The following is a 57671-nucleotide window of genomic DNA, read 5'->3' on the forward strand; positions in this document are numbered from 1 at the left end:
ATAGGTTTATCTCAATATAAAGATTCTTTACATCATTCTTTACATCTTAGTCATTTTCTCGCAGAATTAAAATATCTTTATATCAAGATACATCTGAAAGAGATTCTTTTTGAATTGTAATGAGACTGCTTCAACTTACTGTTGTTGAAAGGAAATCATTATAAGTGAGCCAAATGTCTCTATAAATCACTCTTTCAGCAAATCAAACTCAGCTTATTTTTGGAGACAATCCATGCGATCCCCCCTGACAGAGAAAGCGAATTTATTGCTGCTCGGACTCGCGTTCATCCTTATTGGTCTAAATCTACGACCCATTCTCGCCTCCGTTGGGCCTTTACTGCCCAGCATACAAAAGGATATCAGCTTAAGTTTTACCTTAGCATCTATGCTGACATTGCTGCCCGTGCTCGCCATGGGACTGGGCTGTTTTGCAGGCTTTAGTATCGCCAAACGTTTAGGATTCAATACCGTAATGACAGGATCATTGCTACTGCTGATCGCCGCTACTGCAATGCGATTCTGGGCGATAGATGCCAATTGGCTTATCTGCTCGGCATTACTGGCTGGAGTCGCAATCGCCCTCATTCAAACCATAATGCCCGCCATGATTAAGCTTAATTTCGGTGAACGGGTGCCCTTAATGATGGGGCTTTACGTCACCGCCATTATGGGCGGCGCCGCATTAGCGGCGAGTAGCGCGCCTTTTATCGGGATAAACTTAGGTTGGCGCGCGGGTCTAGGTCATTGGACTTGGTTAGGCATATTCGCACTCGTGCTGTGGCTCCTGATTAAACATAAAGCCGCATTACCGAGCCAAGCAAAAGAGCAAGCTTTGCAACTTAACTTTTGGCGTTTTCGTCGCAGTTGGCTATTGGCGATATTTTTTGCATTAGGCACAAGTTGTTATGTCTGCGTACTTGCATGGTTAGCCCCCTACGCGGTCGAGCTAGGTTATAGCCAAACTCAATCGGGATTAGTGTTAGGTTTCTTAACCAGCATGGAAGTGATCGCAGGCTTAGTGTTTCCTTGGCTTGCCAGCAAGTCGACGGACAGACGCGCCATCATAGCCCAACTCTGCTTACTACAACTTATTGGCTTTATGGGACTCGCACTCGCCCCTCAAGTATCGCTATTTTTATGGGCGGGACTTGCAGGATTAGGTATTGGCGGGATTTTTCCACTCGGGCTGATTGTCACTATGGATCATCAACAAAATCCTATGTTAGCAGGTAAATTAACCGCCTTTGTACAAGGTGTGGGATATACCATAGCGGCTATCTCGCCTTGGATTGCCGGATTAATTCGCGATAATTTCAACAGCTTTAACAGTGCTTGGTTATTACTCGGTGGCTTAAGTCTGATGGCGTGGATATTATCTTGGCAATTTAATCCGCAGGGTTATGCACGCCAATATCAAATCACCCGCTGCGTATCTTAACGACCTAACTCAACATAAAAAAACCGCCATGTCGGCTAACGATCATGGCGGTTTTTATTGTGTTGAGCTAAATAAATCGCGCTCACACTAAGCGAAACTTAAGACTTTTTAACGAAGCATGTCAGAATCACAATACGAGTACCGTTAACGCGGCCTTCGATATGCTCTGGGTTGTTGGTCAAAGCAATGTTACGCACAGCTGTGCCACGCTTAGCCACAAAGCTAGTGCCTTTCACGTTTAAGTCTTTGATGATGACCACAGTATCGCCAGCATTGAGCACTGCACCATTACTGTCTAACGTTGGCGTAGCATCGTCACCTGCTGCGGCAACTTCGGCATCACCCCACGCTTTTAAATCGTCTTCAAGATAAAGCATATCCAGCAAATCTTGCGCCCAGCTTTCGCCATTTAAGCGCTTAAGCATACGATATGACATCACTTGAACTGCCGGTACAGGACTCCACATGCTGTCATTCAGACAACGCCAGTGGTTCATGTCTATGGTATCCGGTGCCGCAATTTGGCCACTGCAGGTTTCACAAATCATGATCTCATTGTCACGGCCATCGGAGGCTGGCAGATCATAAATAGAGAGTTCAAGCTCGCTGCCACACAGTTCACACTTGCCGCCACAGCGACTTAGCAATTCATTTTCAGTCATTTTTCTGTTCTATATGCATAGTAAAACGCGGATTATGCCATAAACTGGCATTTTTCGGCAGGGGGCTGAGGCAATATAACCCTATTTTTTATGAGCTATATATGCCTAGTCCACACAGCCTTGGTGATTAGTCTTTAAAATTCATAGGCTAAACTCAAACGAACATCACGCCCTGCGGCGGGTATCCCATCGGAGAGAAACGGCACCACTTGCAGATCCGTAAGATTTTTTACCATCAAACGCACACTTAATCCCTTTAAGATGGCTTGAGGTTCATAGGCGAGATACACATTCTGTAGGAAATAATTCTCGCTTGGCGACTCGGCATTAAAGATATCACCGTGGGGAACATTGGTTTGCGCATCATACCAAGCGCCCTGCCAAGCGATAGAAATGTCATCTGTGATATACATGCCTAAACGCAAACGAATATCGAGCGGGGCTATGTTAGCTAAATATTCATCGTCATCTTGGCTGTCTCTGAGTGACCCATTGTGCTGTCCTTGCAGCCATGAAACCGCAAGATCACTGAACACATCTTGATAGCGATATTGGGCTTCAAAATCAGCACCGTAAATATGGTAACCATCAAGATTGGTGTAACCGCTTTGAATTAACTGGGTTTTATCAGACTTAGCCCCACGGCGCTGGGCAATATCATCACGACCTAAATTGGCAAACAGGGTGATTTGCGTCGACAAAGCATCCTCATTGGCAAGCAGATGCTGGTGCTGTGTCATCAAGCCTAACTTGAAAGCGTGTAAGCGTTCGACATCGATGTCGCGGCTTGTGCCGGTAATGCTGGCTTTAGCGTATTGCACGGCATAAATCTCATCCACCACAGGGGCTTGCAGACTATAGGCGTAATCAAAGTTTAACCGAGCGTAGTTTGTCAGTTGGTAATCTATGCCTAATCTGGGTGAGAACCCCGAGTGGTGAGTCGAGCTATAATCATGGCCAGCAGCAATATCATTGTAATCTGGAGCAATATTTGGTCGACCTATGCTGTAGATAAAGTCATATCGCAGCGAGGGAGTCACAGTTAAGTCATTAGTAAGATGAATTGCATCGCGAATATAGGCAGCATAGGTATCTTGACGACCTTCGGGTTGGTAGTAAGGTGTGTACCAGCCAAAGTTTTTCTCAGGATTCTTCTCATAGCTCTTGTTAAACACGAGCGAAGTACGGTCGAGACTGCGGTACTGTAATCCTGTAGTGATCTCGTGGTCGCCAATCAAACTCAAGTTGTTAATATCAATGTAATCACGTTTGTAATCTAGCCAAGATTCGTGGCCGAAGTTGCCTACGGAAACCGTCATTTTCTCCCACGCAATATCAGGTCTTACCCAGTGACGCGCATTCGCCGAATGGGAGATCACCACTTGGGTATCAATCAGCGGATTGCTCGGCGAGTAACGATAATTGGCAGACCAAGTGTTGTCTTCATAGGTGTTATAGGCGGTTGTGGCATACAGCGCCTGCTCGTAGGAGCCGTACTTTTTGATGTTGTAGTCTGAGATGGCAGGCATAGGGCCACGGCGATTGGCCCAAGGTTTGCGGCCCTCATCGAGATAATGGGTCACGCTCAAGGCCAGTTGGTGATCGCCCTGCTCATAATCAATCTTGCCTAGATAGTTATCTTGCTCATAGCCCGAATATTCAAACTCATCGCCATTGGCTAAAGTCACATCCCCCGCATCACGGCGGGTAAGGTGCAGCAAGCCAGATAGATGTGAATTCACGCGGCCATAAACTGTCCCCGTATAACCCATAGCGTCATTATTGCTGGCGTAGCTGGTTTTGGCCCGCGCGCCAAGTGATTGATCATATTTAAGAAAATCATCGGCCGATTTAGTGACCACATACATGGCACCACCAAAACCCCCATTGCCCGAGCGCACATCATGGGCCCCCTTAATCACTTCCACTCGCTTGATGAGGTCAGGATCGAGGAAAAATGAGCCGTAGCGATACTGCTCAAATCCCACCGGAGCATTATCCACATAAACGTTAAAATCTTCAGTCTCGCCAAAGCCCCAAATATTAATCCGCTCACCTCCACTGCGGGTACCGCCATCGATATGCGCCCCAGCCATATCATCGATCACTTCGGCGAAAGTTGTCGCCTGCATCTCCTCGATTTGATCCATGGAAATAATCGCTTCACCGGGTTTAGCGACTGTGATGGCCCTGCGATATTGCTGCCCATGAACCTGCAGGATCTCAATCGGCTCAACCTTAGGCTCGCCCAATACCTCTGCGGCGTACAACGGCATTGAGGACAATATACATAATCCCATGAGCGACAGATTTCTATTCGCTTTCCACTTATCACATTTAGGCAGGCAACCCATTCAACGTCATCCTATTAACAAACCAATCTAAAAATAGGGCGGCATTATAGGCACTAACGAACAAGATAAGAATAGTTCTCACTTAGCTTTACGTGTAAATAACCGACTTATTGAAAACAAGGTAGAAGCGGCACAATGCAAAAATTTAAGTGAAGATCTTGCCGAAGGATGGCAGTATTGGCACCCAACTTGGCAGTCTTAACTATCGTGTTTTAACTATCGTGTTTTAACTATCGTGTTTTAACTATCGTGAGTAAGAACGGGCGGGCGATACGGGAGGATATGTCAGCAACTCACCTTGCTCCTCAATCGGCATTAATACTGCTTGTGCTCGGTTTATCTGCATTAATAAGGTTCCCTGATAATGGCCACTCTAACAACTAAAATCCCCATCGCGACTGGTGCAACATTCAGCACGGCAAGCCTGCAATTTTTAAATCAACTGGCACAAAACAACTCCCGCGACTGGTTTAAAGCCCATCAGGCGGAATACGAAGAAACAGTGCGAACGCCTGCGCTGCAATTTATCGAGCAAATGCAGCCCAGTATTCTCGCCCTCTCGCCTAGGCTCACTGCCGTACCAAAAAAAGTCGGCGGCAGCTTGATGCGTCCCCAGCGAGACAGCCGTTTTAGCAAAGATAAAACGCCCTATAAAACCAATGTTGGCATTCAATTTCGCCATTTTCAGGGCAAAGACGTGCATGCGCCGGGACTATATTTACACATTGCCGAAGATGGCTGTTTTATTGCCGCAGGGATTTGGCACCCAGAATCGAAAGCCTTAAATGCCATTCGCACTTGTATCGATGAGAATCCCAACGGCTATAAAAAGGCGCTACAAACCTTACAAAGTCATGGATTTAATATGGATGGCGATAGCTTAACTCGACCACCAAAGGGATTTGATAAAAACCACCCTATGCTGATAGAGCTAAAACGAAAAGATTTTATCGCAGTTAAAAATATCGCCTTTGAGGAACTCTGCCGCCCAGATGCAGCCAGTTTTTGTGCCGAGCAATTTGCACACTGTACTCAACTGATGGCCTATCTGTGTTTTGCGCTGGACTTGGACTTTTAGAAATAGGCTTTTAGAAATAAACTTTTAAAAATAGATTTCTAAAAACATGGCCTAGGCAAAAACCTAGGCCAATCAAACTATGTCATTTGCAGTTATGCAGTCTGATTAGCACTCAAACTACGTAAATAGTCTTGCAATACAACAAACGCATTGTCTAACAACTCATATTCGCCCGCCTTGCCTAACACTCTAATCCCTTGTAATTGCAGCACTAAAAAAGCAGCAACTTGATGTGGTTGCACATGGGCTAATAGCTCTCCACGCGCTTGGCAAACTTGTAACACTTGGGTGAATGAGGTCTGTAATCGACAAAATAATCGCTGACATTCCTGCAGCACACTTTCATCGTTAAGGCTCTTTTCGAGCACAGCATTTTGCATAAAACAGCCATACTTTTGCTCCCGCTGCAAAGCAACAAAGCGCGCTAAATAAGCTTCTATTTCAGCTAAGCCCGCTTTTTCATGCAGCAAAGTATCTGAAGCGCCAAAGGAGTAGTGATCGAGGTAGAAACTGAGGCACTCGCGATAAAGATTCTGCTTGTCGCCGAAGCTGTTATAGAGACTAAATCGATTAATGCCTAAATGGCCGACGAGATCGGAAATCGAGGTTTCGGCAAAGCCCTTTTGCCAAAAAAGCTCCATCGCCAATATGAGTTTTTCTTGCCGATCAAAATTACAACTCCGTGCCATAGCCTGCGACCTAATCTCTTGAATACGCGTTCACGATCAGCTTCACCATTCCTCTTTACTACAGAAAGTTGAGGGGTAAATCATTCTTGACTGATCGTTTAGATATGACGTAAATTCTAACCTAACCGATCGTTCCGTTAAAGCCTTATATGCTCAAATCGAGCATAAAGCACTGATAAAAACTACAGGACTTTAGATGAAACTCTACGAATTAGCTCCGACTCCCAGCGCACGCCGCGTCAGTATTTTTCTTGCAGAAAAAGGCATAGAAGTGCCAAGAGTGAACGTCGATATCCGTGGAGGCGAGAATTTAAGCGCTGAGTTTAAAGCCAAAAGTGTAAATGGCCGCATTCCACTGCTCGAACTCGATGATGGCAGTTACCTGTGTGAATCTGTTGCCATTTGCCGCTATTTAGACGAAATCCACCCGAGTGAGCGTTCACTGTTTGGTAATACACCGCTTGAGCGCGCCAAAGTAGAAATGTGGCAACGCATCATAGAGTTACAAGGATTAATGGTCGGGTTTCAAGCCTTTCGTAATTTAAGCGGCGTCTATAAAGACAGGGAAAATTGTGTCGAGTCTTGGGGCGCAGAATCACGCCAAAGGGTCATTGACTTCCTACCAACCTTAGACCAACAATTGAACACGTCAGCCTTTGTGGCAGGCGATGCATTCAGTATTGCCGATATTTCGGCTTACGTTTTTATCAGTTTTATTAAAAATTTAGACATCGAAGTGGCTGATAACTTGCCGCATCTCAAGGCTTGGTTCAACACTATGACGCAGCGTCCTGCCATAGTATCGTTAACCCCTAAAAAATAGCGGCGCTAATGCCTGATGATGAATATTCATGGGTACTAAAGTGAGTAGCTATAAGCGTTATAACCTTAAGGAATCATCATGATAGATTTATACACAGCCGCGACCCCTAACGGTTTTAAAATTTCCATCGCACTGGAAGAAATGGGACTTGAATATCGCGTCCATAAATTAGATTTCAGTACCAGTGAGCAAAAACAGCCCGAGTTTATTGCCATTAATCCCAATGGTCGCATTCCCGCCATTATCGACCGCGATAACGAGGATTTTGTGGTATTCGAATCAGGTGCGATTCTGCTGTATCTAGCCGAAAAAACAGGTAAATTCCTGCCAGCCGATCCTAAAAAGCGCTCACAGGTGATCCAATGGTTAATGTTCCAAATGAGCGGCGTCGGCCCCATGATGGGACAAGCCAACGTATTCTTTAGGTACTTCCCTGAAAAAATCCCTGCAGCAATAGAACGTTATCAAAAAGAAGGTCGACGTTTATTCGAGGTTATGAATACTCAACTAGCTACAAATCAATACCTTGCTGGTGACGAATACACGATTGCCGACATCGCAACTTGGCCTTGGGTGCGGATCCACGAGTGGAGCGGCATCAATATGGAAGGTCTGACACATTTGCAACGTTGGTTAGATGAATTAGCACTCAGACCCGCGTGCCAAAAAGGCATAGTCACGCCACCACCGGTGGAAATGAGTGATGAAGAACGGGCTAAGCAAATCCAAAAGATGGTGACGAAATAATCACCTTCCAAGCGGTAATTGAGCGATAGCCTGCAAATAACCCTTTGGTACTGAATGCACTATGAGTCTCAGTGACCCAACCACAAAAAGCCCTGCAAGTTGATACTACTTTGGGGCTTTTTTTCTGCCTGTTATCGGGCAAAACTGCTACACTCTGCGCCACTTATTTTTCCCCTCTGTTCGCTACACCTCTTACATAAGGCGCAGTCACAGAAGCATGATCTAGGCTAAATTTATGGGTAATCCAAGCAGCTTCTCTTCCGGTAAAGCATCCAACTCAAACACATCGTCAGCGTTAGATGCAGAGGCGAGCACTCCAGCGCAAAAACGTGCACTCAGTTACGCCAGTACAATTAAGCAATTATTCGATGAAATTCAAAGCAGTAAAATGCCCGCCGACCGTATTCTGGCCAACTACTTTAGAGAACATAAAAAACACGGCTCGAAGGATCGTAAAGTCATCCGTGAATCTTTGTTTAGTCTATTTCGCTGGTGGGGTTGGTTTCAGCGATTAGGCGATCAACAAGAATCAGCGACTTATTTTGCCAGCCTAAGTGCCAGTGCGTTATTGGAAGCCCATGCTTGGCAAGATATCGCCACTGCTTGGCATGAGTTATCGCAGTCGCCTATCGATTATCAACAGGCTCAAGCACTTGCCGTTGACAGTCTCGACGACAAACTCACGCTAATGCAGCATTTATTTCCCGCGGCTAAGCTTAAATCACAGGATTTATTACCCGACTGGTTCTGGCAAGTGTGCCCTGTTGATGCGGCTCAGCAAACGCAATTAATTGAAGCTATGTCCAGTCGCCCGCCGATTTGGGGACGCGCGCAAGGGATCACGAGCCAAGATGCGGCGGCGCAGCTGAAAACGATAGGTATCGATGCTAGTTATGGTCATTACTTTAACGATGCCATTAACCTTAGCAGCAAGAGTATGAATCTTAATGAAATCGCCCTGTATAAAGACGGCAACATTGAGATCCAAGATTTGGCTTCACAGGTCATAGGGCAAATTTGCGCGCCAGAACCCGATGCCCATTGGTGGGACGCCTGCAGTGGCGCCGGCGGTAAAACCCTGCAGCTGCGGTCTTTGATGCTGACCAAGGCTGCTGATACTCAAACACCCTCTACGGGCAGCATTATATCGTCAGATATTCGCTCCAATGCCCTAGAAGAACTGACTAAACGCGCCCAAAGAGCTCACTTTAACGGTATTAGCGTTGCCCGTTGGAAGAGCGATGCCCTCCCCGTGCCAGCGGATCATTTCGACGGTGTGTTAGTCGATGCCCCGTGCAGTTGTACTGGCACTTGGCGACGTAATCCTGATATGCGTTGGTTGGATGGTGTTGAAGCCGTGGCCGATAAAGCCGCGTTACAGCTCGATATTTTAAGCCGTAGTAGCCGCGCAGTTAAAGTGGGCGGCATCCTCGTTTACGCCACGTGTTCCTTGTCGCCGCTCGAGAACCAAGACGTGGTGACAGCATTTTTACAGCAACATCCAGAGTTCACGCTCACGCCGATACGCCATCCTTTTACGGGTGAACAAACAGAAATGTTGACCGTATGGCCCTTTGAAGCGAATAGTGATGGTATGTTTGTCGCGCGTATGCTGCGCAACAAGTAACACTAACTCATTATTTTGTATCAAAACTTGGCGCCTTTCATTCTGGGCGCCAGTTTCAATCATATAATATAATTTCCGATGATAATTACACTTACCCTTTAATTATCATAAAGATAACCCACGCATCCCCCATTAAAATCTCAGATACTGCCATTTCAGTGGCAAGATATATCCTTTGGACAAAACTTTTCACCATCAGTGATGAAATATTTCGCTTTAGCTTCATCTCTCCTTTGGGTAAAAAGATCGGGTGCTGCGAATGGCACAGGTATTTTTGGAATTTTGACCATGTCACACTCCTATGAATTTGACGACGATGATGCGCCATGGGGCGATAACGTCAAAGGTAAGCAAAAGAATAAACGCGTGAAACAGCGCCGCAGAGATACTAAGCGACGTTACTCGGACGATAATACAGAGGTGGATTTCTACCAAAATAAATCGAAGTAACTAAATCTAAGTACCTTTGCTCTCACGGGTTTGTTTTACAAATTCGTTCTGTGCTAAACCTGCCAAATCTGAGCAAGTTGGATAATATCCAACTTGCTACTCAACCCCGTTATCCCCTCTCAAATACTTAATCATTCCAGTGTAAAATCAATGGGCTTAATTGCTTATTTGCCCTATGCTTTTTGGGCTATAACTCCCAAATCATTGGACTTACACTGAAATTTAAGGATGAACGCCATGGAAAAACAGCGCCCCGACTTTATTTATCCCCAAGGCAGTATGTTGATGCACTCGCCCTTAGTGCTAAATAAAGCCGATATGTACGGTTTTTTTCTTAAGGGGAAACAGGAAAACCTGCAACGCTCTATCGATAAAACCCTGAATCAAGTTGCCGGCAGCGCAATGTATTTTAAGGTGCTGTCTCCCTACGTACTGACAACCTTCACTCAAATTGAAAAAGCCTATTCCGCTTATCCAGAGGACAGAGCTAAGGGCTGGATCCAAGAAACGGACATCATCACTTGGGTCATGGTCGGGCGCCAAGATAGCAGCGACAGTAAACAAATCAGCCAAGTGTATTTTCAGCCGCTACACATTTGGGTGAACGATGCCATGGCCTTAATTAATGGCAGAGAACTCTTTGGTTATCCTAAGTATTTATGTGAATACACTATGCCAGCGGTTGGCGAGCCTCTGACGCGATTATCCCTTGAGACCAAAAGTTTTTTACATTTCTCACCCGAAACCGAACTTGCCCTGCATCCATTAATTGAAGTGAATTGCGATGCCAAACCCGAGGCACAGCTTTCAACCCTTGAAGCAATAGCTCAAACTTGGCAACTCTTTAAAGAACAAACCGATTTTATTCCAGAACTTGACCAGCTTGGCGAAGAGCAGCTATTTCATCTGTTATTTAAACCCGCTATCGATCAAGTATTTCTAAAACAGTTCCCCGACTCGTCAGGGCAAAAAGCTATTTATCAAGCCATCGTTGCCGCGCCAGCCCAAGTGAATAAAGTGCACAGTGTTGCTCTGCTAAAAAATGATTTTGTCGCGACCATTTTTGATAATGCCAGCTTCCCGTTAAAAGATACGCTCGGGGTCGAGATTGGTGAGCAGCACGTTTTACTCCCTTACCATGTGAACTTCGATTTTGAAGTGCCGCCCGGCGAAGTATTAGTCGATAACTCCGAAATCAAAAAACAGAAAATAGCCATTCTCGGTGGCGGTGTCGCGGCAATGACCGCAGCCTGTTATCTAACCGACAAACCCGGCTGGCAGAATCAATATGAGATTGATGTCTATCAACTCGGCTGGCGTATCGGTGGTAAAGGGGCTAGTGGCCGCAATGCCGCTATGGGACAACGCATCGAAGAACATGGTTTACACATTTGGTTTGGTTTCTATCAAAACGCGTTTGCCTTAATGCGTAAAGCATATGAGGAATTGGATAGGCCAGCAAACGCGCCGCTTGCGACTTTTTTTGATGCCTTTAAACCCCATAACTTTATCGTCTTACAGGAAGAAGTTGATGGCCGTTCTGTGAGTTGGCCAATCACTTTCCCAATGCTACCAGGCATCCCAGGTGACGGCACCGAAACCCTCACCTTCTGGAAAGTCGTTAAAGTCGCCTTTGCGTGGATAAAGGAATGGCTCAAAGACATGGATGACCTGCTCGATGCAGATGAAAAAGCCATGGGAACACCTAAAAACTGGCTCGATAGCAGCTGGTTTGAACGTTTAAAAGATAAGTTAGAGGATTCAGTCGAAGATGCCAAAGAATCACTTGACGCACTCGGTGATAAGCTTGAATGCCATTTTAATCAAATGATTGGCCGCGAGTGCGATGAGCATGTACACAGTGAAAGTGACGATGGTTTTGTAGAATCAGCTGTCGATGCCTTGCATCAAAGACTCGTGAAACGTTTTAGCGGACATTTAGATAATAATGACGAACTGCGCCACTTATATATAGCCGCCGATCTGGGCCTCACGATCCTCAAGGGCATGTTTGCCGACGATGTATTTGAAAAAGGCTTTGATGCCATCAATGGCTATGATTATCGCGAATGGTTAACCAAACACGGCGCCAGCCTTAAGTACACAGTCGACAGTGCGCCAGTGCGCGGTTTTTACGACTTAGTGTTTGCCTATGAGAAAGGCAACTTCGACAAACCTAATGTCGAAGCGGGCACAATTATCCGCGCTATGCTGCGTATTGCCCTGTGCTATCAAGGTGGCGTGATGTGGAAAATGCAGGCCGGAATGGGTGATGTTGTGTTTACACCTTTTTACGAAGTGCTCAAACACCGCGGAGTCAACTTCCACTACTTCAATCGCATCGATAATCTCGAATGCTGTAATCAAAGCGTTCAAGCGATTGAGATCACTGAGCAAGTAGCTCTGGCGCCGACTGTCACAAACTATGATCCTTTGGTCGATGTTAAAGGTCTCGCTTGCTGGCCAAGTACGCCCAATTATGAGCAACTTGAGCCTGAACAAGCGGCACTGCTTAAAGCCCATAATATCAATCTTGAACACTTCTGGAGCGATTGGGACAGCGTGTATGAAACTCACTTTGGCAAAGCCCTGCCGAAAAAGCGTTTAGTCAAAGGCGTAGATTTCGACAAAGTCATCTTCGGTCTATCCATAGGTTCTGTGCCCCACGTGGCGAGTGAAGTCATGGCACAAAGCCCAGCCCTCAAGCTTTGCGTTGATAAGGTGCAAACTGTCGCCACTCAAGCCTATCAACTGTGGATGAACCAAGATCTGAATGGGATAGGCTGGCCTAATTACTCTGAAGATGGCGAGGAACCCGTATTATCGGGCTTCACCGAACCCTTCGATACTTGGGCATCGATGAACCAACTGCTAGACAAAGAAGATTGGCGCGGCTTAGAACCTAAAAATGCCAGTTACTTTTGCTCGGCATTGCCTGTCGAGGCCTATCCACCAAGCTCGGATGTAGATTTCCAACAACGGAAAACCTTAGAAGCAAAAGCGGGTGCTATTCATCAACTCAATACCGAAATCCATAAACTTTGGCAAAATGTCGGTGATAGCTTCCCTTGGGAATGGTTACACGATGAACAAGACCGTCAAGGTGTTGCCCGCTTCGATAGCCAATATTGGCGCGCAAATGTAGACCCATCCGAGCGTTATGTCTTATCGGTTAAAGACAGCTCGCAGTATCGCATCACGACAGATGGCACAGGGATAGATAACCTGTATATGACGGGCGATTGGATAAAGACAGGCCTTAATGCGGGCTGCGTCGAAGCGGCGACGATGGCAGGAATGCACACTTCAAAAGCGATATCGGGTCATCCTGCGGTGATTAAGGGCGAAAAAGACTTCTAAGCTCGTCCTTAAATCTAGCTAAGTCGCAAACTTGGACACTGTTTAGTCCAAGCAAGATGAAGCTAATAAATCTAAGATAAAAACATAAACGGCGCAGATAAATTCTGCGCCATTTATGTTTTCTAATGTTCTAATAATACCAATCGTATTAAATATCAGTTCATTCAGCGGGAGTTCAACGCGCTTTAGACAAGGCGAAGGCTTGAAGGCATAGTGGTGCTCTGTCGAAAGCCTTAAACGCAGTATAAAGGGCGTTGCCATGTAGTAAACATCAGCAGCCCTTGGGGAGCCTCACAGGTATCCCACTCCCGTGTTGTATTGACTTAAAAGGGAATAACCATTTCTGCGTCAATGCGCCTTGGATTGAGATGCCTGTGAGGCTCTGAACTGATTAGCTATTTAATGTGATTGGTATAAAACGATTATTTTAACTTTTTCAATAGCTAGCTTAAATGTAGCCTCACATCGACACCGCGAGTATCTGCATACTCTTGACGACGCTTATCCATACGCGATTGATATAAGTGAGTGTCAGCAGAACGCAACCACTCATGGGGATCTGCGACCTCAGTGTTTAACGACATCCCAAAACTACACTGGCAATCTTTAAAACCATGGCTTGCTAATTCTTCACCTAAGCCACTCAAAGCACTCTGTAATAACTGGATACCAGCAGAAGGCGTCACAATCACAAACTCGTCACCACTAATACGATAAACCTTCATGTGCGCTAAGTCTGTTGCTTGCAATAACTGCACTATCAACAGCAATAATCTATCGCCTTCTTGATGGCCGAGTGTTTCATTGACACTTTTCAGACTATCGATATTCAATAGTGCTAACGCCATCGGTTGCACGACTTTATCGGCAAATCCTAATTGTGAGTTCATATATTCGTCAAAGGCATAACGATTACCGACTCGCGTTAATCCATCTAAACGAGCCTTTTCCCATGCAATCGCTAACTCTTCAATATGCGCCTTACGTTCCTCAGCAAGTAATTTCAGCTTATTCGCTAACGCTAAGGACAGTAATAACGCATCAGCCGTACCGCCCATCAGTGTCGCCAGCTCAGCATGTTCGATAAAATCAGGGGTTAACCCCATATTTCCGGGTAAAATAATCACCGCAGGCAACAACAAGCAAGTAAAGGCAAGAATAAAATAACGCGCAGGAGCAAAGCCTTTCATCAAGCACACATTACCGCAAGTAATCGCTAAAGCAATCCATAGCATAATCAGTACAGAAGCAATAATTGCCGTATAGGATAACAACCAAATACTGGTCGGCAGAGCCACAATGCAGGCAAACATTAAATACTGACTAAGACGCCACAGCCGCGGAGAGTAACTAGGTAACTGCAGGAAGTGCTTGTAAAACATGATATTAAAAATGGGCAAACTGATGAAAAACAGATGATGCAACTCGAGGTAATGGAAATTAAATAAGTGTGCAGGCAAATGGAAAGTCAGTGCCCAGCCACCAAAATAGGCAAATACGTAAAGACCATAGTAGAGAAACGCTTTATCAAGAATAGAGATATAAATCAAAATATTATATAAAGCGATAAACAATAATCCGCCTAAACACAGCAGCACTGCCATTGCGAGACGGTCAGACATCAGTTGATGATCCGCCACACTTTGCAATGCTATCTCAGGGGGAGATGAGTAATAACGGCTACTCAGCTTCACCACCAACCAATAATCCGTGCCCATATTCAAGGTGACCTTACGGCCATAATCGAATAAAAACTGGTATGGAGCAGTGTAGCCACTGTGGGCATGTTGTACGCTGCCGTCACTGCCGAGTATCCAATAATCTACGGATTCAATAATCGAATTACTTGCATCCACTACCCAGTTTGATTGACGTTGATTGACCATCACAGGTGTAATCATCCAATAATCGCCACCGGTTAAGCTGACCGAACTAGCTTCGTCGAGTTGTCCCATCCAATGGGGCACGGTTTCAAACCGCTCAGGAGGCTGTTGATCCGCTTTAGCATGGAACAAATACGGGGAGTCCAACGCAATTTCAGCGCTTAATACAGAGGGACTTAATGTCCACAAGAAAAGTAAAAAACACCCAAATAGAGTTTGTTTAAGTTTGTTCATCGGCTTATTTAGTTAAAGGGCCATAGATCATTTTTACAGCTATGAAGAAAATGCTAATGCTGTCAATCTTAGTCGATAGTTGGATTTGTAGGTTAACTTTATGGCTACATTTAGTTTTTTACAATCAGTTAGGCTAAATTAGTCGGATATACCATACCTTATGATGCTATTTTAGTCTCAAAGTCCAAACTGCGGCATGAAATTCAAGATACACCTTAATACTGACTTATTTTTGCTGGGATCCTATGCAGCCTCTATTGATGATTTTAGCCGCACAACTCCTAATTGCCAGCGGTAACCTATTGGTTAAGTTGCTTGAAACCAATGCGCCTGTTTTTCAACTGGTGCTCTACAGGCAATTATTTGCCACTCTGCTTGTACTGCCTTTTGTGTGGCACTTACAGGGTAATCTTAAACTGAGTCCTTTTTACAAAGTGCATCTCGCCCGCGCACTATTGATTGGACTGGGCAACGCCATTTTTATGCTCGCTATTTTGCATCTTCCGCTCGCAACAGTAACAGCCGTGATTTATACCTCACCCCTGTTACTGCTAATACTATCGGCCATTTTTTTAAATGAACGTATTGGTTATCGACGCACGGTCGCAGGTCTTATCGGCTTTAGCGGCATTTTGCTTATCAGCCAACCAACAGAATTTAACCTGTACATAGGTTTAGCCTTTTTCGGTGCCATGACATCAGCGTTGAATAGTTTGATTTTAAAGGCCTATTCGACCCATGAACATCCTTTTTCCATGCTCTTTTGGTCTAATGCCTTTGCGATGATATTTCTGATACCTGCGACCTTATACGAAGGCGCCGAATTTAGTTTACCAGTGGCGCAAGTGGGACTGACTTTGGGACTATTTTACATTGCCATGACCTATCTCATCATCCATGCCTATCGACGTGCCGATGCGAGCCAAATGGCACCAGTAGAATATACAGGATTGATTTTTGCAGCCTTGTTAGGCTGGTGGATACTCGATGAAGAACTCAGCCTAGTGATTTTAATCGGGATTGGATTGGTCATTTTCTCATCCATATTGCCAAGCTACTGTGAGCTAAAGGCGAAATGGAAAAGCCGGCGAAGTTAACTTCGGCCGGCTCTTGAATTCGACATCTCGATCGCAATACAGCTAAATCAATATGCCTTGTGCTTAGAAACGGAATTTACCGCCAATATACACACCATCTTCGAAAGTAAAATTGCGGGCATCATCGTATTCGAAGGCAATCTTGCGGTAACCAACATAAAGTGCCATGTTTGGCGTTATACGGTATTGCACTTTTGAGTCTAATTCATAATGACCATCAACATTGCCAAATGACAATACAGACGGTGCATAGTAAGCCGCGGCGTGCAGTGAAATATTGGGTCCCATTGATAGTGCATAACGACCACCAACAGAAACGGCACTGCCATTGGGTGAATAGTCAGACCAAAGCTGGCTTAACTGAGCACCGACCTCAAAGTGATGCACACCCGCATCATGGGTCATATGCATTGCACCTTGAGCGATATGGCCGCCTTCATCCGCATAGATATAACCCAAAACCGCGTTAGTATCTTTGTTCAATTGCAGTTCTAACTCAGTTGAAACCACATCGTTGTTCAACCCAAGATTAATTTCTGACGCATTCACTTGCAGCGCTGCTGCACTCAATAATAAGACACTTGCTACTCTGAACTTAGCCATAAAAAAACACCTCAATAATGACTGTGGGTAATAGCCGCGGATCATACCGAATAAATAAAGAAAATCAGCCTATTTGCGTATAAAGAGGAATTATTTGCGAGGAATATACAAATGTAAAACAAGATAAAAACACATTAAGATCTAAGTCTTTTCACTTACAACACAATTAGAACGCTGGAGTACGATCGCCAACTAAAGACTGCATTATCGCTTCAGCATCAACATTAACGCTTAAAGCTAAGTAATACCAACCCACAGTATTTCCCGTGCCACGGATACTCAAATAATTACGCCAAAACTGAAAACCTGCCTTCAATAAATTAGCTTGACTCGACGTGTTCTCGGCGCGAATAGTCGCATACAAAATCGACATTCCTAGGGCCTTTGCCACCTCAATCCGTTTATGAGTTAACCCTTGTGCTATGCCTTGACGTCGATAATGGGGCGACACCACCAGATAACCCAGTTCACCGACAGTGCCTTTACCAGCTTTTATCGCGGCGCAACCGACAATCTCACCCTCGATAGTTTTCGCTAAGATCACCGCACGGGAATGGAAAAAGACCTGATGATCCAACGGATGAGCATTATCATCACGCCCATCAATTAATTGTGCCGCCAGCGCTAATTCTTCCGGCTTTTTACCTATAACAAACTGAATGTTATTCATATCCAGATTAAACCGTTAATGTTCCCAACATACGGTGAATGCACACCAAATTGCCGTGCATTCATCTTCCAAACTCACCCAAGAACCCACGCTACAGATATAACAACGTCGCCATACCTAAGAAAGTAAAGAAACCCACCACATCGGTCACAGTCGTTAAGATCACTGAACCCGATAACGCCGCATCTTGATTAAACTTCTGCAACACCATAGGCACTATCACCCCAGCTATGGCGGCAACGGCCATATTAATCAATATCGCACAGCCAATCACTATACCTATCGTCGCTTCACCGAACCACCAGCCAGAAACTAAACCTATCACTATCGCCCACAAAAATCCGTTAACTATGCCAATGCCGAGTTCGTTTTTCATTAGCGAAAACAAGTTACCCGCCGAAATCTGTCCCATGGCCATGCCGCGGATCATTAGCGTTAGAGATTGGCTCCCCGCGATGCCGCCCATAGAAGCAACAATCGGCATCAACACAGCTAATGCAACCACTTGCGATAGGACATTTTCAAATAAACCAATGGTCGCTGAGGCAAGGAAAGCCGTCAGTAAATTGATCCCAAGCCATACAGCACGGCGCTGAGCACCTTTCATAATCGGGGCGAACAAGTCGTCGGATTCATCCATACCCGCTGTTGCCATCAACTGCGCCTCATAATGCTCACGCACTAATGCCGTTGCGGTTCTTAGCGTCACACGACCGATTAACTCTCCGGACTCATCAATCACAGGCAATTCAATTTCGCGGCTGTGCTCTATCGCTTCGGCCGCTTCCAAAAGACTCGTATCGGCGGATAACGCACGGCAGTCCTCAGACAAAAGTGAAATCAATAACTCATCGGGATTATGTTTAAAAATATCATAACGACGAACAGTACCTTGATACTTATCCAGATCATCAACGATAAACAAATTGTCGTTACAATCGAGCTCTATACGGCGAAAGAAGCGCTGCGCTTGAGCAACTGTCGCCTTATCACTGAGCACCAACATTTGATGATCGGTATAACGACCGATTTCATTCTCAGAATATTGATCATAAAGTTCGAATCGTTGTCGCTGACGCTCCCCCATCTGATCCAAGGCACGATCGGTAAAACTTTCAGGAAGATAATCACTCCACTCAATTAAATCTTCAGGACTTAATTGCGCAAATAACAGATCCACTTCATTGTCAGGCATCCGCTTCAGGATCCCCATACGTGGATCGGCACGCATTAGGCTCAACACAGTCACTCTGTCAGCAAATTCAACTTGCTGCCAACGCTCATAACGCTCATCCAAGGGCAAGGACTCAAGCGCTAAGGCTATAGTTCCAGGTTCTGAGTCATTCAGAATTTCACTAAACACTTCAGCCTGTTCTTCGCCTTCAACTTCAGTGAGTTGTTGAACTACTTGCCCCACATCAGCTTGCATGTTTGTTTCGTATTCTGCGTCATTTTCTATCACACAGATGCCCTTTTCTTTAGCCACAAAATTGCTGTAACTATATTGATAATTAAGTAAATTAGCAAACCCACAAAATAAATTGCGCGCAATTATATTGCTGAAAATTATTTTAAGGTTTATGCTGTTTGGCTAAGATCCTACGGAGGTGAACATGACTACGAATATATACAGCCAATCAGCAACAGACATTCAAGGCAACGCGGTAAGTTTAGAGCAATATCGAGGCAAAGTACTCTTAATCGTCAACACCGCCAGTGAATGTGGATTTACACCGCAATACAAAGGATTAGAAACGCTATATCAAGAATACAAAGATAAAGGATTAGTGATTTTGGGCTTTCCTTGCAATCAATTTGGCGCCCAAGAAAAAGCCGATGAACAAGGCATTCAAGCCTTTTGTGAATTGAATTTTGGCGTGACGTTTCCGCTATTTTCTAAAATAGAAGTGAATGGCGAACATACCCATCCACTTTATCAATACCTTAAGAAAGCCGCTCCCGGCGTATTAGGCACTCAAGGTATTAAATGGAATTTCACTAAATTTTTAGTTAATCGCCAAGGCGAAGCAATCGAAAGATTTGCATCAACGACAAAACCCGAAGCATTAGAAAGTAAAATTGCTGCTTTGCTAAAATAATTTAATCACTATCTATTTGAAATCTTGCAGTTTATAAAAATTTAGATTTATTTTAATTTTTTTATGGAACTTTAACCGTACAAGACCCCTCAAATGTATTGAACAGTGAATGTCTTTTTCATGTTCATCATCTCCCTGGGGCTTCTAGCGCAGTCCCCTTGACCTAGGAATAGGTCATTAGGCAACCATTAGGTTGCCTTTTTTTATCCCGTCATTTTAGATGTAAAATAAATGTAACAACTAAGTATGGGCACGCAATATCTCTCAAAAACTTTTTTGTCTTTTTTCTGATATCGGTGAACTTAATTAAAAATGGCGACTCTGAGTATGGGTAAGGATTAACGGATAAGATTAAATGCACCTTGAGAATGAAATATGTGAAGTCGCAGTTTCATGCACTCAAATGACACAGTTTCTGTTTTATCGCATTGAGTCGAATTGGTTGGTCGTTCATCATCTCCCTTTTGGGGCACAATAGAAAACACGCTAGCGCACTGAATTCTATTTGTATCCCGCACTGATTTCCTTGTGGCAACCTTAGGTTGCCATTTTTTTTACTCAAATTTCAACAAGCGCTAACGCTAGCTTATAGATTAATAAATCTGGCACGCGTTTAATTTTTTATCCCCATGATTTTAATGTAAAACAAATGTAACAATTAAGTGTGAGTACTCAGTATTCCCCAGAAAAATGTCCCAGAAAATCTTTTTTAAACTTTTTGGGATTTTTTTCTGATATCAGTGAACTTAATTAAAAATGGCGACTCTGAGTATAGGTAAGGATTAACGGATAAGATTAAATGCACCTTGAGAATGAAATATGTGAAGTCGCAGTTTCATGCACTCAAATGACACAGTTTCTGTTTTATCGCATTGAGTCGAATTAGTTGGTCGTTCATCATCATCTCCCTTTTGGGACACAATAGAAAACACGCTAGCGCATTGAATTCTATTTGTATCCCACACTGATTTCTTTGTGGCAACCCATAGGTTGCCATTTTTTTACCTAAATTTCTATAAGCTGAGTGATTTGTCCAATTGAACTTGAATCGAAGGATGATAGCCTGCACGAGCCTTTGTATAGATGTCTTTTAATTCAGAGTGATATCCCGCAATTTGTAACTCAGCATAGAGTGGCCGCACAAATTTACCGCGTCCAATACGCACTAAATAGGCACTTAATGCCGGCAACACAGGATCATAATGATTACGAATAGCGACTCGAAACCAATCACAGGCAATTTCTGCATTAGTCGATTGGGTTAATTGGAAGGTTTCATCCAGATCCATCAATTGAACTTGACTAACGACTTCAGGTAATTGGGTCAGAAAATATTGCCAATGGTGCACTCGCCAATCTTTAACGCTTAATCGGCCCGCTGCTGTTCCCTGTAAAAAACACGCCAGCGCATCATCAACTTTATCTAAACTCATGGAGGTTGGTCCGCAATAGCCCTCAGGTAAGCCTTCACCATAAATCCACGTTAATAGTTCAGCTTCAGTGATTTTATCTGCGTGTAATTGCAGTAAAGTTTGTTTTACGTACTCGACAAACACTTCGGTGGTAATGGCTTTAAACGCAAAATGATTCACATAAGTGAGTAAAAATTTATCAAATTCTACTCGCCCTAGCCTGCGCTCTAAATCATGGACAAACATCGAAGCCTTATCATAAGTAAAACGATTAAAAGCAAGATTAGGATCGTCATGCTGCACATTAGCGGGTAAAGTTTGCTTATCCTTAGGCAAAGACGCTATTTCTTCTTTTAAGCGACCAAACTCTATTACCCATTCTAATTCTGCCTGTTCTTTGCCGTAGACAGCCTCGACAATACGGTTAGTAAAATAAGTCGTGAAACCTTCGTTTAACCAGAGATCACGCCAAGTCGCATTACTGACCAAATTGCCCGTCCAAGAATGCGCTAACTCATGGGCAACGGTTGACACTAAGCTTTTATCACCAGCAATGAGTGTGGGCGTTAAAAAGGCTAAACGCGGATTTTCCATTCCACCGAATGGGAAACTCGGCGGCAAGATAATCATGTCATAGCGGCCCCATACGTAAGGACCTAACAATGACTCGGCAACGTCGAGCATGTGTTCAGTATCTTCAAACTCTTTTGCGGCGGCCACTAACGTGCTCGGCTCGGTATACACGCCGCATCTTGGACCTATAGCTTGAAAGGCAATATCACCCACAGCCAAGGCCATTAAATGGGTCGGAATAGGCTGTTCCATCTCAAAGTGAAACACACCATTAAGTGGCGTATCGGGATGATTCATCGCGCTCATAACGGCGCGCATGCCTTTGGGCACTTGCACCTTAGCATCAAAAGTTATCCGCGCCTTAGGCGTATCTTGTAATGGGATCCAACTACGGGCATTGATCGGTTGCGATTGACTAAAGAGGTAAGGTAACTGTTTACCCGCGGTTTGCTCAGGCGCTAGCCACTGTAATCCTTGGGCGGACGGAGAGGTTTGATAGTGAATACAAACCTGCTTGCAAAGAAATGCAGGTAAAGTGATACACAATTTTTGCCCGAGTATGGGGTCAGCTTCATTAAGCACAAAGTCGAGCGGTTCTTCATCCATTTCTGTTAATGCACTCACCCCCTCTGTAGCATTAAAACAAGTCACAGCGAGTATGGTTAGATCTCGACTATCAAGCCAAAGCTCTGTTACATCACACTCAAGAAAATCCAAGGACAGCGTCGCTTTAGCGAAAAGACGCTGCGCGTCAAAATCCACCATGACATCCAAAGAGACATGGGTCACTTGCACTTGTTCGGTATTCGCAAAAGAATGGTAATCTCGGGTTAAATCCCAAGGGGCTACATCAGCTAACATACTCTTAGTTGGTTGCAACACTGTCGCCTCGATATTCAAGTTTTGAGCGGTATGTTCTAAATAGTGAGTTATGAGTTACCTTGCTGTGATAACGGGCTTGATAACTTATCACTAATCATTGGGAGGTATTATCGACTGCAAATTTACTCAGAGGCAAATCGTAACTGAGCTCTAGAGCTCCTTAGGAACAAGTTTTTTGTAACAGTTCATCTTTGGGTGTAGGTACCGAGTTTGCAATAAGCTATCTCTAGCTTGCTGGATTTATCGGTAGTCACAGTAGAAGCAGCTAAAATTGAGACGTGCAAACTTGGCAAAAATCGAGTCAGCCTCTTTTTATAAAAACAAAATACAAAATTATTTAAAATATTTCGCACTTTCCCTGAACTAATTTGATGATGCTGAGTCAGATATTATGAACCGAATCTTTGTAATGAGTTTCTTCGTTCATCATCATTCTCCTTTAGATGGTTTCTAGCGCGACCGTCCCAAGATTCCGAATTGGAATTTACAGCAACCTACTTAGGTTGCTTTTTTTATGTCTTTAATTTGTTCTAAATTCGACATCATCACACATTTAAAACCACAAAAACAAAAAGGACCTCCTGAGAGGTCCTTGATTAACAAGCCGTTTGGCTTAGAAGCGAATACCTACTTGCTCTAAATCTTTAGCAACTACGCTATTAGGCACAGGTACATAACCGTCTTTTTCTACCACTTGCTGACCTTGCTTAGACAACACATAACGCAGGAATTCTTTTTCCATTGGTGCTAAGTCTTTGTTTGGTTGCTTGTTCACGTAAACGTATAAGTAACGTGATAGTGGGTAAGTACCATTAGCAGCGTTTTCAGCTGTAGCTTCGATAAACTCATTACCTTTCTTAGCGATGGCAACAGCTTTAACACCTGCAGTTTTGTAACCGATACCTGAGTAGCCAATCGCATTCAGAGATTGAGAAACAGATTGCACAACAGAAGCTGAACCAGGTTGCTCGTTTACGTTAGCTTTAAAGTCACCTTTACAAAGCGCGTGCTCTTTAAAGTAACCGTAAGTGCCCGATACTGAGTTACGACCGTAAAGTTGAACGTCTTTGGCAGACCAGTTACCGTCTAAGCCTAAATCGCCCCAACGTTGGATGTCACTGCTACCGCATTTGTGAGTAGAAGAAAAAATACCATCAACTTGCTCAACGTTTAAGCCTTTGATTGGGTTATCTTTGTGTACGAATACGGCTAAAGCATCGATAGCTACACGAATCGCAGTTGGCTTATAACCAAAATGCTTTTCGAACGCTTCAACTTCATTAGGCTTCATCTTACGGCTCATAGGACCGAACTGTGAAGTGCCTTCAGTCAACGCTGGTGGCGCAGTAGAAGAACCCGCCGCTTGGATCTGAATGTTGACGTTAGGGTACATTTGTTTAAATTCTTCTGCCCAAAGTGTCATCATGTTGGCTAAGGTATCTGACCCTACAGATGATAAGTTGCCAGATACACCGCTCGCTTTTTCATAAGTAGGCAGAGATGGATCAATCGATGCCATCGCAGTGGCAGAGAATACACCAGCGGCTGTTAGAGTAATCGCGCCGACAAGCTTTTTCAGTTTCATTATGTGCTCCAGTAGTAAGCTAACTAATTTGTAACTTAAGTTTCTTCAGACGCAGCCAGTATCAATCGCTACAATGACAATTCTATGTCCGTGATATGACACTTAAATGACAATGCACTATTTATCGCTTTTTTCTGTCATTTATTAAAGACTCAATAAATCTAGAAATAAAAACAGGCCCTAATGGCCTGTTTTTATTATTTATTGTAAATATTTCACTCACACATACTATTTCTTACGTTCGATAAGATGCAAAGGGATAATAAAGCTAAAAGTACTGCCTTTACCGACTTCACTGCTGATTTTAAGCTTACTGTGATGGTGGTTAAGCGCATGTTTTACTATCGCTAAACCTAAACCACTACCACCGGTTTGCCTTGAGCGCGCACTGTCTACCCGATAAAAGCGTTCCGTTAATCGACCAATATGCTGAGCCGCAATACCTTCACCCGTATCCGTTACGCTAAAGATGGCACCCGTAGCCACACTGCACCACTGCACTGTAATTTTCCCGCCAGGTTCTGTGTAACGAATCGCATTAGAAATCAAGTTAGAACAGGCACTTCTCAGCTGCAATTCATTGCCGTGAGAATCAAGTCCAGGCTCACAATAGAAACTCAATTCATACTTATCTTGTGCCAGCGCCTTAGCTTCCTCCTTGAGCACCTCCATCAACTGCGTCATATTCACAGTGTTTTCGAGGTTAATATCCGCCGCATCTTCAATTCGCGATAACATCAATAGCTGTTCGACCATAGATTGCATTCGTCGTGTCTGCTGCTGCATCAATGCTAACGGCTTGACGTTCATCGAATCAGGCTCAGCCATGCTTTGCATCATTTCGAGGTAACCCTGTAGCACAGTGAGCGGCGTTTTTAATTCATGCGACACATTGGCGACAAACTCTTTTCGCATTCCCTCAAGCTGACGTATACGAGTGATATCCCGCGCAATTAACAGTAACTGCCTGTCACCGTAAGCCATGATACGGATTTCAAGCAAACGCCTATCCGATACCGGCGAAGGTAACTCCAGCGGCTCTTTGTATTGTGCGGATTTAATGTAAGCAGAAAAATCAGGATGACGGATTAAATTATCGATTCGTTGACCATTATCCTGTGGCCACACAAAACCGAGAATGAGTTGCGCTAACTTGTTGCACCATAAAATATTATGCTCTGAATCAAGCACGACAGCGGCATCGGGTAACGCCTCAGCACCTTGACGAAATCGTGCCAGCAGTGCGGCCAGTTGACCGACACGTCGACGATTCTTCCCTTGAAGGCGATAAATACCGTTAAATACACCTTCCCAGCTCCCACTGCCCTGCGGCGGCGTGAGTTTCCTATCCCGCCATAACCAAAAGTTAAGCCGTGATAATTGTCGGTAATGCCAGCAAACTAACCCTAGCGTGCCGATAAAGAGTATCCAGAGAAGTTTCCCTACCAATAAACCTATTAGCGCGCAAAGCAGTAGATATAAACCTAAGCGCGTAAACAACCGATACCCTGAATAAGAGTCAGACATAAATAAACCCAAACATCAGGCTAAATAAGAGGAGCACAAGATAGCGTAAAAGCTAACTTGTGCCTAACAGTTATTCAGCACTAAATGCGTGTAGAGAAACGATAACCAGCGCCACGAACCGTTTGGATCAAGCGATCATGACCAGACTCTTCAACGGCTTTACGAAGGCGTCTGATATGCACGTCAACGGTTCTGTCTTCAACATACACATTGGTGCCCCACACATTATCGAGCAGCTGTTCACGGCTGTAAACACGCTCAGGATGGGTCATGAAAAAGTGTAATAAACGAAATTCGGTTGGGCCCATATCTAATACAGTTTCACCCACACTCACCCTGTGACTCACAGGATCGAGCATTAAGCCCTGTACATCAATGGTTTCTTCTAAACGAGTCGGTGCACTACGACGCAATACGGCTTTAATACGTGCGACCAGCTCTTTAGGGGAAAAAGGTTTAGTGATGTAATCATCGGCGCCAACTTCGAGGCCTTTGACTTTATCTTCCTCTTCACCGCGGGCGGTTAACATAATGATCGGAATTTGGCGCGTAAACTCATCTTGCTTTAAGCGTTTAGCCAATTGAATACCACTTCCGCCAGGAAACATCCAATCCAATAAAATCAGATCGGGGTAAGGCTCCTTTAGCAGCGCAATGGCCGAATCAAAATCTTCCGCCGCAGAGGTGGTAAACCCATGCTGTTCCATTACAAAAGTCAGCATCTCGCGGATGGCCAACTCGTCTTCTACTATCAATATCCTTGCAGTCATAAGTGATTTTCTGTCAGTGAATGTCAACACGGCTATTATTAGTCATTTTTATTACAGATTTATGAATAAGCACGCCGCTTGAGCCATATAGTAGTAATATTTGTCATAATAAGTTTATATAACTGTTTGTTTATAGCAATAAAAAAGGAGGCTATATGCCTCCTTAATTGAGTTTTAATGCTGGATTTAGAATTTGTGTTCTAAGCCAACACCAATGTATTTGTCATCATCTGTAGACGCTTCTAACGAACGGTTCGTGTAGAAAGCGAATAGTTTAGTTGGCTTACCTAAGCTGTAGTCTGCACCTACCGACCATGAATCACCAAGTTCTTCCATATCTTGGAACTGAGCTTTTAAAGTAACAGCATCGATATCATAGGCAGCGCTTAATAGATAGCCGTTAGCACTTTCTGCAGTGACTTCAACTGGCATCGACGTTGCAGAATCAAATTTATAGGTTTGCTCTTGTTGCTGGTACATACCACCCAGTTTAATACCGGCTAACTTAGCTTGTAAGCTGGCACGAACAATCTCATATCCAGACACATCTGAGTCATAGGCAAGAGATGCATAAACGGGTGTTTTCTTCAGTTTCGCATCACCATACATGGCCGCTAAGCTAAAACCATCTTGAGCAAATTGACCTTTTACATCATTTCCTTCGGCAACATAGGTAACACCAAATACAAAATCACCAAAGGAAGGCGTAAGGTAAGTCGCCGTTTGAGCAGCGCGAACTTCACCCTTGAACAGCTTACCTAAGTCACCTGAAAGGTCGTTAAACTGATCAACATCACCTTGAGAAATTTTCAACAAGGTATCATTACGACCCACAGAGAACGAACCAAATGCGCCTTTCAAACCAACAAATTGGTTACGTGCAGTAAAGTTATCGCTTGATGCTGCACCTGTATCAACTTGATATTCCACTGTGTAGAAAGCTTCCAGCGAGCTAGACAGCGCAAAATCACCCTTCACACCAAAACGAGAAGCATTACTTTGAATAGTTGTTGTAGCATCACCTTTCTCATCATTTGATTGAGCAGTGACATTCAACTTACCATAAACAGTCAGTGGCTCAGCGGCATTAGCTGAAGCCAGAGTTGCAGAAGCTAGCGCAGAAGCAAGTAGAGTTTTACAAAAAACGTTCATCATTTAATCCTTTCGACGTTATGTTCGTCTTGGTTATTGGTTTGGAACGACCGAAAGTTTGCAATGAATGTGTTTCAATTTTATTTCAATTGTGACCATTAACGTTGGCGTGCAAAAAAGCTGACGCGAAGCCAGGCATAAAACCCAGTAAAAATGCGGGCTGCAGCTAAGCTAATTATTATGTTACAGTTTAATGAATTCTGATCCTCCGTTAAAAATCAGCTATTGAACACAGGTTTACCCCGCCCAAACTATGCCGTAAACTGCCACTTTAATTTTCAATGGGCGCCTCTTATGTGGTTTAAAAATCTTACTCTTTATCGTTTCAATAAACCTTTTGCCGTCGAAACCGAAGCGCTAGAAACTGCGTTGGCCGATTTCACTTTCTCCCCCTGCTCAAGCCAAGATGTCAGTAAATTTGGTTTCTCAAATGCGTTAGGCAAAAAAGGCAGTTCTTTGGTCCATAGCGCTGACAATCGCCATCTGATCTGCGTGACTAAAGAAGAGAAAATTCTGCCAGGCCAAGTCATCAAAGAAGCCTTAGAAGAAAAAGTGGCTCTCATTGAAGATGAAGAAAATCGTAAACTGGCGAAAAAAGAAAAAGATGCGCTAAAAGATGAAATCATCACTAGCCTACTGCCACGCGCTTTTTCGCGCCGAAGCCAAACCCACGCCTTGATTTTGCCTGAGCTAGAAATGATCCTCGTTGATAGTTCAAGTGCCACTAAGGCCGAAGAATTATTAGCGTTATTACGTAAAGCTCTCGGCAGTTTACCTGTGATCCCACTGAGCTTTAAAGCGCCAGTCGAATCCAATTTAACTGAATGGTTAAAACTTGGCAGCGCGCCATTACCCTTTGAAATGCAAGACGAAGCCGAGCTCAAATCTGAAGCTGATGAAGGCGGAATTGTGCGCTTTAAGCAGCAGGATTTGAAAGAAGACGAAGTGTTAGCTCACTTAGCAACAGGTAAGCAAGTACACAAGTTAGCGCTGCATTTCGGCCAATCGATTGCACTATTATTGCAATCAGATGCCAGCGTGAAGCGCCTTAAATTCTCTGAAGAATTTAGAGCAGGGAACGATGAAGTCGGCACTGACGATCCTATGGCTCGTTTAGATGCAGACTTTGCCCTAATGGGCAGCGAGTTAGTCGCCTTGATGCATGCACTCGTGGCCGCCCTTGGTGGACTCGAAGACGCACAAGTTTAAGCAAAACTCGTTAAGCAGACGAGATCTGCAACTCGCTTGTTAGACTGAGCCGTACAAGATAAGAAAAGGCGCCCCCATCAAAATAATGGTTGCGCCTTTTTTATGACGATTTTACTTTAGGTGGCTTTAAGACAAAGGCATTTAGATGCTAAATATGAAGCCCTAACCACATTAAGCTTTAGTCGCTAACTCGCCTTTATTGTCAAACGGCCAATCAATGCCTAACCAAGTCTTGAAGAAAGCTTTTTGCTGTTTAGTCGCTTTTGCATCCCCCTTGAGCACTAGCTTACCGCTTTGTTGCTCGCCAAGGGTGAGCTGTACTTGCTTGATTTTATCGTTGCTAAATAATGTCACCTCTACACTATCGCCAACCTTAAAGTCTTTGATGCGCTTATAGAAACCCGCAGCAGTCACCTTGAGAGCATTAATCGCTAATACTTCATCCCCCGCAACTATGCCCGCTTGCCAAGCAGGACCATTACGCAACACTTGGTCTAACACTAAAGAGCCATGGCTACTGCTCAAGGTCATTCCCGCAAATGCCTCAGCTTTTGAATCTTTACCATAGGACAGATTTAACCCTGCCTGTGATAATAATTCGGGGAAATCTAAACTCATGGGACTATTCACATTGGCTTGCCACCAAGGTGCATAATCTTTGCCGGATAAGTCTTTAAGAATGTACTGAACATCACTAACACCATAGCCTTTTGGTACGCGATGTTCTTGATATAAACGACGGTGCACATCGCGATATGAATACTTAAGTTCGGAGTCTTGCAGTAATGAAAAATCTAAGGCTAAAGAGGTTAAGTAACCCTCTGAGTAAATATTTACACTGTGGTTAATGGCATAATCGCCACCGATACTGCTCCACTCCCCTGCACTCGCCTCTGCCACAGATTGAGTTTCACGACCCGGATTGAGTTGGTTTTTCTCGACGCGCTTGGCTAAATCTTCGAGGAACTCTTTAACTGTTATCACTTCAGCCCGCAACAGCAACTGATCTTGAAAATAACTGGTAGAACCTTCAGCCATCCACAGTAATTCCGTCATGTTTTCATGTTGATAATCATAGGGAACTAATCCCTCGGGGCGATAAGCCTTCACGTTCCAGGTATGGATAAACTCATGGGATGCCGTGCTAATAAAGCGCAGGTAGTCCTTGCGTTCACGGAAACTAAAGCGCGGCAGCTGAATGACAGTAGAATTTAAATGTTCTGTCGCGCCACTGGCACCACTCGTTGCATGCACCATATAAACGTAACGATCAAAAGGATAATCATCCCAAATCACCTTAGCTTGACCGCTTAAGGCTTTAAGATCTTTTACTATTTTGTCCGTGTCATAGTTACCTTCCCCCCAAAACACCAATTCATAGTTTTTACCATTAGCACTAAATTGTTTATGGGTACTCACACCAGTTTCAATCGGGGAGTCGATCAACACATCATAATTAGGGGCAATAAAGGAATGAGCGGCCTTACCCGATGACATCCCAGAGTAACTTTGCCAATTTTTAGGTACTTTTAATTCTACGGATATTGGTTCAGAGCGAAATTGCGGACTGTACATGAACACACCGCTAGCATCTAAATAGGCATGGCTCGCGTCAATATAGCGCACCCTTTGGCCTAATTCATTAGCATACAATTGATAACTGACGGTAACACGGGTTGGCTGCGTGAGCGCCACTTGCCATTCACCGCTCGCGGTGCGTTTCCATTGCAGTTCATGACCTTGACTATCTTTAGCACTAAATAAGCGCACACCATCGGCCAAAGGCAATACTTGATATTTGCCCGTCCGCCACACAGGGAGATTCACCGTAAAATCGTTCGTCTTCACTTCAGGAAAAGTGACACTCACTTGGGCAATATGGTGTTCGGGTTTAATAAGGTCGATTTGGTATTTCACATCGGCCAATACTTGACCCGAAAATAATGCGCTCAATATCAAGATTGATAGTCTGTTGGGTTTCACTCTTGCTTCCTTCTGTTATTATGCTTCTTATGATTTTTCCAAGTATAACAAGTCGATGTAGCATCCTCATTAGGCGCTAACAAAAGCTAACAAAATAAGTTCCTTGACTAAAGGAATGAGGAATCACAGTTCAAATGCAAAAACTCACGGTTATTTTATTTACTCTGTTGCTGTCACTGCCTTTTACAGTCCAAAGCCGAGATCTCGAAGCAGATGAGGTTGAGTTAAGAGAATCACCGCAGCAGATGTATGATGCGCTCAACAAAACGATTTCCTTTCCCCTCGCTTTTCAAAACCGTGACCAATTTAAGCGCGCAGCCCAAGAGCAAGGCTACAATCCACTCGAATTTGAACAGATTTTGTATTTACTGGCCCGCCTCAATATGGAGCCAAACGTTAAAACCAAGGTCGATTTTCAAAACGCAAAAAGCTTGATTGAACTCCTATCGACTGCGGCGCAATCGCCCTACGAACTTGCCATGGTCGCCATGTTAAATGGCCGTTACCTTGGCCGTACGGAACAGAAATATCAAGAAGCGATTGGTCTTTATAATGAAGCGCTCACCCGCATCAACGACAGCTATGACATCGAAGCATTAATTCTTAAACACAATATTCATGAACATCTAGGTGGCTTACATTTATTGATCCGCCAGGAAGTGCCAGCACTGATGCACTTCCACACATACCGCGACATTGCCTATAAACTCAGAAACGATTACTTAATCGCGGCGGCTGAAGCGAGGCTTGGCTTTTATTACAATTTTAATCAGCAGCTTACAAAATCATTACAGCATTATAGTGAAGCGATTCGGATCTCTAATCGTTCTAATTACCCTTCAATGAAGACCAATCTGCAATTACAACTTTCTAAGGTATACCGTGACTTAAAGCAGTGGGATGAAGCGCTTAAAAACGCTCATGAAGCCGCGGCTGGATTTAAAAAAATGGGCAATGACACTTATCTTTCAAGTTGTATGACAGTGATCGCTATGGTCTATGGCGAACAAGGGGATTGGCATAAAGCGATTGATTACTACCTAAATGCCCAGCAATTAGATGCAAAACGCGGTAACTACATCGCACAGGGGCTTAATTTCCATAATTTAGGACAAGCCTACTCAAATATTAAAGACAATGTTAACGCCCTAAAATATTTACTGATGGCCAATCAAATATTCAAAGAAAAACAAAGCCATCACTATCAAGTTTATAACGAACTCTTAATTGGTGAAATCGCCCAAACCAACCAAGATTGGCCGCTGATGATGACCCATGCCGATATCGCATTAGCACTCGCGGTCGATTTAAAACTGGTCGATGAACAAAAATCCGCACTCACCCTTATCGCCTCGGCGGCGCAAAAATTAGGTGAATTAGCAAAAACCATCGATGCACAAGCTCGTATCATTGAGCTAGGTAAAAAGCCAGCTGAGACAGATAAAGACTCCCCAGTGTCGGCCTCTGCCCTTGCAGAGCAACAACTTAAACTTGAGCTCAACATGCTACAGGGGAAGCTCGTTGAGACAGTGAAAGAAAGCAACAACACTCACACGCTACTGCTCATTTGCAGCCTTATTGCCGGACTCTTGCTGCTAGTGATTATTTTCATGCTACAAAATCGCCGCAAAATAACAGCTAAAAACGCGGCATTAACTCAATTAACGCTACAGGAGCCCTTCACTCACAATTTAGGATATGCCGCATTATTAGCGCACTTAAGCCATAATCAAAGTCAGGAATCCACAACGGCACTCGCGATTATCGCCTTCCCCACCCAACTTACGGCGGATCTGGACTATGGCCAATATTTTAGTGATGCAGTCACAGCGCAAATTGCCAATCATCTAACGGATGCACTCGCAGCATCTGTTTATGTGGTACGCCAAGGGGTATTTGCGGTTCGTTTCACGCAACCTATTGAGCCGACACAAATACTCAGCCAAGTACGCCTGAAACTCGATCAACAGCAAATCACACATCTTTTCCGTCTTGGCTTTGCACATTTGCCACTTTTAGCAAAATCAGAAATTAAAATGGCCGCGAAATTAAAATTTGAAACAGTGCAGATGGCGCTTGCCTGTGCCCGTAGTTTAGATGGCAATAACGACTATTATGTCGCTCTCAGAGCCCTCGACTTTGTTCCTTTGAGTTTATTTGCAAACCCGTTATTTTTGCACCTTGAAAAAGGCATTGAGCGTGGATTAATCAGATTAGAGACCAACGGCAATAAAGAGGATGTTCGCTGGCCTTGCTGGGAAAATAACCAAGATAGGCAATTACTGGAAAATATTTGATCAATATCGGTAATTAATCACAGAGTCACAGGTAAATCGCATTTGCACTCTACGCCCAGTGTTATAACATTAGTATCATATGAGTTAACAGCTAATCTGGACATAGGATTGTCATGTTTTTTAGCCTTGCAGAGTTAGGACAATACTCAGGATGAAGGATTCAAGCGCTACAGTTTCACAACTTGCCTTGCTGCAACAGAAACTCCATTCGGCCAAACTTGCCCTTGATGAAGTTAATGAAGATAGAAATGCAAAGTTACAGACATTACTCCAATTTATTGGTCACTTAAGCCTCGCCTGTAAAGGGCAAAATCTTGAGCTGGATAATAAACTCGCCAAACTTCGCCATAACTTAAATACGTTTGAGCGAGTCGATGAGGCATTGCCAGAATTAGTTGATGTCGAGCGCCTGCTAAAAGGCCAATATCACCATGTGATGGTACAACTCGAAGAGAGTCGTACTGGTTTGTCACAGGTGATCCGTCAGATCCAACGTGTTAACTCTGCACCTGAAAAACTCAAAAAAGAAGTCAATTACTTCAAGCAAGATCTGGCTAAACCTTTTCATACTGTTTGGGAATATATACCTAAAGTTAAGCAAATCATTGGCTTCTACGAAACCATATTACAGCTACAATTTAGCGAATCTGAAAAACTTGATGTCTTACCAAAACACAGGCAGCTAGCCCATGAGCTGGCGCAGATGATTTCGGAAATCGAGTTCCGTAAAGATCAACGTGACCAAGTATTAGTGATCAAAGAAGTACTCTCTTCTGAGATTGAAGTTGATAGCTTGCTCGAAGCCTACCAAACCATTTTAGCGTTATTGCTTGATAACATCGCCCGCGAGAAATCGGCATCCCAAGAGTTTTTGTTTGCACTCAATGATGCCTTAGCCGCAGTACGTGAGGTGGTGAGCGAGTCTTACAATCACAATCAACGTAGCTTCCAATTAAAAACCCAGCTGAATCGTGAGATTAACACCCGCGTCGATAATGCAGGTGAAATCATTATCGATGTGGAAGACGTCGTTGACCTTAAAGCTCAACTAACAGAGCAACTTAACTCTATCCGCTCGGCATTAGCCCGTAAAGAAGCCCTAGAGCAAAGAGAGCAAGCTCTGCTGCGCAAGTCGATGGAGACAATGCGCAAAGAGCTTAATGAGTTAAGTAGTGAGGCTAACACCTACAAAGAGCGTTTGTTTGAACAACAAAAACTCAACTTACTCGACAGCTTAACTCAATTGCCTAACCGTGCTGCATTAGAAGAGCGCATGGAGCTAGAATACCGTAACTATCAACGGCATAAGTCCTCGTTGTGGGTTGCCGTTGCAGATATCGATCACTTCAAAACCATCAACGACAGTTTTGGTCACAGCACAGGTGATAAAACCTTGCAAGTTATAGCAATGGCATTGAAAAACTCACTGCGAGATACAGAATTTGTAGCCCGCTATGGTGGTGAAGAATTTGTACTGCTATTACCTGATGTGGCACCTGCTGATATCGCTCAACTTTTAAACAGAGTGCGCGAGAAAGTAAAAAATATTCCATTTAAATTTAAAAATCAGAGAATTACAGTTACAGTATCTATAGGGGCTGCACAAGTTATGGGAAGTGAACTCATACATGAGACCTTTGAACGCGCCGATGCAGCACTCTACAAAGCGAAACACGAAAGCAGAGACAGGGTTGTGATTGACGTATAATTAAGCCCCACTATACGCCTCCTCTAATCACTCCTGTCATGACGAAGGAGTGGTAAATGATAGTAAAAGTCAGCCCAAAAGGCAGCATGGATCAGCTTTCGCAACTTGAAGTTGATCGACTCAAAAATAGTGCCAAAAGTGCCCTATACCAACTGTACCGCAACTGCTCCTTAGCAGTGCTTGCCGCGGGTTTAAAAACCGACAACTCTAAAGCCCTATTCGAGCAATACCATGATTTCGACATCAACGTTCTACAACGGGAGCGTGGTGTAAAATTAGAACTGATCAATCCCCCCGAACAAGCCTTTGTCGATGGTCAAATTATCACGGGAATTCAAGAGCATCTGTTCTCAGTCTTACGCGATATCCTTTATATCAGTGATAGATATGACTCACTAAAACACATTAATCTGACCAATGCCCACCATATCACCAATGTGGTGTTTGATATTCTGCGTAATGCGCGGGCAATAGCACCGATGAAAGACCCTAATGTAGTCGTCTGTTGGGGCGGACACAGTATTAATGCCATCGAATACCAGTACACACGTGAGGTAGGTTATCAACTTGGCCTGAGGGAATTAGATATTTGTACAGGCTGTGGTCCTGGTGCGATGGAAGGTCCGATGAAAGGTGCGGCGATAGGTCATGCCAAACAACGGATTAAAAATGCACGATATATTGGTTTAACTGAACCAAGTATTATTGCCGCCGAGCCACCGAATCAAATAGTCAATGAACTGGTGATCTTACCCGATATTGAAAAGCGCCTCGAAGCTTTCGTGCGCTTAGGCCACGGCATTATTATCTTCCCTGGCGGTGCTGGCACGGCTGAAGAATTGCTCTATATATTGGGTATTTTACTTAACGAAGAAAACCAACAAACGCCTTTCCCCCTGATACTCACAGGCCCAACGGAGAGCGCAGATTACTTCATTAAGATTGATGAGTTTATTGCCTCAACCTTAGGACCCGAAGCTCAGAAAAAGTACCAAATTATCATTGATAATCCCACTGAAGTGGCACGCATCATGAAGCAAGGAATGGAGCAAGTAAAAGCCTATCGCCGCTCAACGGGTGATGCTTACCAATATCAGTGGGCACTGAAGATTGAGTCTGAGTTTCAGTTACCTTTTATCCCAAGCCACGAAGTAATGGCAAACTTAGATCTACACTTCCAAACCAATAAAGCCGAACTTGCCGCCAACCTCCGTAAAGCGTTTTCAGGTATAGTGGCGGGTAACGTCAAGTCGGAAACAATCAAGCACATAGAGCGTGATGGACCCTTCCAATTAAAAGGCGATCCTAAGCTCATGGATATGATGGATAAACTCTTAAGTGCATTTGTACAGCAACAAAGAATGAAGCTTCCAGGAAGCGCCTATATTCCTTGCTATCAAATAGTGAAATAGAGAGCGAAGCAACAACACCCCATGAACAAGTTTTTAATCATCGATGGTCTCAACTTGGTTCGCCGCATCTATGCGGCGATCCCCGATGAATCCGATATGCAAAGCCTCACAGAGCGCGTCAGTTTGGCGTGCACTAAACTGCTGCGTGTGCATCGCCCAACCCATGTAGCTATCGTGTGGGATGGGGATGAAGTCTCATGGCGTAAACAGCTTTACCCCGATTATAAGAAAGGCCGTAAACCTATGCCGGAGCCGCTGGCAAAAGGCCTTGCTGCGCTGCAAGATCACTTAACCATGATGAACATTAGCTCTATTTATGCGGCGGCTGAAGCTGATGATGTGATTGCCACTCTAGCGATAAAAACCGCCAAAGCGCAGGGTGAAGCCATTATAGTGTCCACCGACAAAGGTTTTAGTCAGCTTAATCATCGCCAAATCAGCCAGTGGGATCACTTTAATCAGCAGTACTTAGATATCGCTGCATTGGAACAAAAACTCGGTGTCGAACGCAGTCAATTTCTCGACTTGATGGCATTAGCGGGCGACAGCGGTAATAAAATTCCTGGTATTGCGGGCATAGGCCCTAAATCAGCCGCCGAATTATTGAAAACCTTTAGAAGCTTACCAACCTTGTTTTCATCGCTATCTAACTTAGGCGCTAAACAAGCCAAAAAACTTGCCGAAGGTAAGGAGATGGCAAGACTCAGCTATAAGCTCGCACAGTTACAAACAGACCTGCCACTCAATATTAATTTAAAAGATTTTCGCGTGATGAACTCCTTGCCTGATAATAACTGCCTGCCTGAAAACCCAATCAATCCAGCCTAAACATCTGTTAATATAAAGTTGCAATTAACGCATTTACCTTAGAACAACAAAAGCGTATTTTATGGACGTAATAACGTGACTCATTTAATGAGGTAAAGGAATAACTGTAAATGAAATCAAAAGTTTCGGTAATCATCGGTAGCATTTTCGCCGCCTACGTCGCCTTTGTCGCTGTGGTGGTACTCGTTTATGAACCTACGCCAGATGACATGAGTTGGGAGGACCGACAGTCCTATAACAGCCAAAAAATGAACGAGTTAGCGCTAGGGCAAAATATCGTTTCAGTAAAACAGTTACTAGGTAAAGCTGACTTTTCAGAGGCCAAAGCCGTAAAAGAAACCAAGCTACAGGTGCTCTTTTATCGCACTCACCATGAAAAATCAGACGGTGTAACCACGAAAGAGGAATGTACCCCACTTATTTTTGAAAATGATCAATTGATTGCTTGGGGCCAAGATACCTATAAGCAATATCTCGATGCAGATGCAGATACTGACACAGCCCTCAGCTCTGCCCAAGAGACATTAACCAGTAAATAAATACGACTGACAGTTAAATAAAAACGCCACCGAATCGGTGGCGTTTTTATTTTGACAATCAACGAATTGACTCAGTTGTAAAACAACTAAACCAATTGCCTATTCATCATCGGCCTTATACTCGACATAGGCTTCACCTTTGCTGAGCCATTCTGGCGCGGGTTTTCCCTTCAGATAATGGTCGAAATATTGCATCATGCGAATGCTGTAATCGAGCTTGTTCGGGTACTTTTTCAAGTGATGCGGCTCATCCTCGTATTGTAAGAACACCACCTCTTTACCCGCACGGCGCATGGCTAAGTACATTTCAACACCTTGTTCCCAAGGCACTGCATCGTCCTTATCACCAAACATGATCATCAAAGGCGTTTGAATACGGTCAGCATAAAATACTGGCGAGTTTTCAATATACTTTTGCGGCGCGGCAAACAAACTTGCGCCAATACGACTCTGTCCGGTTTCATATTGGAACTGACGCGCAATACCTGTGCCGTGGCGAATACCGCTATAGGCACTGGTCATGTTCGATACTGGAGCACCTGCAACCGCCGCCTTAAACATCTTAGTTTGAGTAATGGCAAACGCCGTTTGATAGCCACTCCAAGAATGACCTTGCAAACCAATAGCATCGGGATCAGCAATGCCTATCTCAATCAGCTTTTGCACGCCAGACGTGAGCGCTTGTACTGAACTCGCCCCTGGGTAACCAATTTCAAAGCGAATGTCCGGTAGGAACACCGCATAGCCATTATTGATGTACCAAGCAAAGTTAGGTCTGTGGTTAATGTTCATCTGCGGGAAGGCATGCAGTCTATCCGTCATAAAGCGATAGTAATAAACCAGTACAGGATAGCGCTTACCCGCTTGATAATTCGTCGGCTTGATCAGCACGCCATCTAACGGTTTACCATCGCCATTTGTCCAGTGAACTAACTCGGATTGGCTCCAGTTAAAGGCTTGACGCTGCTTATCTAAATCGGTTTGCTTAACTGCATTTTGCGGTGCGCTATAGCTGGCCGTATACAAGTCAGGGAATAAGTCAAAACGTTCCTTAGAAAACACGATAGTATCGGCGTCTTTACTGCGTCCCAATACTGTCAGCTTATACTCACCTTGCATCAACGTCTTCACGCCTGCTTCACCCAAGGTGGCTTGATAAAAACCATCGGCCTTGGTTTTATCACTATAACCGTGGAGTAAAACCGTAGCGTTATAGGCAAGCTCTGTCGGCTCATCGGGATTATCGACTAAGCCCTCAAGCCGATATTGAATTTTCTGAGTGCGCCCTTTACCTGCGGTTAAGGCAAAACCCGCCTTAGATTCGGTATTAAACTGCCAAACATCGTATTTGTCGTAAACCAAGAAACCCGCATCATTTTTAAGCCAAGGACCAAAACCATATCCTGGAGCGCTGGATGGATAATCGTGGTCTTCATCGGCAAAACTGACCTTTAGGGATTTTGTGAGATTAGTACGACGATCCTGAGCAATATCATAGAGATACACATTACCTTGCTGATAATAAGCCACATACTTGCCATTTCCCGACAGCGTAGGCTCGGCATCACTCGGCTGTTGTGTCAAAAATGGCACTTTACTGCCAGTATTAATATCGACCAGATAATAATCTTGGTAGAACCCTGCCCAAGTTGCCATCTTGCGATAGGGCAAATCTGAACTGGCCAACATAAAACGTTTATGTTGTGAAATCGTCACATCTGGAACAGTTTTATCGCCAAGCTGCACCACGTTATTTGAGCCTAAATGCAATACCGCAAGGTAAGTGCGTTTTTGCTCATCCTCATATTGCTTGATTTCATTAGGCTTAATACGAGGATCATCCCCATGCCACACCTTAAGCCCACGCTGTCCGGTGACAATATTTGTATCGAACAGGTCTTTTTCTTCGGTGATCTTCTGCAAACTGAGCAGCTGACTCACCTCAGGTACGCGGCCAAAGAACAGCCGTTCGCTATCCAATGAGAAGCTTAAACTTGTGTAGCGATTAAGTTTCCACTCGGGTGACTCAGGGGGGGTACTGATTTTGCCAGACTGCAAATCGACCAGCGATAACTGATAGCTGCGGCCATAAGGTAACTCGCTGTCTTTGCCCTGCGTAAATGCAAGCCAACGACCATTTTTAGCCAGCGCTAACGCACCAATCTGTTGGCTAAGCGAATCAAAGGCAACGGTTTTTTTGTGAGTGTTTAAATCGACTAACTGCAATTGATGTTGCTTATTGGTGATATCGTTCACTGCCAGCGCGAGTCTACGGCTTGCCTTATCAAAAACATAGTCAGTAACCTGCTCGACATCAATTCGCTTTGTTTGGTCTTCTAAACTGAGCAACGTAAAACGTCGACCTTGGTCAAACTTATCGACCTTTGGCTTATCAATATTCGCAGGGCTTTGTGTGCCTGCTTCAGCGAGTTTTTCGGTCGTTTTAGGCTCAGCCTCTTTTTTGGACTCTTCATCAGCCTCAAACCAAATCGCCAGATGCTTACCGTCATCACTGAACACAAATTCCTTCACACGCTCGAAGCGAGTTTGCGTGCCAGTTTGAGTATCGAGCAACACCATGTCGGACTTAAGTTTTTTCTTCGCCTTGGCATCACTCGTCTCACGCGTAAGCAAACTCGGTTTAACCACCACAGCCACATAACGACCATCATGGTTCACCAAGGGAGCTGACCCCCCCGAGATTTGATAGCTTTGCTGCGACAGGACATTTTTCACAATGACGTGACTATCCCCGCGATCGGGCGCAGACTCGACCGCGATGACTTGCCCCTTGTCTGCAATAACCGGCTTTTCAAGGGATTCAAAATGCATAATGTCTGTTAGGGTGAGCGGTTTAGTGCTGGTTTCAGCCTGCACTGCTGGCAATATTCCAAGGGATAACAAAACCAGAGATGTGATAGGGATTAACTTCAATGTCTTCCTCTTTTATATATTTGTTAGACTAAAGTAGACTTTTTTAACCATTGGCTCTCCATCATGGTGAGAACCCAGTATTTTTACAAGTTATACCACATAAAAAATCGTGATATTGCTCACTATTTCCTGTGAAGTTTGACCAAAGATGGTTAAAATAATAGGCAGAAAAAATACCAAATTCATAGTCCTGCTATCCAGTTAGCACTGGGGCAGACAATTGCAGTAACGACGAACCGTGGAAGGACTTCTCCATGTCAAAAAGAACGATAACCGTAATTCCAGGTGATGGAATTGGCCCAAGTATTATTGATTCAGCCTTAAAAATTCTTGATAAAGCGGGCTGTGATTTTGAATATGAATTTGCCGATGCCGGCCTGACTGCACTTGAAAAGCAAGGCGAGTTACTGCCAGCACGCACTTTAGAACTCATCGAAAAAAACCGTATCACGCTGAAAGGGCCGCTGACGACTCCCGTTGGTGAAGGCTTTACTTCTATCAACGTAACCTTGCGTAAGAAATTCGGTCTGTATGCTAACGTACGCCCAGTACTGTCTTTCAAAGGTACCCAAGCCCGTTACGAAAATATCGATATCATCACAGTACGTGAAAACACCGAAGGCATGTATTCTGGCCATGGTCAAAAAGTGTCTGAAGATGGTTTAACGGCAGAAGCGACCAGTATCGTCACTCGCCAAGGTGCTGAGCAAATCGCCACTTTCGCCTACGAACTAGCTCGCAAAGAAAACCGTAAGAAAGTCACTATCGTGCACAAAGCTAACATCATGAAGTCAACGTCAGGCCTGTTCCTGAAAGTGGCCCGCGAAGTGAGCCTACGTTACCCAGACATCAAGACAGAAGAAATGATCGTCGATGCAACGTGCATGAAGTTAGTGATGAACCCAGAAAACTTCGATGTGATCGTGACGACTAACCTGTTCGGTGACATTTTATCGGATCTGTGTGCCGGTTTAGTAGGTGGTTTAGGTATGGCACCTGGCGCAAACATTGGCCGTGATGCTGCAATTTTCGAAGCCGTTCACGGTAGTGCGCCTGATATCGCTGGCAAAAACCTCGCAAACCCAACCTCAGTAATTTTAGCGTCTATCCAAATGCTGGAATACTTAGGTATGGCTGACAAAGCTGAGCAAATCCGTAAAGCGGTATCTGCAGTGATCGAAGAAGGCGACCGTACGACTCGCGATTTAGGCGGCACTCACGGCACGACTGACTTCACGCAAGCGGTGCTTGAGCGTCTGTGATCTCAATGCTAAGCGCGTTTAAGACGAGCCTATAACGCGCTTGTTCAAGCAAAAGCTTAAAAGAAGCAAGCGCTTGAAACTCAAATGAGTAAACACAAAAAAGCCCCAAAGTTTCCTTTGGGGCTTTTTGTTATCTAGCTTTTAAACCTGCGTGGCTTTAAACCCGCATGACTATTACCATTCTAGCGACAACAAGATCACCGCAGGGTTAGCGCAGCAATTAATTCCACGCGGTATTAGGACGTAGCCATAAATGCACTGTCACTTCATCACGGTCGTGATAAAGATGCTTACACTGCACTTTAAAATCCGTCACACCATTCTCTTTAAGAATCGTCTGCATGGTCTCAAGAATGGCTGTCACTTCTTTATAGCGGCTCTTCATCGGTAATTTAAGGTTAAAAATCGCTTCCTTAAACCAACCGTTAATCGCCCAAGCTTCAATCAGTTCGGCAACACGCGCAGGTTTCTCAACCATGTCGCACACCAGCCAATAGATATTTTTACGTTGCGGTTCGAAACGGAAACCGTCTTCACGGTAATGTTTCACTTGGCCCGTTTCCATCAGTTTTTCATCCATAGGGCCATTATCAACTGCCGACACAAACATGCCGCGACGCACCAGTTGATAAGTCCAGCCACCAGGGCAAGCGCCCAAATCCACTGAGTTCATGCCACTGCGAATACGCTCTTCTTGCTCTTCCTTAGGCACGAATTGGCCAAAGGCTTCGTCGAGTTTCAGACTAGAACGACTCGGTGCATCCGCCGCCATTTTAAGGCGTGGAATGCCCATAAAATGTGGCGAACTGTTATTGCTATAGGAATAACCCACATAGGCACGGCCGGGGCCAATAAAACACACGTGGATAATCGGACGTTTGGGATTTTCCTGCGCGAGCAAGCTACCCGATTTTTTCAAATGCTGGCGTAAAGGCACAGTGAACTTACGGCAAAAAGCCGAGAGCTCTTTCGCTTCGTTAGTGTCAGGTGTTTCAACCCGCACTTCACCCGCTTTGCTGACGTCACTGAGCGCCGCAACGATTGGGCTTATTCTGTCATTTTCAGGCAAGTCGACTAACAAGTCGCTAGCAGCAAACATCTGGCGGGCGAAAATGAGCGAATCCAAAGGTAATTGTTTGACTAACGTATCGGCAGCATCGTCTTCAAAACATTGGTATACAACATAAGCGTCGTTATTGTTGGCCTTAACAAAGCCACCCACATTGAGCTCACCGGCTCGCTGTTGGATTTCTGCAGCGCATTCTTTTTCAAAGCCTGCGCGGCAAAATAAAAATAGGTTTTTCATGGGGATCCCTGAGAAATCCAAGCCAAAGCATTGGCTGACTATCGATTTGGGCGCCAGTATACCAATTTCAATCCACAAATGCCCTATTTGCCTACTGCTGAACCTTGAATTGCGATTAGAGAAATAAAAAAGGCTTAGGTGCACCCTAAGCCTGTTAACTCACATAAGCATTAGTGATTAAGACTCATGACCGTCGATAACTTTGTGACGCCATACCGCGGCGGCAAATAATAACCAACCGAGTAAAAAACAACCACCACCCATAGGCGTAATAGGACCCAACCACTTAGTCCCAAACAAGGCGAGTCCATATAGTGAGCCCGAAAATAGTACTATGCCTGCGACAAAGAGATATGCCGACCAGTCGAGTAAACGCGAGGTTAACCATTGGCCCGAGAAGGCAACCATGATGAGAGCAAAGGTATGGTAGAAATGATATTGCACACCTAAGTTAAAGACTTCAATTAAGTTTGGTGGCGCGACCGCTTTTAAACCATGGGCACCAAAAGCCCCTAAGGCGACGGCTAAGAATCCGCTCACGGCGGCGAGTAACAATAAACCTTTACGCATTTAACGCTCCTGCTGGAATGGGATTAACTCATTCAACATTTATTCGCTCAACATCAAGCTCACGAATAAAATCACTTGATAAATCAATAGCACGTGCAAGGTTAGCGGCTTCACTGGTGCCTGACGACTTTCTTGGGACAAAACTATGATCGCCGTCGGTTATCCAAGCCAATCCTATCTCAGCTTTCAAGGGCCAGCTTGGGATCTGCGCTTTGCCACCAAACTTATCCCGCTCACCCTGTACGACTAATACTGGGACTTGGCATTCATTCAAAGGTTCCAATCTAGGCTCGCCGCCTTTGAGTGGCACAAAAGGATAACCTAAACAAATCACCCTATCGATGCGCGCCGCTAATGCAGGATCGCAGGCTAATAGGGCCGCCATACGACCGCCCATGGATTTCCCCATTAACACCACACGTTCAACTTGTGGTTGTGAGTGGGCGATATCGAGCATCTGTGTAAAACACGCGAGCAATTTAGGCGCACGGTCCGGTGGACGCCGTTTACCATCGACAGCATTCGCCTGCATATAAGGAAAATTAAAGCGCATCACTCGGAAGCCCTGAGCAACGAATCCCGCCGACATGGCCTGCATAAAATCAGAATCCATGTTAGCACCCGCACCGTGGGCCAATAAAATCAAAGTACTCGCAGGCTCCCCTTCTAATACATAACTCGGCTTATCCGGGCAACAACTCACTGCGAGACTCCTCGGCAAACATGTCTAACATCCATTCACGAAACGCCACCACTTTACCCAGCTCAGCATGGTTTTGCTGGCAAACTAAGTAATAAGCATCTTTACTGACCAAGACTTCTTGGAATGGGCATACAAGCCGCCCAGCTTTGATATCGGGGCGTGCCAGCACGCTGTAACCCAGAGCAACCCCTTGACCGTGGGCCGCCGCCTGCAATACCAAAGACGAATGACTGAAAATAGGTCCTTGATTCACATTAATATCGGTAATGCCACATTGCCTAAACCACGCCTGCCAATCGTGACGATTCATATCATGTAATAGCGTGTGATACTTTAAATCGCTCGGTTTTGAGAGTGGTTTAGGACCGTTGAGCAACATGGGCGAACACACGGGAATAAGCACTTCGTTTCTGAGCTTATCTGCACGTAGCCCGGGCCAATTACCTAAGCCATAATAAATAGCCACATCCACATCATCGGTTAATGAACTCGCTTCGGTATCAACGGCCTTAATTCGCACATCGATATCGGGATTTTTCTCACTGAATTTAGCCAAACGTGGCACTAGCCATTGAATCGCAAAACTGGGGGACATACTGACCGTCAGCGAACCAATCGCACTGCGGGCGAGTAATCTGTCGGTGGCATCGGCAAGCTGAATAAAGATATCTTTGATGTCGAGAAAATAGCTTTGCCCTTCTTCGGTTAATAGCAAAGAACGGTTCTTTCGACGAAATAATTTTAATCCGAGGAAATCTTCTAATGCTTTTATTTGATGGCTCACCGCAGCCTGTGTAACAAACAATTCTTCCGCTGCCCGCGTAAAGCTCAAATGCCGCGCGGCTGCCTCAAAAGCTTTAACCGCATTAAGCGGTGGTAATCGTCTCGACATAGTGATCTCAGTCTCGTTTTTTAATTAGTTTTTCTAATCCGTATTGTTACATTTAATCGTTTGTAAAGGCCAGCGTTTTTGGTTAAATTTTGCGCCAATGAAACAGCTTATCAACGAAACACCAATAGCGATGAAACATCCATAGCTATGAAATACCTAAGTTAGACAATCTCAAAGTTGGTGATGGGAATGTCTGACAGCGTTACTTTGTCAGCCCGGAGGCGACTATGTTCAATTTAAAATCGGCATTTGCGTTAATATTAGTCTCAGCACTCAGCTTTAATGCCAGTGCAAATGTACTCGTTGACGAAATCGTCATTGACACAAGCGACTTGCAAGCCAATATCACTGCAGATTTAACCGCTGCAATGAATAAAATGCACCAAGAAGTGCTGCAAGAAGCCACTCTGTTGATTGCCACTGACGATGTCACATCTCATCAGCAAGTCGTTAAAGCCGAATAACCTAAACGACACTTAAATTCAGGTCACCATCAGTAAGACCAAAGAAAAAGCCGCATTAATATGCGGCTTTTTTGTACTTGAATAGCAAATCAATCCCACTGACGATATACGGCAATGGGCAAGTTTTCGCCCGACTTATGGACGATACACTTTCACGTTCGTGTAGCCTTGCTCGATTAAATACAATGCCTGCAATTTACTCATCACCCCACGCTCACAATAGAGCAAATAAGTCTTTTGCTTATCGAGATCGGCAAACTGAGTCGCTAACTTGAAGAATGGGATACGCTTTATCTCAATACCTTCAATTTGCAGCGGTTTGCTTTCCTCTTCTTCAGGGGCTCGAATATCAATGACCACTTGGTTAGTATCGATACTGGCAACCGTTTCTGTCTCAGTAATCCGAGTATCCATTTGTTCTGCGATCTCCCTGATATCGATAGTGACAGATTGGGCGATGATCTGATCGATCAAATCCTCAGAGAACTTTTTCTCTTCCGCTTCAACCTTAGCTAATACCGCTTTTACCGTCGGCTTTTGCGAAATTACGCCGCAATATTCAGGCATTGATTTAGCAAAATCTTCGGTGCCGATTTTACGGCTCTCGTTGATAATGTCTTGCTTATCCATGGCGATTAAGGGACGTAGAATCAATAACTCAGTACAACGGTCGATGACGTTTAAGTTGGTCAGGGTCTGGCTAGACACTTGGCCTAAACTTTCACCGGTAACTAAGGCTTGAATGCCCATACGCTCGGCGATACGCGCCGCGGTACGCATCATCATGCGTTTCAATACAACGCCCATTTGACCGTTATCGATACGCTCTAAAATCTCAGCAACCACAGGCTCAAAAGGCACGGAGATAAACTTCACTTTATGGGATTCACCGTAGGTTTTCCACAGATGGTAAGCTACTTGTTTAACACCAATTTCGTGCTGTGCGCCGCCCAGATTGAAGAAGCAGTAGTGGGTACGAGCGCCTTTTTTGATAAATTGATAGCTAGAGACGCCAGAGTCAAAACCACCCGAAATCAAGGACAATACATCTTCCTGTGTTGCCATCGGAAAACCGCCTAGACCTTCAATACGCTTAGTCACCATATAAAGGTTATCGCGCTCAATCTCTAAATTAACAGTAATGTCCGGATTCTTTAAACGTACGCCCAGCGCATCGGTAAACTGGTTTAAGCCACCACCGACATAACGCTCAACTTCAATAGAATTAAAATCATGATCGCCAGTACGCTTTACTCGCACGCAGAAGGTTTTACCCGCGAGCTGGTCACGGTAAACAGGCAAGACTTGCTGATAAATATCATCAACAGATTCAAAGCTATACTCATCCACTTGCACTACGTGTGCAATGCCAGGAATACACGCCAGACGCTCACCGAAAGCTTGTGCCAATTCAGGCTTATCCTTTGGTACCATCACCATAATGCGGTCCCATTGACGCTGCACTTTTGCATCTTCGTCAACTTTTTTAAGCACATTACGGATGTTAGTTTCGAGCATTTTGGTGAAGCGCATGCGTACAGGCTTGCTCTTCATCATGATTTCTGGATACAGCTTTACAATAAACTTCATGGGATTTCCGCGGGCAATTTTAAAACAGCAAAATTGGTTAAAAGAATAATCGGGGGATTATATACCCAAGCAACCTAAAAAGGCGAGTTTCAGCGCACATAGCCAACAGCGACACAGGCCACATTTATGGCGTATTCATTGCGTATTAATGACTAAATCACGGCAGCTAATTAGGCTGAAATAATGTCACTAAAGCCTATTCGAATGGTGTGAATTGCCCTGCTTAAAATAAGTGATTTGAGATGAATCATTAACAATAAGTCGTTGAGGGATGGTTAAGGAAACTTAGGGATTACACACTCAATGTGATTAACGTAAAGCCCAAATGGATTTAAATCAACCACAGTGATTTGATGCATAACACGTTAACTAAAAGGGAAAAGTCCACATTAGCTCAATAAAAAAGCCGCAAGATTATTGCGGCTTTAGATTGGGAGAGTATCTAAACAATTAAGGCGAATTACCGATCTGAATTTCTTCAGACTCCTTCGCTTTACCTTGCTCAATAGCAATTTCAACCCTGCGGTTACGGGCACGATTTTCCGGAGAATCGTTAGGCACAATCGGATTGTTAGACGCCATACCAACCACTTTCATTCGATTAGAATCAAAGCCGCTGACCTGTACTAACTCATGGGCCACTGCCACGGCACGTTTGCTGGATAAATCCCAATTAGAACTATAGAGCTCATCGCTTATTTGCATATCATCCGTATAACCTGACACTGTGATGACACCTGGCACATCTTTTAACAATTCGCCGACTGAGCGCACCACAGGTTTAAATCGAGGCTGCAGGAAGCCTGAGCCAGAAGCAAATGACCCCTTCTCACGTATACGAATAATAATCTGCTGACCTAATGACTCAATTTCAATCGCTCCATCGGTGATCTCTTTATTGAGCTCCTGCGCCATCTTCTTCACTTGCTGATTGATCTTTTCTTGCGCCGCTGCCGCTTCCGCTTTAACCGCATCGGCAACTTCTTGCGCCGTAGCACTCGCTTCGCCACCCCGCTGAGAACCATTTTGCTGCTGCACGCCGCCCGCACTATCGTCTTCACCCGCTTGGAAATCCAATACAGGTTCAGTCATTTCATTCGTTTGCTGGTTAATGATTTCAATCGGAGTCGGATCGGGACGACCGGGTCTAAATTCTAAGGCAATGACAGAAGTCCCTTTCGGGATGTCTTTAACTTCCACCTTATTTTGCACACCAAAGGCATACTTCATTGAGCCCGCGATCTGCTTAAACTTCATCACGTCCATTTCAGAAAATGACAATAACAATACGAAGAAACACATCAACAGCGACATCAAGTCGGCAAATGTTGCCAACCAGAGCGGTGCTCCGGGCGGTGGACAATTGCACTTAGCCATGGGCTACTCTCCGTCCGTTGTATCGATTTTACGATTTTTTTCAGCGAGATAATTTTTCAAAAAGCCTTCAATCACCCGCGGGTTTTGTCCGTCTTGAATCGCCAATACCGCATCCATAATAAGGTTACGATTGAGCATTTCCTCCCCCATCCTAAGCGTTAGCTTATCCGCGATAGGAAGACAAACCATGTTAGCAACCATAGCGCCGTATAATGTGGTTAACAACGCAACCGCCATCGAAGGACCAATAGATTTAGGATCCGCCATATTTGATAACATGGCCACGAGACCAACGAGTGTACCTATCATCCCCATCGCTGGGCCAACATCGCCAAAGGCTCTAAATATGCCAATCCCCGTCCGATGACGTTCTTCCGTTAGAGCGATATCCTTCTCTAGAGCTGCACGCACTACTTCACCATCATGACCATCGACCAACATATCGACAGCCTTTTGCATAAAAGTATTGCTAATTTGCGCTTCTTCTAATGCCAAAAACCCCCCTTTACGGGCAGCATCCGCCATAGTCACTGACTGTTCAATCAAGTCTTCTGGTTTATCAATCTTAAATACAAAAGCTTTCAAAGCAATTTTAACGGCGCTTAAAAACTGTTTAAGAGTGAACTTCATCATTACCACGAAGAAGGACCCACCGAACACAATCAGGATCGAGGGCACATCAACGAAAATCATCAAGCCGCCACTGGTCACCATAGCGCCGAGAATAAAACCAAAGGCTCCCACAATTCCGATTATTGTTGCTAAATCCACAACGGCTCCTCAATTTTCGTAATAAACGACATAATACTTACTCTGGGTAAGCAAGAACACTCAGTTATTCTACCGAATAAGATAATCCCACCGACACACATACGAGCCTTGTTTATCCAGTTAAAAATTACCATACAAATGATGATACTATTGTCAGTTATCGGACACACACTAAGCAAGTTTAGCGACAATTTATATTTTCTGGAAAAATTTCAGTAACAAAGCGTGCTATTGAGCAAATATCTTTAGTCTGAATTTGACCCTTACGCCGCCCTGATATACCTTGTGTCCGCTAAATCAAAGGAAACCTGAACGTGGCGAAGAAACCCGAAAATCTTAGTTTTGAAGAATCCCTTGGCGAACTTGAACGCATCGTTGCCGATCTAGAACAAGGCGATATCTCCCTCGATGACGCGTTAAAACAATTTGAACGTGGCATCAATCTCGTTCGAAATAGCCAAGCAAAACTCGAACAAGCCCAACAAAAAGTGGCCATTTTACTGAAACAAGACGAAAATGCGCCCCTATCCCCCTATGCCGTTGAGGGCGAATAAGCGTGTTAGTCAGTACCATTCAAGAATATCAACAACGAGTTGATGATCAATTAAAACAGCGTTTTAGTACGCTTGAAGATACAGCTCCCCAATTAAAAGCCGCTATGACTTACGGTGCCTTATTGGGAGGGAAGCGCATTCGACCGTTCCTCGTATACAGTGTGGGACGCATGTTTGGGGTCGAACTCGAAAAGTTAGATGCTTGCGCCGCAGCCATTGAATGTATCCATGCTTATTCATTAATCCACGACGATTTACCCGCCATGGACGATGACGAGCTCCGCCGTGGCCAGCCGACAGTGCATATCGCCTTTGATGAAGCGACGGCCATTTTAGCGGGGGATGCTCTGCAAACCTTAGCCTTTGAAATTGTCACCGAAGCGGTACCAGGGATCAGCAGCGAACAACATATTGCTATGGTAAGAGTATTAGCCAAAGCCTCAGGTTATCGTGGTATGTGTGGAGGCCAAGCGATAGACTTAGCCTCGACCGATAAACATATTGATCTTAAAGCGTTAACTCAGCTACATAATATGAAAACTGGCGCCCTTATCAGCTGCGCTGTTGAGTTGGCTTTAATCGCCGCAAACGCGCCAAAAGATCAGTATGCTGCTATGATGGATTTTGCCCGTGCGGTAGGGCTCGCCTTCCAAGTACAAGACGATATCCTTGACATAGTAGCCACCACCGAAGAGCTAGGTAAACCGCAAGGCTCTGATACTGAATCGAATAAGAGTACGTTTCCACAACTACTTGGACTACAAGGTGCACAAGACACCGCCAAACAACTGATCCAAGAGGCACTATCAGCGCTGGCTAAATTGCCATACAATAGCCAGTTAATTGCAGACTTCGCCCGCTATATCATTGAGCGAAGAATATAATAAGAGTCGAAGTATCTCGCTATGAGTTTGGACATTTCTCAGTTTCCCGTGTTGGCGCAGGCCAACACCCCCAATGAGCTCCGCCAGCTTCCTCAGGCACTTTTACCACAAGTAGCCGATGAACTGCGCGAGTTCCTTCTTAAGTCTGTTGGCATGTCCAGCGGACATTTTGCATCTGGGCTCGGCACAGTAGAACTCACTGTGGCACTGCACTATGTCTACAATACCCCCTTTGATCGACTGATCTGGGACGTAGGCCATCAAGCCTACCCCCATAAAATTCTCACGGGTCGACGTGACAAGATGCACACCATTCGGCAAAAAGATGGCTTACATCCTTTCCCATGGCGTGAAGAAAGTGAATACGACACTTTCAGCGTTGGCCATTCAGGCACGTCGATTAGCGCCGCGCTGGCGATGGCGATAGCTGCAGAAAAAGAACAAGCAGGTCGTAAAGTGGTCGCTGTCATCGGCGATGGCGCTATGACCGGCGGCATGGTGTTTGAAGCCATGAACCACGCGGGCGACTTGCACAATGACATGCTCGTGGTACTGAACGACAACGAAATGTCGATTTCAGAAAATGTCGGCGCCCTCAATAATCATTTAGCACAACTGATGTCAGGCCGTTTCTACACCACACTGCGCGAAGGCGGCAAAAAAGTGTTGAAAGGTATGCCAGTCATCAAAGAAATGGCCAAGCGGACTGAGGAACACCTCAAAGGTATGGTCGTTCCTGGCACTCTATTTGAAGAGTTAGGTTTCAACTACATAGGTCCTATCGATGGCCACGACGTAGACGCTCTGGTCGAGACCATGCGCAATATGCGTAATCTGAAAGGTCCACAGGTGCTGCACATCATGACCAAAAAAGGTCGTGGTTATGAACCTGCTGAAAAAGATCCTATCGGTTGGCATGCTGTGCCTAAGTTTGACCCATCACTATTTAAAAAACCGGCCACCAAACCCGGTTTACCGACCTTTTCTCAAGTCTTCGGTAAATGGTTGTGCGACATTGCCGAACAAGATGAGAAAGTGTTAGCGATTACTCCTGCGATGCGTGAGGGTTCTGGCATGGTGGAGTTTTCCCAGCGCTTCCCGAAACAATATTTCGATGCAGCGATTGCCGAGCAGCATGCAGTCACCTTAGCGGCGGGTTTTGCCTGCGAAGGTTTCAAGCCTGTAGTCGCGATTTACTCGACCTTCCTGCAACGCGCCTATGATCAGCTTATTCACGATGTCGCACTACAACAATTACCCGTGTTATTTGCCATTGACCGTGGCGGCATCGTCGGTGCCGATGGTCCAACCCACCAAGGTGCATTCGATTTAAGTTTTATGCGTTGTATCCCTAATATGGTGATCATGGCGCCGTCCGATGAAAACGAATGTCGTCAAATGCTCTACACTGGCTATTGCTATGATGCGGGCCCAAGTGCGGTGCGTTACCCAAGGGGTAGTGCCACGGGAGCGATGCAAGTCGAGTCCATGACTGCGTTGCCAATTGGTAAAGGTGTCATTAAGCGCATCGGTAAGCGTATTGCCATACTTAACTTTGGTACCTTGCTCGCATCAGCATTAACCGCTGCCGAAAGCTTAGATGCGACGGTTGTCGATATGCGCTTTGTGAAACCACTTGATGTTGATCTGATAAAAGAAATGGCACTAACCCATGAAGTGTTAGTCACTGTGGAGGAAAATGCCATTATAGGCGGTGCGGGTGCCGGAGTGCTTGAACAGCTTCAAAAGCTAAAAATGCCTAAAGCCGTACTCCAAATTGGTTTGCCAGACGAGTTCATTAAACATGGCTCGCCAGAGGAAGTCATCCACGACTTGCAACTGGATGCCGAAGGCATACTGGCGCAAATCAATGCTTATCTAGCGCAATAGGCTGAACTTGCTTATCTCGTTAAGACGCTAAATGTTATCAATAAAAAATTCCGCCCATAAAAAAAGGACTGCAATTGCAGTCCTTTTTTGTTGCTGTCTTTTATAACAGCGGCTGATCCAATAAAGCTTAAGCTTCGATATCTATCGTTGCACTTTCTTGGTTAGGGCCACCCTGTGACACCATCACCATCGCAGGGCGCAGCAAGCGACTGTTCAGCTCATAACCCTTTTGCATCACCAACATCACAGTGTTCGCAGGGAACTCGGCGCTTGGCTGCATGCCAATCGCTTGATGTTGGTCAGGGTTAAATGACTGACCTTGTGGATCAATTTGCTTAACACCAAATTTTGCCACCGCGGTGAGTAAACTTTTTTGAGTTAACTCAACACCTTGATAAATCGCTTTAGTCGCTTCATCTTCTGGGTTTGTCCCCATTAGCGCGCGCTCCATGTTATCAAGCACAGGCAAAAGCTCATTGGCGAACTTTTCCAAGGCAAACTTGTTCGCCTTTTCCACATCCATTGCGGCACGACGGCGAATGTTATCGACCTCGGCTGCGGCGCGGATGACTGAATCCTTCTGCTCTTCAACTTTCGCCAAAGCTTCAGCGAGTAACTGTTCCAGCTCTTCAATACGGAAATTGGCCTGGGTAAGCTCATCGATCAGACTTGCTTCTGCGGTAGATACTTCAGACTCTACACCCTCTTGGATCAGATCCTGTTCTGCTTTAATCGATTCGTTGCTCATTTTCACTCCAGCTAAAAATGCTTTGTTTCTGAAATACTCTGGGCATATTATGGGGATCAATTTTGACGTTTCAAGGCCTAAGGCCAGATCTAGCATAAATATGACCACAAAGTTTCATACTATCGGCCTTATCGGCAAACCTCACCACCAAGGGACCAACCAAACCTTAAAGCGTCTGCATTATTGGCTGACAATGCAGGGCTTTGAAGTCTTAGTGGAAGAGCGTGTTGCTACCGAATTAGGACCCAATATCATAGCGGTCGATTTACTAGAAATTGGCGCGCGTTGCGACTTAGCCATAGTCGTCGGTGGTGACGGTAACATGCTCGGCGCGGCAAGGGTATTAGCCCGCTTCGATTTAGGCGTGATTGGGGTTAACCGCGGCAATTTAGGCTTTTTAACCGATCTGCCGCCCGATGCCTTCGAAGAGGCACTCGCCAAGGTACTCGATGGGGAGTTCGATACCGAGCATAGATTCTTACTCGAAGCCGAAGTCTATCGCCACGGTATGCTCAAGGCGAGCAACACCGCCGTCAACGAAGCCGTACTCCATCCGGGTAAAATTGCCCACATGATTGAGTTTGAGGTCTATATTGACGATCAGTTCATGTACAGCCAACGTGCCGACGGCATGATAGTGTCAACGCCTACCGGTTCAACGGCCTACGCCCTCTCCGCTGGCGGCGCTATTCTGACGCCTAATTTACAGGCCCTAATCTTAGTACCTATGTTCCCGCACACTCTGTCGTGTCGCCCGATTGTTGTCGATGCGTGCAGCACCATAAAAATGGTTGTGTCACCTGAAAATGGCGAAAACCTCGAAGTCAGCTGTGATGGCCACGTGCATTTAGCCGTGTTACCCGGCGATGAAATCATAGTGCGCCGCAGCTCTGAACGTTTACGGCTTATTCATCCTAAAGGACACAACTATTTCCACGTGCTGCGGACCAAATTAGGCTGGGGCAGCAAGTTGTTTTAAGTCTGTATCTGTTGGCTAAATCACCAATAAAAGAGACATATCACGTCTCTTTTTTATTTTGTAAATTTAACCTAGAAGGTTGCGATTAAAGCCTTATCTTTTCCCCTGCACAGTCTTTGGTGAACTTTTTAGCACTTCTCACAAACAACTAATATTCGCATTAATGGCGTTTGAGCATTAATGACACTAACCAGTCTGATAAAAGTTCAAACAGTATTTTTTAGTTTTGTTACTTAAAATTTCTGCTTCAATTTCACCCTGTTCTCTCAATTTCCCCTCTTAACCCATTAGAAGCGGTCACTTTTTATTTCAACTTTTCTGTTATTCGCTCAATATACTTGAATATTTGGGCTGGCTGTTCGCTCAAATAAACTGAAACTAAATTAAACAATGGTTATTAAATTTCATATTAAAGTAAAATTCATTAAGTGATATCCATCACAATAAAATCCCACCATTTTAAAACGTGCTCTAGATCACTATAAAAAACCATTCCAAAATGGACATATTAGGCAAACATTACAATAGCTTGATGAAAATAGAAGTAAATGAGTTAATCTAGCCACAACAATCTATGCGACCTTAATCACACCTTAAAAATGACTGAAAAAACCAATAACAGACTATTAATGAAATAAATGGATCAGTTAATTGCAATAATGACGATGAATATGAGTGATAGCTCTACTTTTAATAACCAGAAAAACAACAAATTTAATTTAATATAACCAAAGTAGATATACACCCAACAGTCTAAGTGATCATTGTCACATATAAGAAAATCCCCCGAGAGAAGCACCCCGCAGCACTGTAAATTAGCATTTCATATAACAGCCAAGATGATCTAGATCATATTAGTCAAGCTCACAATAGCGTCTAGTACACAACACAGAATGTCGAGACCGTAAGTACTTGCAGTATTAACTGCTGATTTATTGGTCTGGGAAGTCGACATGAAGGCAGATGAAAAATCCTAATATCAATAATAAGACAGACCACTTTATGAAGAGGCAAGCATGACAATACTTCAACTCCTCGCTAGCTTGACGCCAGTGCTCAGTGTAATGCTATTTCTAGTGTTACTCAGAATGCCTGCATCTAAGGCTATGCCTATCTCCATGATAATCACAGCGCTCGCCGCCGTGTTTATTTGGCAAATGGATACCACATTACTGGCGGCATCGGTCCTCGAAGGACTGCTCTCAGCCATCACACCGTTAACCATCATTTTTGGTGCCGTATTCCTACTCAATACCCTGAAATACTCAGGTGCCATGGACACTATCCGTGCTGGGTTTACTAACATCAGTGCCGATGCCCGTGTACAAGTCATCATCATCTGTTGGTTATTCGGTGCCTTTATTGAAGGTAGTGCTGGTTTTGGTACTCCCGCAGCCATTGGCGCACCACTACTGGTATTGCTTGGTGTACCACCCGTTGCCGCAGCTGTCGTGGCTTTGATTGCTGACTCGGCCTGTGTATCCTTCGGTGCGATTGGTCTACCCGTACTTTTTGGGATGGAACAGGGTCTGATCCAAGGTGGCGTGAGCATGGCGGCGGAGCAATTTGCTGCCCATGGCGGTAACTATGCTGGTTATGCGCGATATATCGTCATGCATATGATCACTATCGACTTAATCACAGGTTCATTAATTCCTCTCGTAATGGTGACCATGCTAACAGGATTCTTTGGTCGCAATAAATCCTTTAAGGAAGGCTTAGCAATTTGGAAATTTGCGATTTTCTCAGGTCTTGCCTTTACCGTCCCCGCATGGATCATCAACTACCTTGCAGGCCCAGAATTCCCTTCGGTTATCGGTTCATTGATCGGTATGGCCTTAGTGATCCCGGTTGCGCGTAAAGGCTACTTACTGCCTAAAACGCCATGGAATGATTTCGCAGAGAATGACAGTCAAGAAAGCGGAAAAGTCGAAACAACGGCTAAGTTTTCCCAAATTGCCGCTTGGACACCTTACATCATCATGGCTGCGCTTTTGGTACTGTCGCGTACAGTGGCACCGTTAAAAGCATGGTTATCAAGCTTTAACATCAGCTGGACAGGCCTAATGGGCACTGAGCTAAAAGCCAGCTTCGCCACCCTATATGCCCCTGGCGCCTTCTTTGTTGCCGTGTGTATTCTAGGTTTCTTCCTGTTCAAAATGAAAAGCCCTGCGATTCAGCAAACGGTCGGTGTTTCATGTAAGTCCATGTTGCCAACCATTATTTCATTAGGCGCATCAGTGCCTATGGTAAAAATCTTCTTAAACTCAGGCGCGAATGGTGCAGGTCTTGCCTCAATGCCTGTCGCTTTAGCGGATATGTTGGCAGGTTCCATGGGCGCAGTGTGGGCTTGGATGGCGCCTATCGTGGGGATTTTTGGTGCCTTCTTATCGGGTTCCGCCACGTTCTCAAACATGATGTTCTCCAGCCTACAATACAGCGTTGCCGACAATATTGGCATGAACCACACACTGGTATTGGCACTACAAGGTATCGGTGCAAACGCCGGTAACATGATGTGCGTAATGAACGTGGTTGCCGCTGCAACGGTAGTGGGTATGGCAGGTAGAGAATCAGAAATTATCCGTAAAACAATGCCTGTTGCCATTGGTTATGCCTTACTGGCGGGCACAATAGCTACCCTGTGGGGTGGATTCTAAGCCGTTTTATTTTATTGAATGCCCGAAGTCACTCCCAGTGACTTCGGCTTTAATCTATTAATAAAGAGAGTGATGCTATGTCGATTAACTATAAACTGGTCATCGATGATCTAAGAACGCAATTAGGTGATCATCCCGTGACGGATGATCCCGTTCGCCGTTTTGCCTGGTCCACCGATGCAAGCTACTTCAGGATAGTCCCAGAAGTGGTTGTCCATGCAGAAACCCTAGAACAGGTAAAGCTCACATTAGCCGTTGCCCGTAAGCATGATGCACCCGTCACGTTTAGGGCCGCTGGAACCAGTTTATCTGGCCAAGCTATCGGTGAAGGTATTTTGTTGATCCTTGGCCATGATGGTTTTAGAAAGATTGAAGTCAGTAGCGATGCCAAACAGA

General features: G+C 44.7%; 47 protein-coding genes (2 of these 47 only partly in view). 23 read left to right on the top strand and 24 right to left on the bottom strand.

Features of this window, described 5'->3' with window-relative positions:
• On the bottom strand, window positions 1-2 hold a 2-nt sliver of the coding sequence (locus L5L94_RS00695; protein ID WP_198572063.1) for a MarR family winged helix-turn-helix transcriptional regulator. It extends 577 nt beyond the left edge of the window; just 2 of its 579 coding nucleotides fall inside the window; the start codon is cut by the window's left edge — 2 of its three bases fall inside, at window positions 1-2; the stop codon falls past the left edge of the window.
• A gap of 230 nt (window positions 3-232) precedes the next feature.
• On the opposite strand from L5L94_RS00695, the gene L5L94_RS00700 reads away from it, so the two are divergent.
• A complete protein-coding gene (locus L5L94_RS00700; RefSeq protein ID WP_263160712.1) occupies window positions 233-1438 on the top strand; it encodes an MFS transporter in 1206 nt (401 codons plus the stop codon).
• A gap of 98 nt (window positions 1439-1536) precedes the next feature.
• Here L5L94_RS00700 and L5L94_RS00705 read toward each other — a convergent pair whose 3' ends face one another.
• Window positions 1537-2100, bottom strand: coding sequence for a PhnA domain-containing protein (locus L5L94_RS00705; protein ID WP_212600318.1), 564 nt, complete (start codon window positions 2098-2100; stop codon window positions 1537-1539).
• A gap of 134 nt (window positions 2101-2234) precedes the next feature.
• Complete coding sequence (locus L5L94_RS00710; RefSeq protein WP_263160713.1) at window positions 2235-4454, bottom strand: TonB-dependent receptor; 2220 nt, start codon at window positions 4452-4454, stop codon at window positions 2235-2237.
• A 364-nt stretch (window positions 4455-4818) separates the two neighbouring features.
• Here L5L94_RS00710 and L5L94_RS00715 point away from each other — a divergent pair, with 364 nt between their 5' ends.
• Window positions 4819-5532, top strand: a complete 714-nt coding sequence (locus tag L5L94_RS00715) for a DUF2461 domain-containing protein (RefSeq protein ID WP_028760663.1) — start codon at window positions 4819-4821, stop codon at window positions 5530-5532.
• A 92-nt stretch (window positions 5533-5624) separates the two neighbouring features.
• Here L5L94_RS00715 and L5L94_RS00720 read toward each other — a convergent pair whose 3' ends face one another.
• Window positions 5625-6221, bottom strand: coding sequence for a TetR/AcrR family transcriptional regulator (locus L5L94_RS00720; protein ID WP_263160715.1), 597 nt, complete (start codon window positions 6219-6221; stop codon window positions 5625-5627).
• Between the two features lie 196 nt (window positions 6222-6417).
• Here L5L94_RS00720 and L5L94_RS00725 point away from each other — a divergent pair, with 196 nt between their 5' ends.
• From L5L94_RS00725 to L5L94_RS00745, 5 genes are all read left to right on the top strand, one after another.
• Entirely contained in the window at window positions 6418-7044 is a 627-nt protein-coding gene (locus tag L5L94_RS00725; RefSeq protein WP_263160717.1) for a glutathione S-transferase family protein, read from the top strand.
• Between the two features lie 78 nt (window positions 7045-7122).
• Window positions 7123-7791: a glutathione S-transferase family protein gene (locus L5L94_RS00730; RefSeq protein WP_173245951.1), complete on the top strand. Its 669-nt coding sequence runs from the start codon at window positions 7123-7125 to the stop codon at window positions 7789-7791.
• Window positions 7792-8026: 235 nt separating this feature from the next.
• Window positions 8027-9418 carry an RsmB/NOP family class I SAM-dependent RNA methyltransferase gene (locus tag L5L94_RS00735; protein ID WP_263160719.1) on the top strand — a complete coding sequence of 464 codons (1392 nt, stop codon included), beginning with the start codon at window positions 8027-8029 and terminating at the stop codon, window positions 9416-9418.
• A 288-nt stretch (window positions 9419-9706) separates the two neighbouring features.
• Complete coding sequence (locus L5L94_RS00740; RefSeq protein ID WP_006080915.1) at window positions 9707-9868, top strand: hypothetical protein; 162 nt, start codon at window positions 9707-9709, stop codon at window positions 9866-9868.
• A 237-nt stretch (window positions 9869-10105) separates the two neighbouring features.
• Window positions 10106-13228, top strand: a complete 3123-nt coding sequence (locus L5L94_RS00745) for an NAD(P)-binding protein (protein WP_263160721.1) — start codon at window positions 10106-10108, stop codon at window positions 13226-13228.
• 42 nt (window positions 13229-13270) lie between these two features.
• Here L5L94_RS00745 and L5L94_RS00750 read toward each other — a convergent pair whose 3' ends face one another.
• Window positions 13271-13489 (bottom strand): hypothetical protein, encoded by a 219-nt coding sequence (locus L5L94_RS00750; RefSeq protein ID WP_251073381.1) that lies wholly within the window; start codon window positions 13487-13489, stop codon window positions 13271-13273.
• Window positions 13490-13671: 182 nt separating this feature from the next.
• A complete protein-coding gene (locus L5L94_RS00755) occupies window positions 13672-15345 on the bottom strand; it encodes a diguanylate cyclase (protein ID WP_212600325.1) in 1674 nt (557 codons plus the stop codon).
• Between the two features lie 245 nt (window positions 15346-15590).
• Between L5L94_RS00755 and L5L94_RS00760 the strand changes: the two genes are divergently transcribed.
• A complete protein-coding gene (locus L5L94_RS00760; RefSeq protein ID WP_263160724.1) occupies window positions 15591-16442 on the top strand; it encodes a DMT family transporter in 852 nt (283 codons plus the stop codon).
• A gap of 63 nt (window positions 16443-16505) precedes the next feature.
• Here the strand turns inward: L5L94_RS00760 and L5L94_RS00765 are convergent, their stop codons facing one another.
• From L5L94_RS00765 to L5L94_RS00775, 3 genes are all read right to left on the bottom strand, one after another.
• Entirely contained in the window at window positions 16506-17045 is a 540-nt protein-coding gene (locus L5L94_RS00765; RefSeq protein WP_263160726.1) for a YfaZ family protein, read from the bottom strand.
• Between the two features lie 166 nt (window positions 17046-17211).
• Window positions 17212-17715, bottom strand: coding sequence for a GNAT family N-acetyltransferase (locus L5L94_RS00770; protein WP_263160728.1), 504 nt, complete (start codon window positions 17713-17715; stop codon window positions 17212-17214).
• A 91-nt stretch (window positions 17716-17806) separates the two neighbouring features.
• Complete coding sequence (locus L5L94_RS00775) at window positions 17807-19177, bottom strand: magnesium transporter (protein WP_263160729.1); 1371 nt, start codon at window positions 19175-19177, stop codon at window positions 17807-17809.
• A 151-nt stretch (window positions 19178-19328) separates the two neighbouring features.
• Between L5L94_RS00775 and L5L94_RS00780 the strand changes: the two genes are divergently transcribed.
• Window positions 19329-19814 carry a glutathione peroxidase gene (locus L5L94_RS00780; protein ID WP_028760673.1) on the top strand — a complete coding sequence of 162 codons (486 nt, stop codon included), beginning with the start codon at window positions 19329-19331 and terminating at the stop codon, window positions 19812-19814.
• A 1013-nt stretch (window positions 19815-20827) separates the two neighbouring features.
• On the opposite strand, the gene L5L94_RS00785 is transcribed toward L5L94_RS00780, so the two are convergent.
• The 5 genes from L5L94_RS00785 to L5L94_RS00805 all read right to left on the bottom strand — a co-directional run bounded on the left by L5L94_RS00785 (window position 20828) and on the right by L5L94_RS00805 (window position 27718).
• Window positions 20828-22681: a M1 family metallopeptidase gene (locus tag L5L94_RS00785; RefSeq protein WP_263160731.1), complete on the bottom strand. Its 1854-nt coding sequence runs from the start codon at window positions 22679-22681 to the stop codon at window positions 20828-20830.
• 613 nt (window positions 22682-23294) lie between these two features.
• Window positions 23295-24266 carry a PstS family phosphate ABC transporter substrate-binding protein gene (locus L5L94_RS00790; RefSeq protein ID WP_263160733.1) on the bottom strand — a complete coding sequence of 324 codons (972 nt, stop codon included), beginning with the start codon at window positions 24264-24266 and terminating at the stop codon, window positions 23295-23297.
• 228 nt (window positions 24267-24494) lie between these two features.
• A complete protein-coding gene (gene phoR / locus L5L94_RS00795; RefSeq protein WP_105249762.1) occupies window positions 24495-25793 on the bottom strand; it encodes a phosphate regulon sensor histidine kinase PhoR in 1299 nt (432 codons plus the stop codon).
• An 80-nt stretch (window positions 25794-25873) separates the two neighbouring features.
• Complete coding sequence (gene phoB, locus L5L94_RS00800) at window positions 25874-26563, bottom strand: phosphate regulon transcriptional regulator PhoB (protein ID WP_006085167.1); 690 nt, start codon at window positions 26561-26563, stop codon at window positions 25874-25876.
• Window positions 26564-26749: 186 nt separating this feature from the next.
• Window positions 26750-27718 carry a porin gene (locus L5L94_RS00805; RefSeq protein WP_168823290.1) on the bottom strand — a complete coding sequence of 323 codons (969 nt, stop codon included), beginning with the start codon at window positions 27716-27718 and terminating at the stop codon, window positions 26750-26752.
• Window positions 27719-28009: 291 nt separating this feature from the next.
• Between L5L94_RS00805 and rdgC the strand changes: the two genes are divergently transcribed.
• Entirely contained in the window at window positions 28010-28924 is a 915-nt protein-coding gene (gene rdgC / locus L5L94_RS00810) for a recombination-associated protein RdgC (protein ID WP_113941038.1), read from the top strand.
• 171 nt (window positions 28925-29095) lie between these two features.
• Here the strand turns inward: rdgC and L5L94_RS00815 are convergent, their stop codons facing one another.
• Window positions 29096-30907, bottom strand: coding sequence for a M61 family metallopeptidase (locus L5L94_RS00815; RefSeq protein WP_263160735.1), 1812 nt, complete (start codon window positions 30905-30907; stop codon window positions 29096-29098).
• Between the two features lie 134 nt (window positions 30908-31041).
• Between L5L94_RS00815 and L5L94_RS00820 the strand changes: the two genes are divergently transcribed.
• The 5 genes from L5L94_RS00820 to L5L94_RS00840 all read left to right on the top strand — a co-directional run bounded on the left by L5L94_RS00820 (window position 31042) and on the right by L5L94_RS00840 (window position 37691).
• Window positions 31042-33204 carry a tetratricopeptide repeat protein gene (locus L5L94_RS00820; protein ID WP_263160736.1) on the top strand — a complete coding sequence of 721 codons (2163 nt, stop codon included), beginning with the start codon at window positions 31042-31044 and terminating at the stop codon, window positions 33202-33204.
• A 151-nt stretch (window positions 33205-33355) separates the two neighbouring features.
• A complete protein-coding gene (locus L5L94_RS00825) occupies window positions 33356-34912 on the top strand; it encodes a sensor domain-containing diguanylate cyclase (protein WP_263160737.1) in 1557 nt (518 codons plus the stop codon).
• 56 nt (window positions 34913-34968) lie between these two features.
• Window positions 34969-36324: a nucleotide 5'-monophosphate nucleosidase PpnN gene (ppnN, locus tag L5L94_RS00830; RefSeq protein ID WP_028760679.1), complete on the top strand. Its 1356-nt coding sequence runs from the start codon at window positions 34969-34971 to the stop codon at window positions 36322-36324.
• A gap of 21 nt (window positions 36325-36345) precedes the next feature.
• Window positions 36346-37152: a flap endonuclease Xni gene (xni, locus tag L5L94_RS00835; protein ID WP_263160739.1), complete on the top strand. Its 807-nt coding sequence runs from the start codon at window positions 36346-36348 to the stop codon at window positions 37150-37152.
• A gap of 110 nt (window positions 37153-37262) precedes the next feature.
• Window positions 37263-37691, top strand: a complete 429-nt coding sequence (locus L5L94_RS00840) for a DUF3192 domain-containing protein (protein ID WP_263160741.1) — start codon at window positions 37263-37265, stop codon at window positions 37689-37691.
• A 99-nt stretch (window positions 37692-37790) separates the two neighbouring features.
• On the opposite strand, the gene L5L94_RS00845 is transcribed toward L5L94_RS00840, so the two are convergent.
• Window positions 37791-40625, bottom strand: coding sequence for a prolyl oligopeptidase family serine peptidase (locus L5L94_RS00845; protein ID WP_263160743.1), 2835 nt, complete (start codon window positions 40623-40625; stop codon window positions 37791-37793).
• Window positions 40626-40879: 254 nt separating this feature from the next.
• On the opposite strand from L5L94_RS00845, the gene L5L94_RS00850 reads away from it, so the two are divergent.
• Window positions 40880-41887 (top strand): isocitrate dehydrogenase, encoded by a 1008-nt coding sequence (locus L5L94_RS00850; protein WP_113941031.1) that lies wholly within the window; start codon window positions 40880-40882, stop codon window positions 41885-41887.
• Between the two features lie 220 nt (window positions 41888-42107).
• On the opposite strand, the gene rlmM is transcribed toward L5L94_RS00850, so the two are convergent.
• The 4 genes from rlmM to L5L94_RS00870 all read right to left on the bottom strand — a co-directional run bounded on the left by rlmM (window position 42108) and on the right by L5L94_RS00870 (window position 45358).
• Window positions 42108-43193 (bottom strand): 23S rRNA (cytidine(2498)-2'-O)-methyltransferase RlmM, encoded by a 1086-nt coding sequence (rlmM, locus tag L5L94_RS00855; protein ID WP_011846285.1) that lies wholly within the window; start codon window positions 43191-43193, stop codon window positions 42108-42110.
• 177 nt (window positions 43194-43370) lie between these two features.
• Window positions 43371-43763, bottom strand: a complete 393-nt coding sequence (locus L5L94_RS00860) for a DUF423 domain-containing protein (protein ID WP_011918954.1) — start codon at window positions 43761-43763, stop codon at window positions 43371-43373.
• A gap of 28 nt (window positions 43764-43791) precedes the next feature.
• Window positions 43792-44466: an alpha/beta family hydrolase gene (locus L5L94_RS00865; RefSeq protein ID WP_263160745.1), complete on the bottom strand. Its 675-nt coding sequence runs from the start codon at window positions 44464-44466 to the stop codon at window positions 43792-43794.
• On the bottom strand, window positions 44447-45358 hold the full coding sequence (locus tag L5L94_RS00870) for a transcriptional regulator GcvA (protein ID WP_105249769.1): 912 nt from the start codon (window positions 45356-45358) through the stop codon (window positions 44447-44449). The genes L5L94_RS00865 and L5L94_RS00870 overlap by 20 nt, the downstream gene beginning before the upstream one ends.
• Window positions 45359-45585: 227 nt before the next feature.
• Here L5L94_RS00870 and L5L94_RS00875 point away from each other — a divergent pair, with 227 nt between their 5' ends.
• Entirely contained in the window at window positions 45586-45822 is a 237-nt protein-coding gene (locus L5L94_RS00875; RefSeq protein ID WP_198572079.1) for a hypothetical protein, read from the top strand.
• Window positions 45823-45957: 135 nt separating this feature from the next.
• On the opposite strand, the gene thiI is transcribed toward L5L94_RS00875, so the two are convergent.
• The 3 genes from thiI to pomA all read right to left on the bottom strand — a co-directional run bounded on the left by thiI (window position 45958) and on the right by pomA (window position 49560).
• Window positions 45958-47412 carry a tRNA uracil 4-sulfurtransferase ThiI gene (thiI, locus tag L5L94_RS00880; RefSeq protein ID WP_028760687.1) on the bottom strand — a complete coding sequence of 485 codons (1455 nt, stop codon included), beginning with the start codon at window positions 47410-47412 and terminating at the stop codon, window positions 45958-45960.
• Between the two features lie 450 nt (window positions 47413-47862).
• Window positions 47863-48789 (bottom strand): flagellar motor protein MotB, encoded by a 927-nt coding sequence (locus L5L94_RS00885; RefSeq protein ID WP_113941028.1) that lies wholly within the window; start codon window positions 48787-48789, stop codon window positions 47863-47865.
• 3 nt (window positions 48790-48792) lie between these two features.
• Window positions 48793-49560 carry a flagellar motor protein PomA gene (pomA, locus tag L5L94_RS00890; RefSeq protein ID WP_173497062.1) on the bottom strand — a complete coding sequence of 256 codons (768 nt, stop codon included), beginning with the start codon at window positions 49558-49560 and terminating at the stop codon, window positions 48793-48795.
• 314 nt (window positions 49561-49874) lie between these two features.
• On the opposite strand from pomA, the gene xseB reads away from it, so the two are divergent.
• From xseB to dxs, 3 genes are read left to right on the top strand one after another with little or no spacing between them, the layout of a single operon-like run.
• Complete coding sequence (gene xseB, locus L5L94_RS00895) at window positions 49875-50114, top strand: exodeoxyribonuclease VII small subunit (RefSeq protein ID WP_006080884.1); 240 nt, start codon at window positions 49875-49877, stop codon at window positions 50112-50114.
• 2 nt (window positions 50115-50116) lie between these two features.
• Entirely contained in the window at window positions 50117-50998 is an 882-nt protein-coding gene (gene ispA, locus L5L94_RS00900) for a (2E,6E)-farnesyl diphosphate synthase (RefSeq protein ID WP_028760690.1), read from the top strand.
• A 21-nt stretch (window positions 50999-51019) separates the two neighbouring features.
• A complete protein-coding gene (gene dxs / locus L5L94_RS00905; RefSeq protein ID WP_168823303.1) occupies window positions 51020-52888 on the top strand; it encodes a 1-deoxy-D-xylulose-5-phosphate synthase in 1869 nt (622 codons plus the stop codon).
• A 127-nt stretch (window positions 52889-53015) separates the two neighbouring features.
• Here dxs and grpE read toward each other — a convergent pair whose 3' ends face one another.
• On the bottom strand, window positions 53016-53636 hold the full coding sequence (gene grpE / locus L5L94_RS00910) for a nucleotide exchange factor GrpE (protein ID WP_028760692.1): 621 nt from the start codon (window positions 53634-53636) through the stop codon (window positions 53016-53018).
• 100 nt (window positions 53637-53736) lie between these two features.
• Between grpE and nadK the strand changes: the two genes are divergently transcribed.
• The 3 genes from nadK to L5L94_RS00925 form a co-directional block, all read left to right on the top strand.
• A complete protein-coding gene (gene nadK / locus L5L94_RS00915; protein WP_081729057.1) occupies window positions 53737-54615 on the top strand; it encodes an NAD(+) kinase in 879 nt (292 codons plus the stop codon).
• Between the two features lie 1016 nt (window positions 54616-55631).
• Complete coding sequence (locus L5L94_RS00920; RefSeq protein ID WP_049821741.1) at window positions 55632-57275, top strand: L-lactate permease; 1644 nt, start codon at window positions 55632-55634, stop codon at window positions 57273-57275.
• 77 nt (window positions 57276-57352) lie between these two features.
• On the top strand, window positions 57353-57671 hold the beginning of the coding sequence (locus L5L94_RS00925; RefSeq protein ID WP_219250131.1) for an FAD-binding and (Fe-S)-binding domain-containing protein. 2486 nt of this gene lie beyond the right edge of the window; 319 of the gene's 2805 nt are visible here — the first part of the coding sequence; it begins with the start codon at window positions 57353-57355; its stop codon lies off the right edge, out of view.

Origin of the sequence: Shewanella sp. SM21 (genome assembly GCF_025654335.1) — a bacterium.
In the GTDB taxonomy this organism is placed as follows: Bacteria; Pseudomonadota; Gammaproteobacteria; order Enterobacterales; family Shewanellaceae; genus Shewanella; species Shewanella oncorhynchi.

Bases quoted from the DNA above. Each gene is read 5' to 3' on its own strand.
- L5L94_RS00700 (WP_263160712.1), top strand. From the start codon at position 233: ATGCGATCCCCCCTGACAGAGAAAGCGAATTTATTGCTGCTCGGACTC.
- L5L94_RS00705 (WP_212600318.1), bottom strand. From the start codon at position 2,100: ATGACTGAAAATGAATTGCTAAGTCGCTGTGGCGGCAAGTGTGAACTG.
- L5L94_RS00710 (WP_263160713.1), bottom strand. From the start codon at position 4,454: ATGGGTTGCCTGCCTAAATGTGATAAGTGGAAAGCGAATAGAAATCTG.
- L5L94_RS00715 (WP_028760663.1), top strand. From the start codon at position 4,819: ATGGCCACTCTAACAACTAAAATCCCCATCGCGACTGGTGCAACATTC.
- L5L94_RS00720 (WP_263160715.1), bottom strand. From the start codon at position 6,221: ATGGCACGGAGTTGTAATTTTGATCGGCAAGAAAAACTCATATTGGCG.
- L5L94_RS00725 (WP_263160717.1), top strand. From the start codon at position 6,418: ATGAAACTCTACGAATTAGCTCCGACTCCCAGCGCACGCCGCGTCAGT.
- L5L94_RS00730 (WP_173245951.1), top strand. From the start codon at position 7,123: ATGATAGATTTATACACAGCCGCGACCCCTAACGGTTTTAAAATTTCC.
- L5L94_RS00735 (WP_263160719.1), top strand. From the start codon at position 8,027: ATGGGTAATCCAAGCAGCTTCTCTTCCGGTAAAGCATCCAACTCAAAC.
- L5L94_RS00740 (WP_006080915.1), top strand. From the start codon at position 9,707: ATGTCACACTCCTATGAATTTGACGACGATGATGCGCCATGGGGCGAT.
- L5L94_RS00745 (WP_263160721.1), top strand. From the start codon at position 10,106: ATGGAAAAACAGCGCCCCGACTTTATTTATCCCCAAGGCAGTATGTTG.
- L5L94_RS00750 (WP_251073381.1), bottom strand. From the start codon at position 13,489: ATGGCAACGCCCTTTATACTGCGTTTAAGGCTTTCGACAGAGCACCAC.
- L5L94_RS00755 (WP_212600325.1), bottom strand. From the start codon at position 15,345: ATGAACAAACTTAAACAAACTCTATTTGGGTGTTTTTTACTTTTCTTG.
- L5L94_RS00760 (WP_263160724.1), top strand. From the start codon at position 15,591: ATGCAGCCTCTATTGATGATTTTAGCCGCACAACTCCTAATTGCCAGC.
- L5L94_RS00765 (WP_263160726.1), bottom strand. From the start codon at position 17,045: ATGGCTAAGTTCAGAGTAGCAAGTGTCTTATTATTGAGTGCAGCAGCG.
- L5L94_RS00770 (WP_263160728.1), bottom strand. From the start codon at position 17,715: ATGAATAACATTCAGTTTGTTATAGGTAAAAAGCCGGAAGAATTAGCG.
- L5L94_RS00780 (WP_028760673.1), top strand. From the start codon at position 19,329: ATGACTACGAATATATACAGCCAATCAGCAACAGACATTCAAGGCAAC.
- L5L94_RS00790 (WP_263160733.1), bottom strand. From the start codon at position 24,266: ATGAAACTGAAAAAGCTTGTCGGCGCGATTACTCTAACAGCCGCTGGT.
- phoR (WP_105249762.1), bottom strand. From the start codon at position 25,793: ATGTCTGACTCTTATTCAGGGTATCGGTTGTTTACGCGCTTAGGTTTA.
- phoB (WP_006085167.1), bottom strand. From the start codon at position 26,563: ATGACTGCAAGGATATTGATAGTAGAAGACGAGTTGGCCATCCGCGAG.
- L5L94_RS00805 (WP_168823290.1), bottom strand. From the start codon at position 27,718: ATGATGAACGTTTTTTGTAAAACTCTACTTGCTTCTGCGCTAGCTTCT.
- rdgC (WP_113941038.1), top strand. From the start codon at position 28,010: ATGTGGTTTAAAAATCTTACTCTTTATCGTTTCAATAAACCTTTTGCC.
- L5L94_RS00820 (WP_263160736.1), top strand. From the start codon at position 31,042: ATGCAAAAACTCACGGTTATTTTATTTACTCTGTTGCTGTCACTGCCT.
- L5L94_RS00825 (WP_263160737.1), top strand. From the start codon at position 33,356: ATGAAGGATTCAAGCGCTACAGTTTCACAACTTGCCTTGCTGCAACAG.
- ppnN (WP_028760679.1), top strand. From the start codon at position 34,969: ATGATAGTAAAAGTCAGCCCAAAAGGCAGCATGGATCAGCTTTCGCAA.
- xni (WP_263160739.1), top strand. From the start codon at position 36,346: ATGAACAAGTTTTTAATCATCGATGGTCTCAACTTGGTTCGCCGCATC.
- L5L94_RS00840 (WP_263160741.1), top strand. From the start codon at position 37,263: ATGAAATCAAAAGTTTCGGTAATCATCGGTAGCATTTTCGCCGCCTAC.
- L5L94_RS00850 (WP_113941031.1), top strand. From the start codon at position 40,880: ATGTCAAAAAGAACGATAACCGTAATTCCAGGTGATGGAATTGGCCCA.
- rlmM (WP_011846285.1), bottom strand. From the start codon at position 43,193: ATGAAAAACCTATTTTTATTTTGCCGCGCAGGCTTTGAAAAAGAATGC.
- L5L94_RS00860 (WP_011918954.1), bottom strand. From the start codon at position 43,763: ATGCGTAAAGGTTTATTGTTACTCGCCGCCGTGAGCGGATTCTTAGCC.
- L5L94_RS00870 (WP_105249769.1), bottom strand. From the start codon at position 45,358: ATGTCGAGACGATTACCACCGCTTAATGCGGTTAAAGCTTTTGAGGCA.
- L5L94_RS00875 (WP_198572079.1), top strand. From the start codon at position 45,586: ATGTTCAATTTAAAATCGGCATTTGCGTTAATATTAGTCTCAGCACTC.
- thiI (WP_028760687.1), bottom strand. From the start codon at position 47,412: ATGAAGTTTATTGTAAAGCTGTATCCAGAAATCATGATGAAGAGCAAG.
- L5L94_RS00885 (WP_113941028.1), bottom strand. From the start codon at position 48,789: ATGGCTAAGTGCAATTGTCCACCGCCCGGAGCACCGCTCTGGTTGGCA.
- dxs (WP_168823303.1), top strand. From the start codon at position 51,020: ATGAGTTTGGACATTTCTCAGTTTCCCGTGTTGGCGCAGGCCAACACC.
- grpE (WP_028760692.1), bottom strand. From the start codon at position 53,636: ATGAGCAACGAATCGATTAAAGCAGAACAGGATCTGATCCAAGAGGGT.
- nadK (WP_081729057.1), top strand. From the start codon at position 53,737: ATGACCACAAAGTTTCATACTATCGGCCTTATCGGCAAACCTCACCAC.
- L5L94_RS00920 (WP_049821741.1), top strand. From the start codon at position 55,632: ATGACAATACTTCAACTCCTCGCTAGCTTGACGCCAGTGCTCAGTGTA.